Annotated in this window: 39 protein-coding genes and 1 pseudogene; 14 read left to right on the forward strand and 26 right to left on the reverse strand. The window is 72.1% G+C overall.

The window, feature by feature from the left end; genetic code table 11:
• Positions 1-477, reverse strand: a 477-nt coding sequence (locus CW362_RS28090; protein WP_103552398.1) for a hypothetical protein, incomplete at its 3' end; no start/stop codon positions are given.
• Between the two features lie 75 nt (positions 478-552).
• Positions 553-873: a peptidase gene (locus CW362_RS28095; protein WP_103552399.1), complete on the reverse strand. Its 321-nt coding sequence runs from the start codon at positions 871-873 to the stop codon at positions 553-555.
• A gap of 135 nt (positions 874-1,008) precedes the next feature.
• Here CW362_RS28095 and CW362_RS28100 point away from each other — a divergent pair, with 135 nt between their 5' ends.
• Positions 1,009-3,171 carry a protein kinase domain-containing protein gene (locus tag CW362_RS28100; protein ID WP_103552400.1) on the forward strand — a complete coding sequence of 721 codons (2,163 nt, stop codon included), beginning with the start codon at positions 1,009-1,011 and terminating at the stop codon, positions 3,169-3,171.
• Between the two features lie 72 nt (positions 3,172-3,243).
• Here the strand turns inward: CW362_RS28100 and ilvD are convergent, their stop codons facing one another.
• The 4 genes from ilvD to CW362_RS28120 form a co-directional block, all read right to left on the reverse strand.
• Positions 3,244-5,097 carry a dihydroxy-acid dehydratase gene (gene ilvD / locus CW362_RS28105; protein ID WP_103552401.1) on the reverse strand — a complete coding sequence of 618 codons (1,854 nt, stop codon included), beginning with the start codon at positions 5,095-5,097 and terminating at the stop codon, positions 3,244-3,246.
• A 180-nt stretch (positions 5,098-5,277) separates the two neighbouring features.
• On the reverse strand, positions 5,278-5,895 hold the full coding sequence (locus tag CW362_RS28110) for a TetR/AcrR family transcriptional regulator (RefSeq protein ID WP_103552402.1): 618 nt from the start codon (positions 5,893-5,895) through the stop codon (positions 5,278-5,280).
• Positions 5,892-6,716: a sugar phosphate isomerase/epimerase family protein gene (locus CW362_RS28115; protein ID WP_192582803.1), complete on the reverse strand. Its 825-nt coding sequence runs from the start codon at positions 6,714-6,716 to the stop codon at positions 5,892-5,894. The genes CW362_RS28110 and CW362_RS28115 overlap by 4 nt, the downstream gene beginning before the upstream one ends.
• Before the next feature lie 349 nt (positions 6,717-7,065).
• A complete protein-coding gene (locus tag CW362_RS28120; protein ID WP_103552404.1) occupies positions 7,066-7,998 on the reverse strand; it encodes a Ppx/GppA family phosphatase in 933 nt (310 codons plus the stop codon).
• A 125-nt stretch (positions 7,999-8,123) separates the two neighbouring features.
• Between CW362_RS28120 and CW362_RS28125 the strand changes: the two genes are divergently transcribed.
• Positions 8,124-8,963, forward strand: coding sequence for a DUF3109 family protein (locus CW362_RS28125; protein WP_103552405.1), 840 nt, complete (start codon positions 8,124-8,126; stop codon positions 8,961-8,963).
• Between the two features lie 36 nt (positions 8,964-8,999).
• Here CW362_RS28125 and CW362_RS28130 read toward each other — a convergent pair whose 3' ends face one another.
• A complete protein-coding gene (locus tag CW362_RS28130; protein ID WP_420856882.1) occupies positions 9,000-10,796 on the reverse strand; it encodes a BACON domain-containing protein in 1,797 nt (598 codons plus the stop codon).
• Positions 10,797-11,094: 298 nt separating this feature from the next.
• Here CW362_RS28130 and radA point away from each other — a divergent pair, with 298 nt between their 5' ends.
• Together radA and disA are read left to right on the forward strand one after the other, a co-directional pair.
• Entirely contained in the window at positions 11,095-12,504 is a 1,410-nt protein-coding gene (gene radA, locus CW362_RS28135; protein WP_103552407.1) for a DNA repair protein RadA, read from the forward strand.
• Positions 12,505-12,572: 68 nt separating this feature from the next.
• Positions 12,573-13,697: a DNA integrity scanning diadenylate cyclase DisA gene (gene disA, locus CW362_RS28140; protein ID WP_103552408.1), complete on the forward strand. Its 1,125-nt coding sequence runs from the start codon at positions 12,573-12,575 to the stop codon at positions 13,695-13,697.
• Between the two features lie 279 nt (positions 13,698-13,976).
• Here disA and CW362_RS28145 read toward each other — a convergent pair whose 3' ends face one another.
• On the reverse strand, positions 13,977-14,828 hold the full coding sequence (locus CW362_RS28145; protein ID WP_103552409.1) for a hypothetical protein: 852 nt from the start codon (positions 14,826-14,828) through the stop codon (positions 13,977-13,979).
• A gap of 190 nt (positions 14,829-15,018) precedes the next feature.
• On the opposite strand from CW362_RS28145, the gene CW362_RS28150 reads away from it, so the two are divergent.
• From CW362_RS28150 to cseC, 5 genes are all read left to right on the forward strand, one after another.
• Positions 15,019-15,936, forward strand: coding sequence for an HhH-GPD family protein (locus tag CW362_RS28150; protein WP_103552410.1), 918 nt, complete (start codon positions 15,019-15,021; stop codon positions 15,934-15,936).
• A gap of 253 nt (positions 15,937-16,189) precedes the next feature.
• Entirely contained in the window at positions 16,190-16,729 is a 540-nt protein-coding gene (locus CW362_RS28155) for a SigE family RNA polymerase sigma factor (RefSeq protein ID WP_103552411.1), read from the forward strand.
• Complete coding sequence (locus CW362_RS28160; protein WP_103552412.1) at positions 16,717-17,367, forward strand: hypothetical protein; 651 nt, start codon at positions 16,717-16,719, stop codon at positions 17,365-17,367. Before CW362_RS28155 ends, CW362_RS28160 begins: the two co-directional genes overlap by 13 nt.
• A 17-nt stretch (positions 17,368-17,384) precedes the next feature.
• The gene (gene cseB, locus CW362_RS28165; RefSeq protein ID WP_103552413.1) at positions 17,385-18,086 is read left to right on the forward strand and encodes a two-component system response regulator CseB; all 702 of its coding nucleotides are present in this window, start codon (positions 17,385-17,387) and stop codon (positions 18,084-18,086) included.
• A gap of 7 nt (positions 18,087-18,093) precedes the next feature.
• Positions 18,094-19,626 carry a two-component system sensor histidine kinase CseC gene (gene cseC / locus CW362_RS28170; protein WP_240658073.1) on the forward strand — a complete coding sequence of 511 codons (1,533 nt, stop codon included), beginning with the start codon at positions 18,094-18,096 and terminating at the stop codon, positions 19,624-19,626.
• A 124-nt stretch (positions 19,627-19,750) separates the two neighbouring features.
• Here the strand turns inward: cseC and CW362_RS28175 are convergent, their stop codons facing one another.
• Positions 19,751-21,364 carry an MDR family MFS transporter gene (locus CW362_RS28175; RefSeq protein WP_103552415.1) on the reverse strand — a complete coding sequence of 538 codons (1,614 nt, stop codon included), beginning with the start codon at positions 21,362-21,364 and terminating at the stop codon, positions 19,751-19,753.
• Between the two features lie 169 nt (positions 21,365-21,533).
• On the opposite strand from CW362_RS28175, the gene CW362_RS28180 reads away from it, so the two are divergent.
• Positions 21,534-22,145 (forward strand): TetR/AcrR family transcriptional regulator, encoded by a 612-nt coding sequence (locus CW362_RS28180; RefSeq protein WP_103552416.1) that lies wholly within the window; start codon positions 21,534-21,536, stop codon positions 22,143-22,145.
• Between the two features lie 322 nt (positions 22,146-22,467).
• Here the strand turns inward: CW362_RS28180 and CW362_RS28185 are convergent, their stop codons facing one another.
• On the reverse strand, positions 22,468-23,130 hold the full coding sequence (locus tag CW362_RS28185; RefSeq protein WP_103552417.1) for a M23 family metallopeptidase: 663 nt from the start codon (positions 23,128-23,130) through the stop codon (positions 22,468-22,470).
• Between the two features lie 501 nt (positions 23,131-23,631).
• On the opposite strand from CW362_RS28185, the pseudogene CW362_RS28190 reads away from it, so the two are divergent.
• A pseudogene (locus tag CW362_RS28190) lies at positions 23,632-25,389 on the forward strand (NACHT domain-containing protein); the annotation flags it as partial.
• 260 nt (positions 25,390-25,649) lie between these two features.
• Here CW362_RS28190 and CW362_RS28195 read toward each other — a convergent pair.
• Entirely contained in the window at positions 25,650-28,175 is a 2,526-nt protein-coding gene (locus CW362_RS28195; protein ID WP_103552418.1) for an ATP-dependent Clp protease ATP-binding subunit, read from the reverse strand.
• A gap of 430 nt (positions 28,176-28,605) precedes the next feature.
• Between CW362_RS28195 and CW362_RS28205 the strand changes: the two genes are divergently transcribed.
• Positions 28,606-29,328 carry an SCO3374 family protein gene (locus CW362_RS28205; RefSeq protein ID WP_103552420.1) on the forward strand — a complete coding sequence of 241 codons (723 nt, stop codon included), beginning with the start codon at positions 28,606-28,608 and terminating at the stop codon, positions 29,326-29,328.
• Here the strand turns inward: CW362_RS28205 and CW362_RS28210 are convergent.
• The 11 genes from CW362_RS28210 to CW362_RS28260 all read right to left on the reverse strand — a co-directional run bounded on the left by CW362_RS28210 (position 29,307) and on the right by CW362_RS28260 (position 39,284).
• The gene (locus CW362_RS28210; protein ID WP_103552421.1) at positions 29,307-29,642 is read right to left on the reverse strand and encodes a histone-like nucleoid-structuring protein Lsr2; all 336 of its coding nucleotides are present in this window, start codon (positions 29,640-29,642) and stop codon (positions 29,307-29,309) included. The two genes, CW362_RS28205 and CW362_RS28210, sit on opposite strands and share 22 nt — an antisense overlap.
• A 228-nt stretch (positions 29,643-29,870) precedes the next feature.
• Positions 29,871-30,440 carry an amino-acid N-acetyltransferase gene (locus CW362_RS28215; RefSeq protein WP_103552422.1) on the reverse strand — a complete coding sequence of 190 codons (570 nt, stop codon included), beginning with the start codon at positions 30,438-30,440 and terminating at the stop codon, positions 29,871-29,873.
• A gap of 9 nt (positions 30,441-30,449) precedes the next feature.
• Positions 30,450-30,902, reverse strand: coding sequence for a BlaI/MecI/CopY family transcriptional regulator (locus CW362_RS28220; protein WP_103552423.1), 453 nt, complete (start codon positions 30,900-30,902; stop codon positions 30,450-30,452).
• Positions 30,903-31,075: 173 nt separating this feature from the next.
• Positions 31,076-31,261: a hypothetical protein gene (locus tag CW362_RS28225; RefSeq protein ID WP_103552424.1), complete on the reverse strand. Its 186-nt coding sequence runs from the start codon at positions 31,259-31,261 to the stop codon at positions 31,076-31,078.
• A gap of 13 nt (positions 31,262-31,274) precedes the next feature.
• Entirely contained in the window at positions 31,275-31,871 is a 597-nt protein-coding gene (locus CW362_RS28230) for a hypothetical protein (RefSeq protein WP_103552425.1), read from the reverse strand.
• A gap of 162 nt (positions 31,872-32,033) precedes the next feature.
• Positions 32,034-33,686: a hypothetical protein gene (locus CW362_RS28235; protein WP_162684250.1), complete on the reverse strand. Its 1,653-nt coding sequence runs from the start codon at positions 33,684-33,686 to the stop codon at positions 32,034-32,036.
• A 115-nt stretch (positions 33,687-33,801) separates the two neighbouring features.
• The gene (locus CW362_RS28240) at positions 33,802-34,599 is read right to left on the reverse strand and encodes a type III pantothenate kinase (RefSeq protein WP_103552427.1); all 798 of its coding nucleotides are present in this window, start codon (positions 34,597-34,599) and stop codon (positions 33,802-33,804) included.
• A gap of 8 nt (positions 34,600-34,607) precedes the next feature.
• Positions 34,608-35,585, reverse strand: a complete 978-nt coding sequence (nadC, locus tag CW362_RS28245; protein WP_103552437.1) for a carboxylating nicotinate-nucleotide diphosphorylase — start codon at positions 35,583-35,585, stop codon at positions 34,608-34,610.
• A gap of 5 nt (positions 35,586-35,590) precedes the next feature.
• Positions 35,591-37,360, reverse strand: coding sequence for an L-aspartate oxidase (locus tag CW362_RS28250; protein WP_103552428.1), 1,770 nt, complete (start codon positions 37,358-37,360; stop codon positions 35,591-35,593).
• Complete coding sequence (panC, locus tag CW362_RS28255) at positions 37,357-38,349, reverse strand: pantoate--beta-alanine ligase (RefSeq protein WP_103552429.1); 993 nt, start codon at positions 38,347-38,349, stop codon at positions 37,357-37,359. The genes CW362_RS28250 and panC overlap by 4 nt, the downstream gene beginning before the upstream one ends.
• On the reverse strand, positions 38,346-39,284 hold the full coding sequence (locus CW362_RS28260) for a Rossmann-like and DUF2520 domain-containing protein (protein ID WP_103552430.1): 939 nt from the start codon (positions 39,282-39,284) through the stop codon (positions 38,346-38,348). The genes panC and CW362_RS28260 overlap by 4 nt, the downstream gene beginning before the upstream one ends.
• Before the next feature lie 220 nt (positions 39,285-39,504).
• Here CW362_RS28260 and CW362_RS28265 point away from each other — a divergent pair, with 220 nt between their 5' ends.
• Positions 39,505-40,716 carry a threonine aldolase family protein gene (locus tag CW362_RS28265; protein ID WP_103552431.1) on the forward strand — a complete coding sequence of 404 codons (1,212 nt, stop codon included), beginning with the start codon at positions 39,505-39,507 and terminating at the stop codon, positions 40,714-40,716.
• A gap of 106 nt (positions 40,717-40,822) precedes the next feature.
• Here the strand turns inward: CW362_RS28265 and CW362_RS28270 are convergent, their stop codons facing one another.
• Complete coding sequence (locus CW362_RS28270) at positions 40,823-41,023, reverse strand: hypothetical protein (RefSeq protein ID WP_103552432.1); 201 nt, start codon at positions 41,021-41,023, stop codon at positions 40,823-40,825.
• Between the two features lie 159 nt (positions 41,024-41,182).
• Here CW362_RS28270 and CW362_RS28275 point away from each other — a divergent pair, with 159 nt between their 5' ends.
• The gene (locus CW362_RS28275) at positions 41,183-42,292 is read left to right on the forward strand and encodes a DUF5937 family protein (RefSeq protein ID WP_103552433.1); all 1,110 of its coding nucleotides are present in this window, start codon (positions 41,183-41,185) and stop codon (positions 42,290-42,292) included.
• Positions 42,293-42,479: 187 nt separating this feature from the next.
• Here CW362_RS28275 and CW362_RS28280 read toward each other — a convergent pair whose 3' ends face one another.
• The 3 genes from CW362_RS28280 to CW362_RS28290 all read right to left on the reverse strand — a co-directional run bounded on the left by CW362_RS28280 (position 42,480) and on the right by CW362_RS28290 (position 45,137).
• Positions 42,480-43,112: an AAA family ATPase gene (locus CW362_RS28280; protein WP_103552434.1), complete on the reverse strand. Its 633-nt coding sequence runs from the start codon at positions 43,110-43,112 to the stop codon at positions 42,480-42,482.
• A gap of 94 nt (positions 43,113-43,206) precedes the next feature.
• Complete coding sequence (locus CW362_RS28285) at positions 43,207-43,878, reverse strand: response regulator (protein WP_103552435.1); 672 nt, start codon at positions 43,876-43,878, stop codon at positions 43,207-43,209.
• A gap of 53 nt (positions 43,879-43,931) precedes the next feature.
• Positions 43,932-45,137, reverse strand: a complete 1,206-nt coding sequence (locus tag CW362_RS28290) for a sensor histidine kinase (protein ID WP_103552436.1) — start codon at positions 45,135-45,137, stop codon at positions 43,932-43,934.
• Between the last annotated feature and the right edge of the window lie 123 nt (positions 45,138-45,260).

Raw genomic sequence — 45,260 nt, forward strand, 5'->3', positions numbered from 1 at the left:
GCGGGGCTTCTTGGCCGGGTTGCCGGTGCGGCGGGTGGTGCGGCGGGTGTACCGGGCCCTCGCCGCCTCGTACTCCTCGCGGTGGAGCTTCTCGCCCGGGGCCTCGCTGAGGGAGCGGACGAAGTAGGCGAGGAGGGAGCCGACGAAACCGATGGTCAGCAGGCCGCGCAGGGATGCCTGGCGGTCGGGGTCGGGGCGCTTGGAGAAGGCGCCCGAGGTGTGGCCGAACGCCAGCGCGCTGCACACCGCGAACATCACCACGACCATCACGGTCACGGGTGTCCCCACGTCCGCGATGGCCAGGCCCTGGTAGGCGAAACGGAGCACGAAGCAGGAGGCCACCGCGGCGGCCAGCGAGCCGACGGCCACGCCGATCCGGCGGCCGGTGTAGCCGCCGTCGTGCTCCACCCAGGTCGTCCCGAAGAAACGCAGGGGCTCGGGCTGGGGCCCCGCGGGGGTGCTGGTCTCGTCGCTCACCCGATGATTATCGCCCCGGTTGCCCCGGTGACGGCTGCGGCGGCCGTCACAGATGCCGTTCGGCGGGAGCGTCGGTCAGGAGCACTTCACGGCGACGTAGCCGTCGCTGCCGGTGCGTACGTAGGCGTCCGACACGAACTGGCCGTTGGCGATGTTGTCCCAGATCGTCGAGGACCCGTACGGGCCGGTGACGGACTCTCCCTGGCACTGGCAGCGGATCGGGACGCTCGATCCGGCCGACAGCGTGCGGACGATCGGGTAGTGGGTGCCGGGTCCGCTGCGGACGTTGACGGTGTGTCCCGGGGCGAGCGGGTAGGTGCGGATCGTCGCGGCGGCCAGCGGCTCCGTCTCCGCTGCCTCCGTCGCGTCCGTGATCACGATGTCTTCCGTGGCCATGTCGAATTCCCCCGTTGAATTGGTTCACGCCAAATTCGGACTGCGCGAGGAGGCTAGCAAGCCGTCGAGGTTTCGCACGAAGGATCGACTAGGCTCTGCGCGTCGCGCATGCGGGCGATCCCACGGGGGTGAGTGATGCCGCCACAGCGCAGCACCGACACAGAAGCGGAACATCCGCTTCATGTCGGGCAGTACCTGCTGGAGACGAGGCTGGGCTCCGGTGGCATGGGGATCGTGCATCTGGCGCGGTCCGCCTCCGGGTTGCGGCTGGCCGTCAAGGTCGTGCACGCCGAGTTCTCCCAGGACCCCGAGTTCCGGGGGCGGTTCCGTCAGGAGGTCGCGGCCGCGCGCCGGGTCAGCGGTGCCTTCACCGCGCCCGTCGTGGACGCCGATCCGGAGGCCGAACGCCCTTGGATGGCAACCCTGTTCATTCCGGGGCCGACGCTCGCCGAGCACGTGAAACGGAACGGCGCGCTGTCCACGGACCGGCTGCGTCATCTGATGGCCGGGCTCGCGGAGGCGCTGCGGGACATCCACCGGGCCGGTGTCGTCCACCGCGACCTCAAGCCCAGCAACGTCCTGCTGGCGGAGGACGGGCCGAAGGTCATCGACTTCGGCATCTCGCGCCCCGCCGACAGTGAACTCCGGACCGAGACGGGCAAGTTGATCGGCACGCCGCCGTTCATGGCGCCGGAGCAGTTCAGCAGGCCACGGCATGTCGGTCCGGCCGCGGACGTGTTCGCACTCGGTTCGGTGATCGTGCACGCGGCCACCGGGAGCGGGCCCTTCGACTCGGACAGCCCCTATCTGGTCGCTTATCAAGTCGTGCACGAAGAGCCGGACTTGACGGGAGTGCCGGAGGAACTGCTCGACCTGGTCGCGCGCTGCCTCGCGAAGGAGCCCGAGGACCGGCCGACCCCGGACGAGCTGATGACCGCGCTGCGCTCGGTCTCGGCCTCGTACGACACCCGGGCCTTCATTCCCGAGCAGCGGACCGGGGCGAGGGAGCCGGCGCCTCCGGCGCGGGACGTGGCAGCGCGACCACGGCACGAACGCCCGGAGGGTTCCGAGGACCTGACTCATGTGGCCGCCGGGAAGAAGGGCGGACGGCGGTGGCGGCTGCCGGCCGCCGTCGCCCTGGCCGGACTCGCCGCGGGCGCCGTCGCCCTCGGCGTTCTCGCGCGGCCGGACGGGACACAGACCCCGGCGTCGGCGCAGAAACACGTGGCGCGTCCGTCGCAGAGCGACGGTTTCGGGCCGTGGGACGTGAAGGTGACGGCCGCGGGGGCCAAGGCCGGCGGACAGCCGCAATGCGTCTACGGCGCACACCGGTTGTACTGCGTCCGGCCCGGCGCGCTGGCCGTCGCCGTCGATCCCTCGAACGGCAAGGTGCTGTGGTCCCGTCCGGACCCGAAGGGGCGGAGCGGCGACGTGCCGAGCGCGCCGGTCCTGTCGGGCGGGCTGCTCCAGGTCCTCAGCCGGGGTGGACACCGGCTGACGGCACTGGATCCGTCCACGGGGAGGACCCGCTGGGACCGGGACACGACACGCTACTCGGGTGGCGTCGCCCACGCCGGTGGCGTCACCCTGCTCACCGGCCCCGGCTCCGAGGTCACCGCCCTCGACGCGGCGACCGGCAAGCGGTTGTGGCAGCACGCGCTCCCGGGGCTGTCGGCACCGAGATTCTCGTCGTACGAAGACGGCATCGCGTACGCCGTCTCACCGGACGGAAGCCGGATCCGGGTGGCGGCGGTGGACCCCGAGACCGGCACCGTGAGCTGGCAGCGACGTCTGGATCAGGGCCTGAACCTCGTGCACGCCGAGTCCGGCGTGCTCTGGTTCACGTCCACGAGCAGTGACCAGTACACCGACGCCGTCGTGCGTTACGACGTCACCGACAGGACCGCCAGACGCGTCAAGCTGCCCGTGCCGCTCCCCGGAGCACAGGCCGTCGTCCACAAGGACACGGTGTACCTGCTCGCCGACGGCGGCTCGCTGGTGGCCGTGAGCACCCGGACCTCGGCGCAGTTGTGGCGGGTGGAGACGTCCGTCAGCTGGTCGTCGGCCCCCGTCGTGGACGGGGACCACCTGTACCTGAGTGCCGTGGACGGGCGCCTCGTCGCCGTCGACACCGTCCGGGGCGCACTGCTCGGTCAGACGAAGGCGCGGCCGGGCAGCGCCCGGGGTTCACTCGTCAGCGCGCTCCCGTCCCCCCTCACCACCGGCACCCACGTCTACGCCACCGCCCCCGACGGCTCCCTCTTCGCGGTCGACGGGCGGGATCCCTCGGGCTGGTGAGCCGTTGGAGGGGCCGCCCCGGCCGGGGCGGCCCCTCCTCACGGTTTCGGCGGTCCTGGGGCCGGACGAGGGCTAGCCCAGCTTCGACACGTCCCGGACCGCGCCCTTGTCCGCGCTCGTCGCCATCGCAGCGTAGGCGCGCAGGGCGGCCGAGACCTTGCGGTCGCGGTTCGCGGGGGCGTAGACGCCGTTCAGGGCCTCGCGGCGGGTGGCGAGTTCCTCGTCGGACACGAGCAGTTCGATCGAGCGGTTCGGGATGTCGATGCGGATGCGGTCGCCGTCCCGGACGAGGGCGATGGTGCCGCCGGACGCGGCCTCCGGGGAGGCGTGGCCGATCGACAGGCCCGACGTGCCGCCGGAGAAGCGGCCGTCGGTGATCAGGGCGCAGGTCTTGCCGAGGCCGCGGCCCTTGAGGAACGAGGTCGGGTAGAGCATCTCCTGCATGCCGGGGCCGCCCTTGGGGCCCTCGTAGCGGATGACCACGACGTCGCCGTGGGTGATCTGCTTCTTGAGGATCTTGTCGACGGCCTCGTCCTGGGACTCGCAGACGACCGCGGGGCCCTCGAAGGTCCAGATGGATTCGTCGACGCCGGCCGTCTTCACGACGCAGCCGTCGACGGCCAGGTTGCCCTTGAGGACCGCGAGGCCGCCGTCCTTGGAGTAGGCGTGCTCGGCGGAGCGGATGCAGCCGCCCTCGGCGTCCTCGTCCAGTGCCAGCCAGCGCTCGGACTGGGAGAAGGCCTCGGAGGAGCGGACGCCGCCGGGGGCCGCGTGCCACAGTTCGACCGCCTCGGGGGACGGGGAGCCGGCGCGCACGTCCCAGGTCTTCAGCCAGTCGGAGAGGGACGGGCTGTGGACCGAGTGGACGTCCTCGTTCAGGAGGCCCGCGCGGTGCAGTTCGCCCAGCAGGGCGGGGATGCCGCCGGCGCGGTGCACGTCCTCCATGTAGTACGTGCGGTCCTTGGCGACGTTCGGGGCGACCTTGGCGAGGCACGGCACCCGGCGCGAGACCTCGTTGATCTCGTCCAGGCCGAAGGGCACGCCGGCCTCCTGGGCGGCGGCCAGCAGGTGCAGGATCGTGTTGGTGGAGCCGCCCATGGCGATGTCGAGGGCCATGGCGTTCTCGAAGGCCGCGTGGGTGGCGATGTTGCGCGGCAGGACCGACTCGTCGTCCTGGTCGTAGTAGCGGCGCGTGATGTCGACGACCGTGCGGGCCGCGTCCTCGTACAGGCCCTTGCGGGCGGTGTGGGTGGCGAGGACCGAGCCGTTGCCGGGCAGGCTCAGGCCGATGGCCTCGGTCAGGCAGTTCATCGAGTTGGCGGTGAACATGCCGGAACAGGAGCCGCAGGTCGGACAGGCGTTCTCCTCGATGCGGAGGATGTCCTCGTCCGAGATCTTGTCGTTCACGGCGTCGGAGATCGCGTCGACCAGGTCGAGCGTGCGGACCGTGCCGTCCACCAGGGTGGCGCGGCCGGACTCCATCGGGCCGCCGGAGACGAAGACCGCCGGGATGTTCAGGCGCAGCGCGGCCATGAGCATGCCGGGCGTGATCTTGTCGCAGTTCGAGATGCAGATCAGGGCGTCGGCGCAGTGCGCCTCGACCATGTACTCCACCGAGTCCGCGATCAGGTCGCGGGAGGGCAGGGAGTACAGCATGCCGCCGTGGCCCATCGCGATGCCGTCGTCGACGGCGATCGTGTTGAACTCGCGGGCGATGCCGCCGGCGGCCGTGATGGCCTCGCTGACGATCCGGCCGACGGGCTGGAGGTGGGTGTGACCCGGCACGAACTCCGTGAAGGAGTTGGCGACCGCGATGATCGGCTTCCGTCCGATGTCCGCGCCCGGTACACCGGAGGCACGCATAAGGGCGCGTGCGCCCGCCATGTTGCGGCCGTGGGTGACTGTGCGGGACCTCAGCTCGGGCATCGTCGCTCGCTCCTTCGGAGAGTTAAGACTGGAGTCGAGCGTACGCCGGTGCTCCAGGATCCGGACAGGCTGTCCGCATCCCGGGACATATGTCTCGCCCAGCGGTTGTCCCGGTGCCGCGTCCGCGCATGTCGGCCGCGTTCACCGGGGTGGGACCGCCCCGGTGGCGGCCCCGCTCGCTCATGGGTTCGTCAGGTGGCCCTGCACCACGGGCGCGACCCGGGCCACGATGCGCTCCAGGTCCGCCGAGGCCAGCGGCTCGACCTTGATGACGTGGCGCAGCATCGCGACCCCGACGAGCTGGGCCGCCGCGAGCTCCGCGCGCAGTTCCGGGTCCGGGAGGTCGATCCTGCCCGCGATGCGGCGCAGCAGCTGGGCGGCGACGAGACGGCGGAAGACGGCGGCCGCGGTGTCGTTGTTCACCGCGGAGCGGACGATCGCGAGCAGCGGGGTACGGCTCGTGGGGTTCTCCCAGATGCCGAGGACGAAGCGGGTCAGGCGCTCGCCGACACCGTCCAGGGGGCCCTCGACGATCTTCTCGGGCGCGCCGAGCGCGGGGGCGAAGGCGACCTCGATGGCCGCCTCGAAGACCTGTTCCTTGGTGCCGAAGTAGTGGTGCACGAGGGCCGAGTCCACTCCGGCGGACTTGGCGATGCCGCGGACCGACGTCTTCTCGTAGCCGCGCTCGGAGAACTCCTCGCGGGCCGCCTCCAGGATGCGGTCGCGGGTGGCGGGGGCCGCCTGCGTCTGCGTGCGGGTGGGGCGTCCCCGGCCGCGGCGGGGGGCGGCGTCCGTCATCCGCGGGGCACCTTCACCGCGGAGGCGAGGTGGAGCCGGGTGAAGGCGAGGGCCTCGGCGAGGTCGGCCTCGCGCTCCGCGCTGGACATCGCGCGGCGGGTGTTGACCTCGATGACGACGTGGCCGTCGAAACCGGACAGCGCGAGGCGGTCCAGGAGTTCGGCGCAGGGCTGGACGCCGCGGCCCGGGACCAGGTGCTCGTCCTTGTTGGAACCGTTGCCGTCGGCGAGGTGGACGTGTCCGAGGCGGTCGCCCATGCGGTCGATCATCTGCAGGGCGTCGGTGCGGGCGGTCGCGGTGTGGCTGAGGTCGATCGTGAAGTGCCGGTAGTCGTCCTTCGTCACGTCCCAGTCGGGGGCGTACGCGAGCATCTCGCGGTCGCGGTAACGCCACGGGTACATGTTCTCGACGGCGAACCGCACGTCCGTCTCGTCGGCCATGCGCCAGATCCCGGAGACGAAGTCACGGGCGTACTGGCGCTGCCAGCGGAACGGGGGGTGGACCACGACGGTGCTCGCGCCGAGCTTCTCGGCGGCGGCCTTCGCGCGCTGGAGCTTGGTCCACGGGTCGGTGGACCAGACCCTCTGGGTGATCAGCAGACAGGGCGCGTGAACGGCGAGGATCGGCATCCGGTGGTAGTCGCTGAGGCGGCGCAGTGCGTCGATGTCCTGGCTTACGGGGTCGGTCCACACCATGACCTCGACGCCGTCGTATCCGAGGCGCGCGGCGATCTCGAAGGCCGTCGCGGTCGACTCCGGGTACACGGAGGCCGTGGACAGCGCGACCTTCGCATCCGGGATGCGCACCACTGGTTCTGCCACGAGGGACAGCGTACGGGGTGCCTCCGGCGGTTGGGCTGGGGTGGCGGACCCGGCCGGGAGGCTCCCGTCCGCCCCTGCCGGGGGTCGACCGGCCTCCGGCCCGGGGGGCGGGTGGGGCTCCGGCCTGGGACGCTCGGGCCTGCGGCCGGGGGTGGGGGCCGGCTCCCGGTCGCGGGGGCCGGGTCCCGGGGCCGGGGTGCGCTTGTGATCGATGCCACGCCCTGCCGGGTGGACCGGGGGCGCCCACTCGCCGTGGGGGGCTTGTTCCGGTGGGCGGCTTCCCCTCGCAGGGGGCTGGGCGCGCCGTTTCCCGCGCCCCGGGGCCTTGGGGGGGGGCTCGTTCCCTCTCCTACTCCGATGCCATGTGGTCCAGGCGGCGCAGGATGACGCCCTCGCGCAGGGCCCAGGGGCAGATCTCCAGGGTCTCGACGCCGAACAGGTCCATGGCGGCCTCGGCGACCAGGGCGCCCGCGAGGAGCTGGCCGGAGCGGCCCGGGGAGACGCCCGGCAGCTCGGCCCGTTCGTCCGCCGTCATGGACGCGAGGCGGGGGACCCAGTCCTCCAGGGAGCGGCGCTTGAGCTCGCGCTGGACGTACGGGCCGTCGGCGGAGCGGGCGGCACCGGCCAGCCGGGCGAGCTGCTTGAACGTCTTGGAGGTGGCGACCACGTGGTCCGGGGTGCCGAGGCGGCTGAACTCCCCGACCGTCCGGGCTATCTCGGCCCGCACGTGCCGGCGCAGCGCCCGTACGTCCGCCGGGTCCGCCGGGTCGGCGGGCAGCCAGCCCGCGGTCAGCCGGCCGGCACCGAGCGGCAGCGACACCGCGGCGTCCGGCTCCTCGTCCATCCCGTACGCGATCTCCAGGGAGCCGCCGCCGATGTCGAGGACGAGGAGCTTGCCCGCCGACCAGCCGAACCAGCGGCGGGCCGCCAGGAAGGTGAGCCGCGCCTCCTCGGCGCCGGTGAGGACCTGCAGCTCGACGCCGGTCTCGGCCTTCACCCGGGCGAGGACCTCGTCGGCGTTGCCGGCCTCGCGCACGGCCGACGTCGCGAACGGCAGCAGTGCCTCGACGCCCTTGTCCTCGGCGGCCTCCAGGGCGTCCTGGACCGTTTCGATCAGCTTGTCGACGCCTTCGGGGCCGATCGCCCCGCTCGCGTCGAGCAATTGGGCGAGCCGCAGTTCGGCCTTGTGCGAGTGCGCGGGCAGCGGGCAGGCGCCGGGGTGGGCGTCCACCACCAGCAGATGCACCGTGTTCGAACCCACGTCGAGGACACCGAGTCTCATGTACGGAACGCTACTGCCCGCACGCCGGTTCCCGTGGGGCGGGGCGAAAGCCCACGTCGAACGGTGACCTCCGTGGTACTGCGGGAGCGTCCCCGGAGCGGCCCGAAGCGACTTACCCTGGACGCGTGCCAAAGACGAAAAAGGCGAAGTCCGACAAATCGGCCACGGGTTCCGTGCGGGCGCAGGCCGCCAAGTCCGGGAAGCCCGCGAAGAAGAGCGACGAGAAGGGCCTCGACTTCGCTCGCGCGTGGGTGGAGTTCCCCGATCCTGCCGATGACGAGCAGGTGTTCCGGTGCGATCTGACCTGGCTGACCTCCCGGTGGAACTGCATCTTCGGGAGCGGCTGCCAGGGCATCCAGGCGGGCCGCGCCGACGACGGCTGCTGCACGCTGGGGGCGCACTTCTCCGACGAGGACGACGAGAAGCGGGTCGCGGGGCACGTGGCCCGGCTCACGCCGGAGATCTGGCAGCACCACGACGTGGGCGTGGAGACGGGCTGGGTGTCCGAGGACGAGGACGGCGACCGCCAGACCCGCCCGTACGAGGGTTCCTGCATCTTCCAGAACCGTCCCGGCTTCGCCGGCGGCGCGGGCTGCTCGCTGCACATCCTGGCCGTCAAGGAGGGACGCGAGCCGCTGGAGACCAAGCCGGACGTCTGCTGGCAGCTGCCCGTGCGCCGTACGTACGAATGGATCGACCGGCCCGACGACACCCGGGTGCTCCAGGTCTCCATCGGCGAGTACGACCGCCGCGGCTGGGGACCGGGCGGCCACGACCTGCACTGGTGGTGCACGTCGGCGACCTCGGCACACGGCGCCGGCGACCCGGTGTACGTCTCCTACCGTCCGGAGCTGATCGAGCTGATGGGCAAGGCGGGGTACGACCGCCTGGCCCAGCTGTGCGAGGAGCGGCTGGCCTCGCGGCTGCCGCTGGTGGCGCCGCATCCCGCGGATCCGGTGGGCTGAGCCCCGGTCCGGGTCCTACGGGCGGCGGCCCGGGCCCTACGGCGTGCCCGGGTCGCCGCTGTCGCCCGGTGGCGGTGACGAGGTGCCCGGGTCCGGGGAGGGCGGGTCGGTGACGGTGGCCGTCGGCGTCGGGTCGGGCGGGGTCGGGGACGGGGCCTGGTCGCTGGGGGTCGCGGCCGGGGTGGAGCCCGGCCCCGAGGGGGTCGGGACGCTCGCGGTGGGGACCGGCTTCCCGCTGGGGCGGGACGGGCCCGCCTTCCCGTACCCGGTGATCGTGACCACCGCGCCCGCCGGGGCGATCGCCACCCGCGCGGCCCAGCGGCCCGTCGGCTCGCGAAGGTGGTCGACGTGCACCCTGATCGTCAGTGACTCGCCCGGATCGAGCGTTCCCGAGGACCGGCTGAGGTAGAGCCAGGACGCGCCGGTGCGCGCGGACCAGCGGACCGGGGCGCTGCCGGACGCGGTCAGCGTGACCAGGGTGGTGTCCCCGCTGGTTCCGGCCGTCACCGACAGGTGCCCCGGGGTCGTCCCGCGGGCGCTGACGACCTCGACGGACACGTCCGACGAGCCGCCGCCCCCGGTGAAGCCGGAGCCGGGGCCCGCGCTGGCGTTCCCGGCGTTCTCGTAGCCCGCCCTCCCGCCGTCCGGGCCCCCGGGGTCCTGGGCCTCGCTCGTACTGGCCGGACGGCCGTCCACGCCCTCCCCGGCCAGGGGCGCGCCCCGGTACGCGGCCCACAGGGCGAGAACGGGGGCGGCGACGACGGTGGCGACGATGGTCGTCGTGACGGCACGCGCGCGCAGGCGGTCCCTCCGGGCGGCATGGTCCTTGGGGTCCATCGGGAAGCCGCGCCGGTCGAAGCGCGGAGCGCTGCCCCGCGCGCGGGGGGCGTGGGCCATCGCGGAGCACAGGGCCGCGTGCGGGGCCCGGAGCACGGGGAGCGCCGCGGGCGTGACGCTGGTGCCGGGCCAGGCGCCGGGGACCGCGCGCTCGGCGGCACGGCGGCAGCGCGGGCAGTCGTCGACGTGCCGGACCAGTTCGTCGCGCAGGGTGGTGCTCAGCACGAGCCTGCTGTCGCCGGTGAGCCGGGCGACGCTGGGACAGGCGCCGGTCTCCACGACGGCGAGGGCCGCGCGGGTGCGTTCGACCTCGCAGGCGGCGGAGGCGAGCAGCTCGCGCGCGACGGCGAGCTCGATGCCGAGGACGGCGGCGACCTCGTGGGCGGCGAGCTGGTGGCGCACCGCGAGTTCGAGCGCCTCGCGCTGTTCGGGGGTGGTCCCGGCGGCCTCCGGCCAGGCCAGCAGGGAGAGTTCGCGGCGGCGGTGGTCCTGGACCTCCTCGGGCACGGGGACGGCGCTCAGCGCCTCGGCCGCGCGCCGGTCGGCGGCGGCCTTGTGCGCCGCGTCCGGGGCGGCCCCTTCCCGGGGTCCGCCCGCGGCCTTCTGGGGTCCGCTCCGGTGCGGCGCGCGCCGTCCGGAGGCGTGCGCCGCCTGCCGCCTGCGCCGGGCTTCCGTGAGCTTGCGCAGACAGGCCCAGCGCGCGAGCGCGTAGAGCCAGGCCCTGCGGTCGTCGGCGGCCTCCGGGCCGCGCGGGCCGCGCCGCTCGGCGAGCGCGAGGGCGTCCCCCAGGGCGGCGGTGGCCGCGTCGTGGTCGCACAGCACGGACAGGCAATAGGTGAACAGGCCGTCCAGGTAGGGCTCGTACCGCGCGGGGGGACGCCGGACCAGGGTGCGGGGGGTCGCGCCACGGGGCGCGGCCGCCCGTTTGCGCGCGGCTCCGTGCGCCCGGCGTGCGCCAGTGGTGTGCGTGGAGGTCTCCGGACTGCGGCTCATCACCCGTGCGACCGTAGGTGCCCGGGGCCAGCACCTCCCTGCACCTTGAGCACATTTAATCCGTACGGGTGAAACGATCCCTCATAAGGGGACAGGAGCCCCCGACCCCTGGCCCGGGCCGTCACGGGCGGCGATGGCGGTCCATGGCAGATGGCGGCGGCGACGGCTCCGCGCGGGACCCGGTCTCGCGGGGGTGCGGGAACGGGACGCGGGGGCCCGCGTCACGTCACGGGTTCCACGGAGCGGGCGGGGTCGTACCGCCGCGTGCCGGGTTGTCAGTGGCTCCGGTTACGGTTCGGTCATGGCTGCCCGTACGAAATCCGCGAAGGACCGGCCGTCCTACCGCTGCACCGAGTGCGGCTGGCAGACGGCCAAATGGCTCGGCCGCTGCGCCGAGTGCCAGGCATGGGGGACGGTCGAGGAGTACGGCGCGCCCGCCGTCCGTACGACGGCCCCGGGGCGGGTCACCACGTCCGCGCTGCCCATCGGACAGGTCGACGGCCGCCAGGCCGCCGCCCGCAGCACCGGCGTGCCCGAGCTGGACCGCGTCCTCGGCGGCGGTCTCGTGCCCGGAGCCGTCGTCCTCCTCGCGGGCGAACCCGGCGTCGGCAAGTCCACCCTCCTGCTGGACGTGGCGGCCAAGTCGGCGAGTGACGAACACCGCACCCTGTACGTGACGGGCGAGGAGTCGGCCAGCCAGGTGCGGCTGCGCGCGGACCGCATCAAGGCGATCGACGACCACCTCTACCTCGCCGCGGAGACCGACCTCGCGGCCGTCCTCGGCCACTTGGACGCGGTGAAGCCGTCCCTGCTCATCCTGGACTCCGTCCAGACCGTCGCCTCCCCGGAGATCGACGGCGCGCCCGGCGGCATGGCCCAGGTCCGGGAGGTGGCGGGCGCGCTCATCCGCGCCTCCAAGGAGCGCGGCATGTCCACCCTGCTCGTGGGCCACGTCACCAAGGACGGCGCGATCGCCGGCCCCCGGCTGCTCGAACACCTCGTGGACGTCGTCCTGTCCTTCGAGGGCGACCGGCACGCGCGCCTGCGGCTCGTGCGAGGGGTCAAGAACCGCTACGGGACGACGGACGAGGTCGGCTGCTTCGAGCTGCACGACGAGGGCATCACCGGGCTCGCCGACCCGTCGGGGCTCTTCCTGACGCGCCGCGCCGAGCCCGTCCCCGGCACCTGCCTGACCGTCACGCTCGAGGGCCGCCGTCCCCTGGTCGCCGAGGTCCAGGCACTCACCGTCGACTCCCAGATCCCCTCCCCGCGCCGTACGACATCCGGTCTGGAGACCTCCCGCGTCTCGATGATGCTCGCCGTCCTGGAGCAGCGCGGCCGGATCAGCGCTCTCGGGAAGCGGGACATCTACTCGGCGACCGTCGGCGGGGTGAAGCTCTCCGAGCCCGCCGCGGACCTCGCCGTCGCGCTCGCGCTGGCGTCCGCCGCCAGTGACGTCCCGCTGCCCAAGAACCTCGTGGCGATCGGCGAGGTGGGGCTCGCGGGCGAGGTCAGACGGGTCACGGGGGTCCAGCGGCGGCTGGCCGAGGCCCACCGCCTGGGCTTCACCCACGCCCTCGTACCGACCGATCCGGGCAAGGTTCCCGCCGGTATGAAGGTCCTGGAAGTGGCCGACATCGGCGCGGCCCTGAGTGTCCTTCCGCGCTCGCGTCGCAGAGAGGCCCCACGGGACGAGGAGCCGCGCCGGTAGACTTTGCCCTGGTCTCGCCCGTCCGTACGAAACGAGGGCGACCGAAAACCTGCGACCGGAGGAGTGCAGTGGCAGCCAACGACCGGGCAGCAGCTCCCGGAAAGTCCGGCGGGAGCTCCGGTGCCGATGGCCTGATGCGCGCCTCGCTGAGCGCCGTGGCACCCGGCACGGCACTGCGCGACGGGCTGGAACGGATCCTCCGCGGCAACACCGGCGGACTCATCGTGCTCGGCTCCGACAAGACCGTCGAAGCGATGTGCACGGGTGGATTCGTCCTGGATGTCGAGTTCACCGCGACCCGTCTGCGCGAGCTGTGCAAGCTCGACGGCGGCATCGTGCTCGACAAGGACATCACCAAGATCCTGCGGGCGGGTGTGCAGCTCGTGCCCGACCCGACGATCCCGACGGAGGAGACGGGCACCCGGCACCGCACCGCGGACCGGGTGAGCAAGCAGGTCGGCTTCCCCGTCGTCTCGGTCTCCCAGTCGATGCGTCTGATCGCCCTGTACGTGGACGGTCACCGCCGCGTCCTGGAGGACTCCGCCGCGATCCTCTCCCGCGCCAACCAGGCCCTCGCGACCCTGGAGCGCTACAAGCTCCGGCTGGACGAGGTCGCGGGAACGCTGTCGGCGCTGGAGATCGAGGACCTCGTCACCGTCCGGGACGTCTCCGCGGTCGCCCAGCGCCTGGAGATGGTGCGCCGCATCGCCACCGAGATCGCCGAGTACGTCGTGGAACTGGGTACGGACGGGCGGCTGCTGACCCTCCAGCTCGACGAGCTGATCGCCGGTGTCGAGCCCGACCGCGAGCTGGTCGTCCGGGACTACGTGCCCGAGCCCACCGCCAAGCGCTCCCGCACGGTCGACGAGGCGCTGTCCGAGCTGGACGCGCTCTCCCACGCCGAGCTCCTCGAACTGTCCACGGTGGCCAAGGCGTTGGGCTACACCGGCTCCCCCGAGGCGCTCGACTCCGCGGTCTCCCCGCGCGGCTTCCGGCTCCTCGCCAAGGTGCCGCGGCTGCCCGGCGCGATCATCGACCGGCTCGTGGAACACTTCGGCGGGCTCCAGAAGCTGCTCGCCGCGAGCGTGGACGATCTCCAGACGGTCGACGGCGTGGGCGAGGCGCGGGCGCGCAGCGTCCGTGAGGGCCTGTCCCGTCTCGCGGAGTCGTCGATCCTGGAGCGGTACGTCTAGGAGCCCTCGCCGCCGGGTCCCGGCTTTCCGGGTCCTGGTCCTCGGGCTCCGGCTTTCCGGGCCCTGGTCCTCAGGCTCCGGCTTTCCGGGCCCTGGCTTTCCTGGCCCTGTTCTTCGGGCCCCGGCTTTCCGGGCGCTGGTCCGCCGGGGCCGGGCTCACCGGGCTTCGGCGTCACCTGTCTTCGGCTTCGCGCCCCGGCGGCCGGGCTCCGGGTCCCGGCCCGGGTCCGCGCCCTGCGGCCGGGGCGCCCGGTCCTCGGACAGGACGGCCGGGGGCGCTCAGTCCTTGGACAGGACGAACGACGTCTGCGCCTTCGCCAGACCCGGCGCCTTCGCCTCGACCAGATAGGTGCCCGCGGGGGCCGAACCCGAAGGGGGCGTGGCGCACGCGGGGGCACCGGGCTTGCGGTCCCACTTCACCGTGTGCACGGCCTGACCGCCGGCCGGTACGCGGAAGAGGACCCCCGCCGCGTCCTTCGGGCAGTCGTCCGAAGCCCAGATGTCCTCGTCGTTCCCGGCCCGAGTGATCGTCAAGACCGTGTTCTTCGGGCCGAGATCGACCTTGCAGTCGCTGCCCGAGCCGTTCTTGGCGACGATCTCGATCTCGGGCTGCTCTCCGGGCGCGTAACTGTTGTGCACGCTCTTGAGCGTCAACTTCACGTCGCCCGGGGTGCAGTTGGGGACCGTGGAGCCGGCCGGGAGCCGGTCGGCCGCCCCGCCGCCGTTCTTGGCCCCGTCGTCGGAGCCGCCACCGGCGCTCGCGCCGGAACCCGTGGAGCCGTCGCCCGAACCACCGCCCGAACCGTCACCGGAACCGCCGCCCGTGCCGCCGCCGCTGTCGTCGCCGCTCCCGCCCGTGCCGCCGCCGCTGTCGGTGTCGCCGCTCGACTCGTCGCGCCCGCCCGGGTGTTGGCTGATCGCGGGGCCCGAACCGGACGGCCCCGGCGTGATCGAGGAGGCCGGGTTCTTGCCGTTCGACCCGCCGGCGCTGTTGCCGCCACCGCCTCCGCCGGTGCCGACCACCCAGACGGTGAGGAGCGCCAACAGCCCTAGTACGGACAGCAGAACGGCCCTCCGACGCCAGTAGATGGTGGAGGGTAGCGGCCCGACCGGATTGCGCAGAGATCCCACGGCGCAAACTGTACGAGAGATCGGTCGCGCCACAGGCCCTACCCGCCGCCCCGGCACCAACTTTTCCGGATCATCATCCTGCCGGACATCCATTCCGGCGCCGTGACGACGCCGGGTGCGGTCTTTCACCACCGCCCGCCCCGGCGTCGTCCCCGCATCCTCACCGTCGCATGGCAGGATCGATATCGCCATGACTGCACCCACCAAGCCCACCGGGCCCACCCGGAACACCTCCGGCGAGGACCTCCACACCCCCGTCATCGCCTGGTTCGACGAGCACGCCCGCGATCTGCCCTGGCGGCATCCCGATGCCGGCGCCTGGGCGGTGATGGTCAGCGAGTTCATGCTCCAGCAGACCCCGGTCAACCGCGTCCTGCCCGTGTACGAGCAGTGGCTGGCCCGCTGGCCGCGCCCCGCCGATCTGGCGAAGGACGCGCCCGGCGAGGCCGTCCGGGCCTGGGGACGGCTCGGCTACCCGCGCCGCGCCCTGCGTCTGCACGGCGCCGCGGTGGCCATAACGGAACGGCACGGCGGCGACGTACCGACCGATCACGCGCAGTTGCTGGCGCTGCCCGGCATCGGGGAGTACACGGCGGCCGCGGTCGCGTCGTTCGCGTACGGCCAGCGCCATCCCGTACTGGACACGAACGTCCGCAGGGTCTTCGCCCGCGCCGTCAGCGGCGTGCAGTACCCGCCGAACGCCACCACCGCCGCCGAGCGCAGGCTCGCCCGCGCCCTGCTGCCCGAGGGCGAGAGCACGGCCGCGCGCTGGGCCGCCGCGTCCATGGAGCTCGGCGCGCTGGTCTGCACGGCGAAGAACGAGTCGTGCCACCGCTGCCCGATCGCCGCACAGTGCGCGTGGCGGCTGGCCGGCAAGCCGGAGCACGACGGGCCGCCGCGCAAGGGACAGACGTACGCGGGCACGGACCGCCAGGTGCGCGGCAAGCTGCTGGCCGTCCTGCGGGAGGCCCATGTGCCGGTTCCGCAGAGCGCGCTGGACCGGGTGTGGGAGGAGCCGGTCCAGCGGGGCCGCGCGCTCGACGGGCTCGTCGCCGACGGTCTGGTGGAGCCGCTTCCCGGCGGTCTGTACCGGCTCCCTCTGACCTGACGCGGAGGACATGACCGGATGAACCGCCGCACAAGGGCCATTCTCCTTACCCCGTATCCATAGCCGTTACACAACCGACGGACAGCCGAGTGCTGGCCGCAGGCTGTCTCGGACAACCCCGTGACAACCCCTCCGTAGCTTCAGTGCCGTACCGCAGGAAGCGCCGCTCGACCGGCGGCGGACAGGCAGCGGTTCGCAGGCGACGGACAACCGGCAGCAAGCGGGTCGGAAACGGGGACGGAGGCGGTTGATCATGGTGCACGGCGAGGTGCTCGAATTCGAGGAGTACGTCCGCACTCGGCAGGACGCGCTGCTGCGCAGCGCCCGTCGCCTGGTGCCCGACCCGGTCGACGCCCAGGACCTGCTCCAGACCGCGCTCGTGCGGACGTACGGCCGCTGGGAGGGCATCGCGGACAAGCGCCTCGCCGACGCCTACCTGCGCCGCGTGATGATCAACACGCGGACCGAGTGGTGGCGGGCCCGCAAGCTCGAAGAGGTGCCCACCGAGCAGTTGCCGGACGCGTGCGTGGAGGACGCCACCGAGCAGCACGCGGACCGCGCGCTGCTGATGGACATCATGAAGGTGCTGGCACCCAAGCAGCGCAGTGTCGTGGTGCTGCGACACTGGGAGCAGATGTCCACGGAGGAGACGGCCGCCGCGCTCGGCATGTCGGCCGGAACGGTCAAGAGCACGCTGCACCGGGCGCTGGCCCGGCTCCGCGAGGAGCTGGAGAGCCGCGACCTGGACGCCCGCGCGCTCGAACGTGAGGAGCGGGAGCGTTGCGCGGCCTAGGAGTCCGGGGCAGAGCGGCCCTGAAGGCGGGGAGTTCGGCACTGGCCGGGCTCGCCGCCCTCGGCCTTTTCGTGACCGCGTGCGCCACCGGCGGCACCGGTGCCCGCGACGAGGGTCCGGCGGGCAGCGACGCGGTCGCCAAGGGCAGCATCAAGCCCGTCGTCTCCGGCTCGCCGTCCAGGACGCCCGAGCGCGTGGACGCGGTCGGGATCGTCAAGGGTGACCCGTCGGTCAGCGCCGCGGTCAAGCGCGATCTGAAGCCGTGCGTCGCCGACGAGTACCCGGTCGACGTGTCGTACGGGAACCTGACCGGCGGACCCGCGAACGACATCGTGATCAACGTGATGACCTGTGCCGACGCCGTGGGTGTCGGCAGCTACGTCTATCGCGAGGAGAACGGCCGGTACCAGAATGTCTTCAAGGCCGAGGAGCCCCCGGTCTACGCCGAGATCGACCGGGGCGACCTGGTGATCACCCAGCAGCTGTACGCGAAGGGCGACCCCGTGTCGTACCCCTCCAGCGAGGAAGTGATCACCTACGGCTGGTCCGTGACGCGCTTCGTCGAGCGGTCCCGGATCCACAACGACTACAGCAACGCGGTGGGCGGCTCCAACTCGCCCGCCCCGGACGCGAACTGAACGGGCGGAGCAGCTGGATGGCAGAGCAGACCCATGTCCTGTTCGTCGAGGACGACGACGTCATCCGCGAGGCCACGCAACTCGCCCTGGAGCGCGACGGCTTCGCGGTCACGGCCATGCCCGACGGGCTCTCCGGCCTGGAGGCGTTCCGCGCCGACCGCCCCGACATCGCCCTGCTGGACGTGATGGTCCCCGGGCTCGACGGTGTCTCGCTGTGCCGTCGTATCCGCGACGAGTCGACCGTGCCGGTCATCATGGTGTCCGCGCGCGCCGACTCGATCGACGTCGTGCTCGGTCTGGAGGCCGGGGCCGACGACTACGTGACCAAGCCCTTCGACGGTGCCGTGCTGGTCGCCCGTATCCGCGCGGTGCTGCGCCGCTTCGGGCACGCGAGCGGGGGCGCGACGGGCGAGGACGCCGCCCCGGGGGTGGGCGGGGTGCTCGTCTTCGGTGACCTGGAGGTCGACACCGAGGGCATGGAGGTGACCCGGAGCGGTACGCCGGTGGCGCTGACGCCCACCGAGATGCGGCTGCTCCTGGAGTTCTCGTCCGCGCCGGGGACGGTGCTGAGCCGCGACAAGCTGCTGGAGCGGGTGTGGGACTACGGCTGGGGCGGGGACACCCGGGTGGTCGACGTCCATGTGCAGCGGCTGCGTACGAAGATCGGCCAGGACCGTATCGAGACGGTCCGCGGTTTCGGCTACAAGTTGAAGGCCTGAGCACGCCATGCGGGGAATGTTTCGGCGCTCCGCCCCGGGGAGATCCCCGGTCGCGGGGCGGGCACGGGTTCCGGGCGCACGCGCGGAGGCGGGGGGCGATGTGGGCGACGGTTCGCGCGCGGGCGTCGGTTCCGGCGGGAGCGAGATCCTCGGCGGGGGCAGGCGCCCCGGCGCGGTCAGGGTCAGGGGCCGGAGGATCGGCATCGGCATCGACCGGGGCACTGATTCGGGGACGAGCATCCGCACGGGCATCCGCTGGAAGCTCAGCACGGCGATCGCCCTGGTCGGCGCGCTGGTCGCCGTCGCGCTGAGCCTGGTCGTGCACAACGCCGCCCGCGTCTCGATGCTGGACAACTCGCGCGACCTGGCCGACGAGCGCATCCAGCTCGCCCAGCGCATGTACGGGCCGGGCCGGCCGCCGCCGTTCGGGGCGAAGATAGACGATCCCTCCATTCCGTCGGACCTGATGGCGAAGGTCTCCGAGGGACGGCGGGCGACCTACGTCTCCGACAGCCCGAACGGCGTGCCGGACATCTGGGCCGCCGTACCGCTCAGGAACGGCCAGGTGCTGTCCTGGCACGAGCGCTTCACGGACCGCAACGCGGACGTGATGAAGGACCTCGACCAGGCGCTGATCATCGGCTCCATCGCGGTCGTCTTCGGCGGCAGCGCGCTCGGGGTGCTCATAGGCGGCCAGTTGTCGCGCAGGCTGCGCAAGGCGGCGGCCGCGGCGAACCGGGTCGCCAAGGGCGAGCCGGACGTCCGGGTGCGGGACGCGATCGGCGGTGTCGTGCTCGACGAGACCGACGACCTCGCGCGGGCCGTGGACGCCATGGCCGACGCGCTCCAGCAGCGCCTGGAGGCCGAGCGCCGGGTGACCGCCGACATCGCCCATGAACTGCGCACCCCGGTGACCGGACTGCTCACGGCGGCCGAACTCCTGCCGCCCGGCCGCCCCACCGAACTCGTGCGGGACCGCGCGCAGGCCATGCGCACGCTCGTCGAGGACGTCCTGGAGGTCGCCCGGCTCGACGGGGCCTCCGAGCGGGCCGAGTTGCAGGACATCATGCTGGGCGAGTTCGTGTCCCGGCGGATCGCCGCCAAGGGGGCGGACGTCGAGGTGCGCGTGGTGCACGAGTCGGAGGTCACGACGGACCCGCGCCGGCTGGAGCGCGTCCTGCTCAACCTCCTCGCGAACGCGGCCCGGCACGGCAGGCCGCCCATCCAGGTCACCGTCGAGGGCCGTGTCATCCGCGTCCGCGACCACGGCCCGGGTTTCCCCGAGAAGCTCCTCGCCGAGGGGCCGAGCCGCTTCCGCACCGGCAGCACCGACCGTGCGGGCGACGGCCACGGCCTCGGCCTCACCATCGCCGCGGGCCAGGCCCGGGTGCTCGGCGCCCGGCTGACCTTCCGCAACGTACGGCCCATCGGGGCCCCCCACGACATACCCGCCGAGGGCGCGGTCGCGGTGCTGTGGCTGCCGGAGCACGCGCCGACCAACACCGGGAGCTATCCGATGCTTCAGACGCCCGGGAAGTAGCCGGGGCCTCGCCGCCGTGGCGGCGGCCGTCACCGCGCACAGGAGAAGGCCCCCGGGGCGGACAACGCCGGGGGCCTTCGTCGTGAGGGGTCGAGGGGCCGGGAGGACCGGCCCCGCGATCAGGTCAGACCGGCTCGGCGAGCGCGACCTGGGGCGTCTCGTCCGCCGCCTCGCCCTCGCCGGGCTTGGGGGCTCCCGCCCCCTTCAGCGGGACCTCCTTCACGAACACCGCCGCCACCAGCGCGAGCACGGCGATCGCGGAGCCGAGCAGGAACGCGGAGTGCGTACCGGAGGACACCGCGTGCTGGTAGGCGTCCCGGGCCGCGGCGGGCAGCTTCGCCAGGCTGGCCGCGTCGAGCTGCGCCGACTGCTCGGTCAGCTTGGAGCCCAGCGCCCCGGCCCGCTCGGCCATGACGTCCTGCACCCGGTGGTTGAACAGCGCGCCCATGATGGCGACGCCGAACGACGAGCCGAGGGTGCGGAAGAGGGTCGTGGACGAGGAGGCGACGCCCATGTCCTTCATCTCGACGCTGTTCTGCGCGACGAGCATCGTGATCTGCATCAGGCAGCCCATGCCCGCGCCGAGCACCGCCATGTAGAGACCGGAGGTGAACCTGGTGGTCTCGGTGTCCATCCGCGAGAGCAGGAACAGGCCGATGATCATCAGCACGCTGCCGACGAGGGGGAAGACCTTGTAGCGGCCGCTGTTGGTGGTGACGCGTCCGGCGACCATCGACACGACGAGCATGGCGCCGAGCATGGGCAGGAGCAGCAGACCGGAGTTGGTGGCGGAGGCGCCCTGGACGGCCTGCTGGTACAGCGGGAGGAAGAGGACCGCGCCGAACATCACGAAGCCGGTGATGAAGCCGATCGTGGACATCAGGGTGAAGTTGCGGCTGCGGAAGATGTGCAGCGGAATGACCGGCGCGGCGGCCTTGGTCTGCCAGTAGACGAAGCCGACGAGGGCGGCGACGCCGATCCCGATCAGCTCCATGATCCGCGCGGAGCCCCAGGCGTACTCGGTGCCGCCCCAGGTGGTGACGAGCACGATGGAGGAGATGCCGAGGGCCAGGAGGCCGGCACCCAGGTAGTCGATCTTCGCCTGGACGCGCTTCTTCGGCAGGTGCAGCACGGCGCTGACCGCGAGGAGGGCGACGACGCCGAGCGGCAGGTTGATGTAGAAGGACCAGCGCCAGCCCCAGTGGTCGGTGATGCTGCCGCCGACCAGCGGGCCGAGGATCATGGCGAAGGCCATCACGCCGGCCATCATGCCCTGGTACTTGCCGCGCTCGCGGGGCGGAATGAGGTCACCGATGATCGCCATGACGCCGACCATCAGACCGCCGGCGCCCAGGCCCTGGATGGCGCGGAAGCCGATGAGCTGGCCCATGTCCTGGGCCATGCCGCTGAGCGCGGAGCCGATCAGGAAGATCACGATCGAGGTCATGAAGGCGCCCTTGCGCCCGTACATGTCGCCGACCTTGCCCCAGATCGGGGTGGAGGCCGCGGTGGCGAGGGTGTAGGCGGTGACCACCCAGGACAGGTGCTCCAGGCCGCCCAGCTCGCCGACGATCGTGGGCATCGCGGTGCCCACGATCATGTTGTCCAGCATCGCGAGCATCATGGTGATCATGAGCGCCATCAGGACGACGCGTACGCTCCGCTGCTGCTTCTCGCCCTCGGCCGGTTTCCCGGCCTGCTCCACGGCCGGCTCGGCCGCTTTCGTCTCGTCCGCCATCGTTTCCACTCCCCTGGAATTCCCTGCCGCCGTCCGGTACTTACTTGTCGACCGGCAAGCTGGCTACACTCAGGAAAATAGCCCTCAACTAGCCGGGCGTCAAGTAAGTAGGACTAGCTTCACCTGCCTGTCGACAGGTAAGTTTCAAGGGAGCGCGAGGCATACGAAGATGGGCGGCACCATGGACGGCACCAAGCGGCAGCGCCGGGGCGACACCCGGCAGCGCATCCAGGACGTAGCCCTCGAACTCTTCTCCGAGCAGGGCTACGAGAAGACCTCGCTGCGTGAGATCGCCGAACACCTCGACGTGACCAAAGCGGCGCTCTACTACCACTTCAAGACCAAGGAAGAGATCCTCATCAGCATCTTCGAGGATCTGACCCGGCCGCTCGACGAGCTGATCGAGTGGGGCAGGCAGCAGCCGCACAACCTGGAGACCAAGCAGGAGGTCCTGCGCCGCTACAGCAACGCCCTCGGCGGCGCGTCGCCGCTCTTCCGCTTCATGCAGGAGAACCAGGCGACGGTGCGCGAGCTGAGCGTCGGCGAGACCTTCAAGGACCGCATGATCAGCATGCTGGAGATCATCAAGGAGCCCGAGGCGGCGCTGACCGACCAGGTCCGCTGCATCAGCGCGCTCTTCACGATGCACGCCGGCATGTTCGTCCTCAAGGACGTGGAAGGCGACCCCGAGGACAAGCGCAAGGCCGTCCTGGAGGTCGCCATCGATCTGGTGACACAGGCTCACGGAGGCGCGGCGGGCCACGGGGGCGGAGCCTCCTAGCCGCCGGATCCCGAAGCCTCAGGGCCGGACCGGTCGACACCAGCCCGGTCGGGGCCGAACCGCCGGCGCCGGACCGGTCGACACCGGCTCCGGTCCCCGCAGGCTCCGGTCCGCGGAAGGGGAGTCGGCCGACGCCGGTCGCGGGCCGCCCGGCCGCAGCCGCCCGGCCTCCGCACCGGCTCGCGAAGGCGGTGCCGCCGACGTCCGCTCCGCGCACAGGCGTCGAGCTCCGGCGCCTCTTCCGGCGCCGGGGCTCGATCGCCCGTTCCGCTCCGGCACTTCACGCCGGGGCCGCACACCGGATCACCGGTGCGGGGGTGGGTCAGACGGTGACACCCATGCTGTGCAGGAACGCCACCGGGTTGACGGCCGAGCCGTAGTTCGGGGTCGTACGGATCTCGAAGTGCAGGTGCGGGCCACTGGAGTTGCCGGTGTTGCCGGACAGGGCTATGTGCTGACCGGTGGCGACGACCTGACCGACGTGCACGTCGATGCGCGACAGGTGGGCGTACTGCGAGTACGTGCCGTTGGCGTGCTTGATGACGACGGCGTTGCCGTACGCCGGACCGTCACCGGCGCCGTTGGGGCCCGCCTTGACGACGGTGCCGCCGTGGGCGGCCATGACGTTGGTGCCCTGCGGGACGGCGAAGTCCTGGCCGGAGTGCTTGTGGGCCCACATGCCGCCGGCCTGGTTGAAGCTGGCGGACAGGGAGTACTTCGCGACCGGGTCGACCCAGGAGGCGGCCTTCTTCTTCGCGGCGGCCTTCTTGGCGACGGTGGCCTTGGTGGCGGCGGCCTTGGCCTGAGCGGCCGCCTGGGTCTGCACCGCGTTGGCCACGGTGGCGCTGCTGCTGACGCCCGTTTCGGCGGCGGTCGCGACCCCTGCGCCCAGTACGACCGAGGCGCCCAGGCCGACGGTCAGAACGGCCGCCCGAGTGCGGACCAGGGACGTGAGGGACTTGCGGGACGTGACGCGCTTCGACATGAATACCTCGTGAGAACGGGGACGGGGGCTTGGAACAACCACTCCGGTGCGGTGCTGGCCACCGAGCGGGCCATTCATTGGTAACCCGGCCCCCCAGCCACACTCAAACCCCCTATCTACGGTGCTAAGTAGTACTTCACCGCAAAGCTTCCCGAACCTTGACACCTCGGACATCCGGCAGGGGATCTTGTCCGTTTGGCCCGGAAAACAGGGTTTAACCCCACTTCAAACCCGTACACCCCTTGCCAAACATCCCCCGGCCCATCGATCCGGCCGACCCGCCACCACCCCTCCCCACCCTGGAGCGAGGGTCCTTTTTGTCCGTTTTCGCATGTCCACTATCCGCCCTAGTACCGTCCGGGAGGCCTGTGCGTCATGTCACCGGGGCGCCGGATCCGAGACCCCCGGAATGTGACGCGGGCTACGCTCCGGCCCCTGTTTTCAAGGGCCTTGGGGAACCGGCCGGCCCTTCACGGACGTCCCACGGCGCGACTGTGCCGACCGGCTGTCAGACACGCCCTCGGTACGACGCTGCACGCCCTGGGCGACCTCACCATGACGGACGTCCAAGCGGTGGAGCTCGGCCACCGGGCGCTCGCCCGGCGGCTGCGCGCCGCCGCCGGGAACCCCGACCGGGACCTGTCCCTCGACGCGACCGTGTTCCACTAGGGGCTGCTCGACACCGCCTGCCTCCACATCCTGCACTTCTTCACCCAGCGCTCGACGTCTGTCCCCCGCACCCTCGTGGAGCAGAGCCGCAGACAGCGCGAGCCGATCGCCAAGGTGGACGAACTGATCGCGCGCACCCCCATGGCGGGCGGCACCGACCAGGCCTTCGAGCAGCGCCACCTCGCCCACGCGGCCACCCGGCACGGTCACCTCACCATCTACGGCATCGACCTCGTCAACTCACCGGAGCGCCGGCCCCTCGACGCCGCCTACCTCAGCCTCCGGGCCCTGCGCCCCGGGGACGACGAACAGACCGCCGTGCCCGGAGGGGTGCCCGCCGCCGCGGCCGGCACCCCGCTTCCCGCCGAACAGGCCCTGTCGGAACAGGACCTCGTCCTCCTGCGCGGTGTGGCCGGCTCCGGCAAGACCGTGCTCGTGCAGTGGCTGGCGGTGACCGCGGCCCGCGGAGAGCGGGGGGACCGCATCCCCTTCGTCCTCCCGCTGCGCGCCCTCGTCCGCCGTCCCGACGGCCTCCCGGCCCCCGACGCGTTCCTGTCCGCCGTCCGCGTCCCCTTCCACTCCACCCAGCCGGACGGCTGGGCCGACAGGGTGCTGCGCCACGGCCGCGGCCTGCTGCTGATCGACGGACTCGACGAGATCCCCGAACGTGACCGCGAACACACCCGCCGCCGGCTGCGCGAGCTCCTCGACGCCCACCCCGGCAACCAGTGGCTGGTCACGTCCCGTCCCTCGGCCGTACGGGAGGACTGGCTCGCGCCCGACGGCTTCACCGAGATCGTGCTCTCGCCGATGACCGGCGACGACGTGGCCGCGTTCATCCGCCGCCGGCACGCCGCGGCACGCCCGGACGCCTCCGACACGGACCTCCTCGACGGCTACGAGCGTTCCCTCCTCGACGCCGTCCGCACCAAGCCGGACCTCGGCCGCCTCGCCACCAACCCCCTGATGTGCGGCCTGATCTGCGCGCTGCACCGCGACCGGCGGGGCTATCTGCCGCACGGCGGACAGGAGTTGTACGACGCCGCGCTCTCCATGCTGCTCTCGCGCCGCGACGAGGAGCGCGACATGTTCACCGGCGCGAGCGGTCACGACGGCGTCCGGCTCACCGAACTCCCGCAGATCCAGCTGCTACAGCGGCTCGCCTACTGGCTCGTCCGCAACAACCGGGTCGAGGTGGACCGGGAGCGCGCCGAACGCATCGTCGCCGACGTCCTGCCCTCCCTCCCGGCCGCCGCCCGGCAGGGCGACGCCTCACAGATCCTGCGCCACCTCGTCGTCCGCAGCGGCCTCCTGCGTGAACCCACCCCGGGCACGGTGGAGTTCGTCCACCGCACCTTCCAGGACTACCTGGGCGCCAAGGCGGCCGTGGAGGACGGGGACTTCGGGCTGCTGGTGCGCAACGCCGGGGAGTCCCAGTGGGCGGACGTGATCCGGATGGCCGCCGCCCACGCCCGGCCGCGCGAACGGGCCGAACTGCTGGGCTCCATGACCGACGCGGCACCACGGCTCGACGGGGCGGCCGCGACCCGGGTACGGCTCCTCGCCCTCGCCTCGCTGGAGCACGCCACACTGAGGAAACTGGCGGGGGACGAGGACCTTTCCCGGCTGAGGGCCCTGCTGCCGAATCTGCGGACGGTCGATTTCGTCCTCGATTTCGACACCGGAGGCGTGCCGGAACATCTCTCGGGTCAATTGCCGGGTGAACACACCGCGACCACGACGCAGAGCGTTCTATGACTCCCGCGCGGACAGTCCCGCGCGCGGACGGGAAAAGGGGCTGCCCCGGGACCGGAGTCCCGGGGCAGCCCCTTTTCAGGCGGACCCGGAGGTCACGCCTCCTTGCTCAGGTTGGGACCGGCACCGCCGGCGGCCTGCTCGATCGGCGGGACGTCGGGGAGCGCCGACTTCTCCTCACCCCGGAAGGTGAAGGTCTTGGCCTCGCCCTCGCCCTCCGTGTCGACGACCACGATGTGGCCCGGACGGAGCTCGCCGAAGAGGATCTTCTCCGAGAGGACGTCCTCGATCTCGCGCTGGATGGTCCGGCGCAGCGGCCGGGCGCCCAGGACGGGGTCGTAGCCCTTCTTCGCGAGGAGCGACTTGGCGGTCGGGCTGAGCTCGATGCCCATGTCCCGGTCCTTCAGCCGCTCGTCGACCTTGGCGATCATGAGGTCGACGATCTGGATGATGTCTTCCTCGGTGAGCTGGTGGAAGACCACCGTGTCGTCGACACGGTTCAGGAACTCGGGGCGGAAGTGCTGCTTCAGCTCCTCGTTGACCTTGGCCTTCATCCGGTCGTAGTTCGTCTTGACGTCGCCCACGGCCGCGAAGCCGAGGTTGAAGCCCTTGGAGATGTCCCGGGTGCCGAGGTTGGTCGTCATGATGATGACCGTGTTCTTGAAGTCCACGACCCGGCCCTGGGAGTCGGTCAGACGACCGTCCTCCAGGATCTGCAGCAGCGAGTTGAAGATGTCCGGGTGCGCCTTCTCGACCTCGTCGAAGAGGACGACGGAGAACGGCTTGCGGCGGACCTTCTCGGTCAGCTGGCCGCCCTCTTCGTAGCCCACGTAGCCGGGGGGCGAACCGAAGAGACGCGAGACCGTGTGCTTCTCGCTGAACTCCGACATGTCGAGGGAGATCAGCGCGTCCTCGTCACCGAAGAGGAACTCCGCGAGGGTCTTCGACAGCTCCGTCTTACCGACACCCGAAGGGCCGGCGAAGATGAAGGAACCACCGGGACGCTTCGGGTCCTTCAGACCCGCTCGCGTACGGCGGATCGCCTGCGAGAGCGCCTTGATGGCGTCCTTCTGGCCGATGACCCGCTTGTGGAGCTCGTCCTCCATGCGCAGCAGACGCGAGGACTCCTCCTCCGTCAGCTTGAAGACCGGGATGCCGGTGGCGGTGGCCAGGACCTCGGCGATCAGCTCGCCGTCGACCTCGGCCACGACGTCCATGTCGCCGGCCTTCCACTCCTTCTCGCGCTTGGCCTTCGCCGCCAGCAGCTGCTTCTCCTTGTCGCGGAGAGAGGCCGCCTTCTCGAAGTCCTGGGAGTCGATGGCCGACTCCTTGTCGCGGCGCACGCCCGCGATCTTCTCGTCGAACTCGCGGAGGTCCGGCGGCGCGGTCATCCGGCGGATGCGCATCCGGGAGCCCGCCTCGTCGATCAGGTCGATCGCCTTGTCGGGGAGGAAGCGGTCCGAGATGTACCGGTCGGCGAGCGTCGCCGCCTGCACCAGGGCCTCGTCCGTGATGGACACACGGTGGTGGGCCTCGTACCGGTCGCGCAGACCCTTGAGGATCTCGATCGTGTGGGGGAGGGAAGGCTCCGCCACCTGGATCGGCTGGAAGCGGCGCTCGAGGGCCGCGTCCTTCTCGAGGTGCTTGCGGTACTCGTCCAGGGTGGTCGCGCCGATGGTCTGGAGCTCACCGCGGGCCAGCATCGGCTTCAGGATCGAAGCGGCGTCGATGGCGCCCTCGGCGGCACCCGCACCGACCAGCGTGTGCAGCTCGTCGATGAACAGGATGATGTCGCCGCGGGTGCGGATCTCCTTGAGGACCTTCTTCAGGCGCTCCTCGAAGTCACCGCGGTAGCGGGAGCCGGCGACCAGCGCGCCGAGGTCGAGGGTGTAGAGGTGCTTGTCCTTGAGGGTCTCGGGCACCTCGCCCTTGACGATGGCCTGGGCGAGTCCCTCGACGACGGCGGTCTTGCCGACGCCGGGCTCACCGATGAGCACCGGGTTGTTCTTCGTACGGCGGGACAGCACCTGCATGACCCGCTCGATCTCCTTCTCGCGCCCGATGACCGGGTCGAGCTTGGACTCACGAGCGGCCTGGGTGAGGTTCCGGCCGAACTGGTCGAGGACCAGGGACGTGGAGGGGGTGCCCTCGGCAGGACCGCCGGCGGTGGCGGTCTCCTTGCCCTGGTAGCCGGAGAGCAGCTGGATCACCTGCTGCCGCACCCGGTTGAGGTCTGCGCCCAGCTTGACCAGGACCTGGGCGGCGACGCCCTCGCCCTCACGGATCAGGCCGAGCAGGATGTGCTCCGTGCCGATGTAGTTGTGGCCCAGCTGAAGGGCCTCGCGGAGCGACAGCTCCAGGACCTTCTTGGCACGGGGGGTGAAGGGGATGTGGCCGGAGGGGGCCTGCTGGCCCTGGCCGATGATCTCCTCCACCTGCTGGCGGACCGCCTCGAGCGAAATCCCGAGGCTCTCCAGGGCCTTAGCGGCGACACCCTCACCCTCGTGGATCAGGCCCAGGAGGATGTGCTCGGTGCCGATGTAGTTGTGGTTGAGCATCCGGGCTTCTTCCTGAGCCAGGACGACAACCCGCCGCGCGCGGTCGGTGAACCTCTCGAACATCGTTAATCGCTCCTCAGAGCGGTCAGGCAGTAAGGGGACGCTCCCCTCCCTGTCCTTCCGCAGCTTAGTCCCGCAAGCGGGGACCGCTCATTCCAACTGCCGACACCGTCCTTGGCCTCCTGACCCCGAACGCCGACATCTGCTCCAACCTGATGGTGCGAGACGATGTTCCCGCAGGCCAGGCAGATACCCTCTCCCGCTGTACGCCGATGGCGAACGTGAGATGCCCGAGTCCTGCGTGTCGCCTCTCCCACTAGGCATGTCTTACCCGCACGCACCGACAGTCCATGCCGCGCGCACCGGTTCCCTCAGCTACGGGCGAACACCGATGCCCGGCCGAACGCTTCCTCGCGCCCCTTTTTCCGGAACTCTTCGCGTTCACGGAAACGCCCAGCGTAACTCCGGGGGTCTTCCCGCTGTTGCTCCTTGCATGGTTCCCGCCGTCCCTGTCCCTCGTCGGCCTTTCGATCCGGGTGATCCGGCCGATCCGGTGTGCCGGTGGTACGAGAACGAACTGGGCTGGACGGCAGTGCCCGGATCGCCGGTGCGGCTGGTCACGGGGCTGCGCTTCGACGTCCTGGAGGTGCCGGCGGAGGCGGGGTTCCCGGCGCTGCGGCATCTGGGGCCGGCGTCCCCGGTGGCTCTGCACGGGGAGCGGATGCGGCTGCTGGTGGCCGCGGGGAGCGCGGAGGAGCTGCCGGGGCTGCTCGACTGGCTGGAGTGGGGCGCTCTCGCGCTGGATCTCACGGCGATCGGCGCGGGCGGGAGCGTCGAGGCTCCCCCGCCGCCGGACACCGGCGTCCCGGTGGTGCCGGATCCCGGGGCCCCGGCGTCGCCGGGCCCCTTCGCCCCGCCGTCGGGCGGGTGCGGGACCCGGCCCGGGGACCGGCCCGAAGGCCGTCCGGGGCCCCGCTCCGGGGAGCGGCCGCCCGCCGGTCCGCGAACACGGCGGGACCCACGAGGGGCCGCCCGCTGGCTGCGGCCCCCTGAGCCCGGCCGCGAGGTGGAACCGGCGCTGCCGACGCTGTCGGCGCTGGGCGGCGGGGGCGTCGGGAACGCCCCCGATCTCGTACGGCTGGTGCAGACGATGGCGACGCAGTGCCACCGCGTGCGGCTGCGGCGGGCGTGCGCTCAGCCGTTGGCCTTCTCGTAGGCCTCGCGGATGGACGCGGGAACGCGGCCGCGGTCGTTGACCTCCAGGTTGTTCTCCTTCGCCCAGGCGCGGATCTGAGCGGTGTCCTGGCTGCCGCCGGAAGCGACGCGGGCCTTTCCGCGTCCGCCCGAAGCACGGCCTCCGGTACGACGGCCGCCCTTGACGTAGGGGTCGAGAAGACCACGGAGCTTGTCCGCATTGGCGGTCGTGAGATCGATTTCGTACGTCTTGCCGTCCAGCGCGAACGTCACGGTCTCGTCCGCCTCGCCACCGTCGAGGTCGTCGACAAGAAGGACCTGAACCTTCTGTGCCACCGGATTTCCTTTCATCGATAACTTCAGGGCAAGGAGGGCCCCGCGGCGTCCGCCGTTTCGCCGTCCCTTGTTATATGCAGTACTGCAGTACGTCGGAAAGCAAACCGCTTTTGCCGGAAAAACACAAACCCCTGGCGGAGACTCACGGGACTCCGCCCGCCCGGAAACGTGCGCGTTTCGGACATAGGGAACGCGGGCATCGCACTCCGCCGGAATAGCTGGCCGCGATCACAGATGCAGAAGCATCCGGCTGTTGCCCAAGGTGTTCGGTTTCACTCGTTCGAGACCGAGGAACTCCGCGACGCCCTCGTCATAGGAACGCAGGAGCTCGGCGTACACATCGGTGTCGACGGGTGTCTCGCCGATCTCCACGAAGCCGTGCTTCGCGAAGAAGCCGACTTCGAAGGTCAGACAGAAAACCCGTCGAACACCGAGCCAGCGGGCGGTCTGGAGCAACTTCTCCAGCAACTGGTGACCGACGCCCATGCCCTTGACCGTGGGGTTCACCGCGAGAGTGCGGACTTCGGCGAGGTCTTCCCACATCACGTGCAGCGCGCCGCAGCCGACCACCTCGGCGTTGTCGTCGCGTTCCGCGACCCAGAACTCCTGGATGTCCTCGTAAAGGGTGACGGTGGCTTTGTCGAGCAGGATACGGCGGCGCACGTTCGCGTCGAGGAGTCGGCGCACGGCCGCGACATCGCTGGTCCTGGCCCGCCGGACGGTGACGGCTTTTGCGGTGACTTCGGGATGCTCCGCCGGAAGCTCTGCCGGAACCTCCGCGGGATGCTCTGCTGACATGAGCGGACGCTATCGCCCGGAGGCGTCCCCGTCGGCGGCGGGGTTCTCCTCGGAGGGCCCGGGCGCCGACGGTCTTTCGACAGGTTCGGAGACTTGCGGTTCCGGCCCTTGCACGATGCGTACGGCATCCCTGAGCGCCACCCGCTGTTCCTCGCTCATCATCCCGAAGAAGGCGACGAGAGCGGCCGCGGGGTTGTCGCTCTGCGACCAGGCGTCGTTCATCAGCGCCGCCGAGTAGGCGGCCCGTGTGGAGACCGCCTCATATCGATAGGCCCGGCCTTCCGCTTCGCGGCGCACCCAGCCCTTCTGATGGAGATTGTCCAAAACGGTCATCACGGTGGTGTAGGCGATGGACCGTTCCCGTTGAAGGTCTTCCAGGACTTCCCGAACGGTCACCGGGCGGTTCCACTTCCACACCCGCGTCATGACCGCGTCTTCGAGTTCTCCCAATGGGCGAGGCACAGTTCAGAACAATAGTGGGAGATGGCCAACAAAAAGGGCGTACGACTCGAAGGACGTGGGAAACGTCCGAGTCGTACGCCGGTGGCGGCGCGGTCCGGGCCGGGACGGCCGCACGCGGGAGGCGGCGGCCGTACGCGGGAGGGGGCCGGCGCGGGCGCGGGGCCGACCGGGGCTCAGGCCCCGGCGTCCTTGGGGGACGAGGCCTGCTGGGCGGCCTCCACGCGCGCGAGGGCGGCGTCGACGACCCCGTCCTCCTTGGCCTTGTTGGCCCCGCCCTGACTCCTCACGATCGTCACGATGAGCCCGATGAAGAACACGGCCATCACTACCGGGGGCACGAGCGCGGAGACGTAGTCCATGCCCCCAGAGTAGCTAGCCCGCCGCGAGCCGCTGCGCCGGGTCGGCCGGAGGCGGTCCCGGTTTGCGCCTCGGCGGGAAGACCTCGCCCGGAGTGGGGACGGGCCGGTCCGGGCGGGGCGTCCTGGCCGGCGGCTGGGGCCGCGGGGTCGGCTCGGTCTTCCGGTCGGGCTCCTCGGCGGCACGGCCCCCGGGCAGGGCCAGCAGCCGGGTGCGGGACGGGGGCACCGAGGCGACCGCGCGGCCCGCGAGCCGGGCGCGCACGTCCTGCTCGGCGAGGACCCGGCAGCGGTCCAGGAGGGCCGCCGCGACGGGGTTGCCGCGCAGTGCGCGGAGCGCGGCGAGGTCGTCGGGATCCGGCCGGTAGCCGGAGGCGAGGACCTCCTCCAGGAGGGCGAAGTAGCCGGCCGCGGTGCCCGGCAGCGCGGCCCGGTAGCGGACGAGGTCGGCCAGCAGGAAGGCCCGGAGTCTGGCCCCCTCGCGGGCCGCCTCGTCGACGGACTCGGCGAGGCGGAGGCAGTCCTGGACGTCCTCGGCGGAGACCGGGCTGGGGTGCAGGGCGAGGGCGAGGGCACGGCGGAGCACGCGCAGCTCCTCCGCGCCGAACGCCATACCGCCGTGGGATCCGTAGGGCGTGGGCATGAAAGTGACGATACGCACCAAATGCGAAGAATCAGCAGAATGTAATTCTTGTGGCGCGGCTCGGGCCCTTCCTCCGGACCGGGGAGGTCCGGAGGAAGGGCCCGAGGGAGTCAGATCACGACAGCCCGGTGCTCAGCGCGTCGCCCGACGACGCAGACCGAGGAACAGGCCGCCGCCCAGGAGCAGGGCCAGCACCGACGCCCCGGCCGCGAACGTCACCGGCACGCCCGCGCCCGTCGCGGCCATGCTGCCGCTCCCGGTACCGCCCGTCGTCGTGGTGGTGGTGCTGCCGCCGCCACCGCCGTTTGTGCCGCCGTTTGTGCCGCCGTTTCCGCTGCCGCTGCCTCCGGATGTGCTGCCGGAGCCCGCCGAACCGCCGCTCGTACCGCCCGTGCCCGAGTCGTGGCCCGGGGTGCGGACGACGATCGCCGCGGTGTTGTTGGTCTTGTCGGGATCGACCGGCAGCCGGTCCACCGTGATCCGGCCCGGCTTCAGCTCGGCGGGGTCGACGACGCGCAGGTCGAAGTCCCACTTCGTGTACTGGCCCGGGTCGATCCAGTAGTCGTCGACGTCCCCGTGGCACTCGTAGTAGTCGAGGACGCCGTGCTTCGTGAACTCGTGGCAGGCCTTGGGAGTGGTGACCGCCTCCGTCCCGGCCGGGATGTAGACGCGGGTCTCGTAGGGCGGGTCCTCGCCCGGTTCGCTGCCGGTCCAGGCGAGCATCCCGGCGGGACCGTTGTTGCGCACCCCCACCGTGAACCTCACCGGATCCCCGGCCTTCTCCTGCCGCACGGTGGCCCCCACGGCCTGGAGGTCCGCGGTGTTGTCGATCCGGAAGCTCGTGACCCCTCGCTCCTGCGGCTCCCCCGGGGGCGCGGAGGCGGGCCGGGGCGTCGGCCTCAACTCACGGCCGGTGCCGCGGTGGTGGGCCTCGCCGTCCCAGTCGTACTCCGCCTTCCCGTACGAGACCGCGAGGGATCCCTCCAGCTCCGCGGTGTCGGCGGTCACCGAGCCCAGGTCCAGGTCGTACGATCCGCCGACGGCGAACGACCCCTCGAAGACGCAGGAGACCGTGCCGCCGCCGGACGCGGTGCCGTAGGAGGTCGAGTACTCGCAGTTGCTGAACTCCTCGTCGGGTGTCACGCCGCTGTAGCGCAGGCGGAGACCGACGGAGTCCTTCGCGGTGGCACCGTAGTTCGTGAACCCGCTCGTCACCTTCATGGAGGTTTTCGGCTTCACCTTCCCGCCGCCGGGCGTGCGCTCCAGCCGGTCGAGGACCACGCCCGGGTCGGGAACCGTCACCTTGATCGTCCGCGTCGCGAGCTGTACCCCGTGCGACTCGACGGTCATGCGGATCTCGCCCGAGGCACCGACCGCCGCGTTCTTCGCGCGCCGCAGATCGATCTTGTGGACGCGGCCCCAGTCGGACGGGACGGTCCCCTCGGAGTCGCAGACCCGGACGGGGTCCGCCGGCTTCCAGCACGCCGTCACATCGGCGATGCCCTTGAGCGAGGTGGCATCGACGGTGAGCTTGTACGAGTCGAGCGTCGCCGTCCCCATGTTGCGCACCCACACGTCCATCGGAAGTCCGTAGGACTCGTACGGGAGGGCCTCCGCGGTCGCCGGACTCTCCAGCACCACACGGATGCCGGCCGGCGGCGTGGGCGCTCCCGCCGCCGGTCCGGTGGACAGGCCCGTCAGGGCCGTCGCCGCGGCGAGGGCGCACACGGCGGACCGGGCCCACCTCCTGCCGACGGTTCTGGTCGCGGCCGGAACTAATCTCATCCGAACTCCCTCTGGTGGTCCAGGGCCCCGGGGCGCCCCGAGGCACCCGCAATGACCCTGAACCCCACCAGAAGGTTGTATGAATTCCACGCAAATCAGAGGCGGCCGTGCCGCCCTAGCTGCGGGAGACGTTCCGCTCGTAGACCAGGCGCAGCCCGATCAGCGTCAGCCACGGCTCGTGCTCGTCGATCACCGAGGACTCGCCGAGGACCATCGGGGCCAGTCCGCCGGTGGCGATGACGGTGACGTCCTCGGGGTCGTCGGCGAGCTCGCGCGCCATCCGGTTCACGACGCCGTCGACCTGGCCGGCGAAGCCGTAGATGATGCCGGACTGCATCGCCTCGACGGTGTTCTTGCCGATCACCGCGCGCGGCCGGGCCACCTCGATCTTCCGCAGCTGCGCGCCCTTGACGCCGAGCGCGTCGACGGAGATCTCGATGCCGGGGGCGATGACGCCGCCGACGTACTCGCCCCGCGCGCTGACCGCGTCGAAGGTGGTCGCGGTACCGAAGTCGACGACGATCGCCGGTCCCCCGTACAGCTCGACGGCCGCCACGGCGTTGATGATCCGGTCGGCGCCGACCTCCTTGGGGTTGTCCGTGAGGATCGGCACGCCCGTCTTGACGCCGGGTTCGACGAGGACGGCGGGGACGTCTCCGTAGTAGCGCCGCGTCACCTCGCGCAGCTCGTGCAGCACGGACGGCACGGTGGCGCAGATCGCGATGCCGTCGATGCCGTCGCCGAGTTCCTCGCCGAGCAGCGGGTGCATGCCCATGAGGCCCTGCAACAGCACGGCGAGTTCGTCGGCGGTGCGGCGCGAGTCGGTGGAGATGCGCCAGTGCTCGACGATCTCCTCGCCGTCGAAGAGACCGAGGACCGTGTGGGTGTTGCCCACGTCGATGGTCAGCAGCATGGCCGGGGTTACTCCGCCGCTCGCAGGTCGAGGCCGATGTCGAGGATCGGGGAGGAGTGCGTGAGCGCGCCCACCGCCAGGAAGTCGACGCCCGTCTTCGCGTAGGCCTCGGCGTTTTCGAGGGTGAGGCGGCCGGACGCCTCGAGCAGGGCGCGGCCGGCGACGAGGGCGACCGCCTCCTCGCACTCCACGGGCGTGAAGTTGTCCAGCAGGATCAGGTCGGCGCCCGCGTCCACGACGTCGCGCAGCTGGTGCAGGGTGTCGACCTCGACCTCGACCGGGACCTCCGGGAACATCTCCCGTACGGCCTTGAACGCCTCGGCCACGCCGCCGGCGGCGACCACGTGGTTGTCCTTGACCAGCGCCGCGTCGGACAGCGACATGCGGTGGTTGACGCCGCCGCCGCAGCGCACCGCGAACTTCTCCAGGGAGCGCAGGCCCGGCGTGGTCTTGCGGGTGTCCCGCACCCGCGCCTCGGTGCCCTCCAGGGCGTCCGCCCACGCGCGCGTGGCGGTCGCGATGCCGGACAGCCGGCACAGGAGGTTGAGGGCGCTGCGTTCGGCCGTCAGCAGGTCGCGGGTGCGCGTGGTGACGCTCAGCAGCTTCTGGCCGGCCTCGACCACGTCGCCGTCCTCGACGTGCCGCTCGACCTCGAACTCGTCGGTGCAGACCACGGACAGGACGGCCTCGGCGACCCGGAGGCCCGCGACGACGCCCGCGTCCCGGGCGGTGAAGTCGCCGGTGGAGACGGCGTCCTCGGGGATGGTCGCGACCGTCGTCACGTCCACGCCGTGGTCGAGGTCCTCCTGGATCGCCACGTTCGCGATGTCCTCGACCTCCATGGGGTCGAGACCGGCGTCGACGAGGAGCTGGGCGAGAGCGGGATCGAGGCCGCACTCCATGTACGCCTCGTCCATGTCTGCGCCGCAGCCGCAGCCGTCGCCGCAGCCGCCGCTCTCGGCGAGGGGAAGGTCGTGGGTGCTCACTTCGGTCACTGCTCCTGGGGACGGGACGGGGGCGCCGGGTGGGGCTGCCGGGATGTCGGGGGGAAGTCTGCGGTATCGGTGGTGCCGACGGCGAGCGTCCGGTCGGGATTCAGCCGTACGACGATGTGGCGGCGCCACTGTTCGTCGTCCCGGTCGGCGTGGTCCTCGCGCCAGTGGCAGCCTCGCGTCTCCTCGCGCAGGAGGGCGGCGGCGACCAGGACGCGGGCCACGCACAGCAGGTTCGTGGCCTCCCAGGTGTCGACGCCGGGCTCGGAGGTCTTGCCGTTCTCGTCGAGGGCGTCCCGCGCCTCGGCGTGCAGCCGCTGGAGCTGCTCGGCCGCGGCCGTGAGGGACTCGGCGGAGCGCAGCACACCGGCGCCGCTCGTCATGATCCGCTGGACCGCGAAGCGGGTCTCGGGGGCGAGCAGCGGGTGCGCGGGCGTCTCGGGGTGCGGGACGGGTTCGGGCACGCGCGCGTGCAGGCCGTCCTCGGCGTGGCACGCCGCGATGTCGGCGGCGATGCGCTCGGCGTAGACGAGGCCTTCGAGCAGCGAGTTGGACGCGAGCCGGTTGGCGCCGTGGACGCCCGTGCAGGCGACCTCGCCGCACGCGTACAGGCCGGGGACCGTGGTGCGGCCCCGGGCGTCGGTGCGGACGCCGCCGGAGGCGTAGTGGGCGGCCGGGGCGACCGGGACGGGCTCGGTCACCGGGTCGATGCCGTGGGCGCGGCAGGCGGCGAGGATCGTGGGGAAGCGGTGCTCCCACATGGCGGCGCCGAAGTGCCGGGCGTCGAGGAACATGTGCTCGGCGTCCTGCTCCAGCATGCGGCGCGTGATGGCCTTGGCGACGATGTCCCGGGGCGCCAGTTCGGCCAGCTCGTGCTGTCCCAGCATGAAGCGCACGCCGTCCGCGTCGACCAGGTGGGCGCCCTCGCCGCGTACCGCCTCGGAGACCAGCGGCTGCTGTCCCTCCGCGTCGGCGCCGAGGAAGAGCACGGTCGGGTGGAACTGGACGAACTCGAGGTCGGAGACCTCGGCGCCCGCGCGCAGGGCGAGGGCCACGCCGTCGCCGGTGGACACGGACGGGTTGGTGGTCGCGGAGAAGACCTGGCCCATGCCGCCGGTCGCGAGGACCACGGCGGGGGCGTGGACGGCGCCCACTCCGTCGTGCTGGCCCTCCCCCATGACGTGCAGGGTCACGCCCGCGGTGCGGCCCTCGGCGTCCGTGAGGAGGTCCAGGACGAGCGCGTTCTCGACCGTGCGCAGGCCGCGCGCGCGGACCGCCTCGACGAGGGCCCGGGAGATCTCGGCGCCGGTCGCGTCGCCGCCCGCGTGCGCGATGCGGCGGCGGTGGTGGCCGCCCTCACGGGTGAGTTCGAGGTCGCCCTCGGAGGACTCGTCGAAGTGGGCGCCGGTCGCGATGAGCCGGCGCACCGCGTCGGGGCCCTCGGTGACGAGGGTGCGCACGGCCTCCTCGTCGCACAGGCCCACGCCCGCGACGAGGGTGTCGTCGAGGTGCTGCTCGGGGGTGTCGCCCTCGCCGAGGGCCGCGGCGATGCCGCCCTGGGCCCAGCGGGTGGAGCCGTCGTCCAGGCGGGCCTTGGTGACGACGACGGTCCGCAGTCCCGCGGCCTCGCAGCGCAGGGCGGCGGTGAGCCCGGCGACGCCGGAGCCGACGACCACGACGTCCGCGGTCAGGGCCCAGCCGGGGGCTGGGGCGTGCAGGCGTATGCCGGTGCCAGTGGCGGTGTCTGAACCTGTGCCTTTGCCGGTCACGAGGCGGCTCCGAAGGTGAGGGGAATGTTGTCGATCAGCCGGGTCGTCCCGACCCGGGCGGCGACGGCGAGGACCGCCTCGCCGGTGAAGTCGTCCGGGATCTCCGTGAAGTCGGAGGGGTCGACGAGAGCGAGGTAGTCGAGGACGAGCGGCGGCCGCAGGCGGGCCGCCTCGTCGAGGACCAGCCGGGCCGCCGAGCGGACCCCGCCGGGCCAGCCGGGGACGGCCTTGGCGACGGCGTGCGCGTCGGCCGCGGCCCGCGACTCGCCTATGGCGCTGAGGGCCTCGGCGCGCTCGCGCGTGGCGGGCACCTCCAGGGCCCTCGCGCGCAGCGCCTCCTGGGCGGCGTGCCGGTCGCGGCCGGCGAACAGGGCCTGGGAGAGGGCGAGCGCGGTGCGCCGCTCCTCGGCCGAGAGGTAGCGGTTGCGGCTGGAGAGGGCGAGCCCGTCCTCCTCGCGCACGGTGGGGACGCCGAGGATCTCCATGCCGAAGTTCAGGTCGCGCGCCATGCGCTTGATCAGGGCGAGCTGCTGGGCGTCCTTCTGGCCGAACAGGGCCACGTCGGGCCGGGTCAGGTGCAGCAGCTTGGCGACGACGGTGAGCATGCCGTCGAAGTGGCCGGGCCGCACGGAGCCTTCCAGGCGCTCGCCCATCGGCCCCGCCGAGATCCGGACCTGGGGCTCGCCGCCGGGGTAGACCTCGTCGACGGACGGTGCGAACACGACGTCGGCGCCCGACTGTTCGGCGATCTTCAGGTCGGCGTCGAGGGTGCGCGGGTAGCGGTCGAGGTCCTCGCCCTGCCCGAACTGGAGGGGGTTCACGAAGACGGTGACGACCACCTCGCCCTCCTCTCCCGCGATCTCGCGGGCGGTGCGGATCAAGGTGGCGTGGCCCTCGTGGAGGGCGCCCATGGTCATCACGACGGCTCTGCGGCCGGTCCGGGCGCGCGCGGACAGTTCGTCGGCGGTGCGCAGCAGGGTGGTGGTCATCGGGTGTCTCCCTCGGTCCCCTGGGTCGCGTCCGTCCCGGCGGCGAGTACTCCCAGGAGGTCCTCGGCGAGTTCCGGCTTGAGCAGTCCGTGGGCGAGCGCGCGGTCGGCGGTCGCGCGGGCCATCGCCAGATAGCCGGCGACGGTCTCCGGGGCGTGCTCGCGCAGTTCGGCGACGTGCGCGGCGACCGTGCCCGCGTCCCCGCGCGCGACGGGTCCGGTCAGGGCCGCGTCGCCCGACCTGAGCGCGTTGTCCAGGGCGGCGCCGAGGAGCGGGCCGAGCATCCGGTCGGGGGCCTCGACACCGGCGGTGCGCAGCAGGTCCATCGACTCGGCGACCAGGGTCACCAGGTGGTTGGCGCCGAGCGCGAGGGCCGCGTGGTAGAGCGGCCGGGACTCCTCGGCGATCCACTCGGGCTCGCCGCCCATCTCGATCACGAGGGCCTCGGCGGCCAGCCGCAGCTGTTCGGGGGCGGTGACCCCGAAGGAGCATCCGGCGAGCCGCTGGACGTCCACGGCGGTGCCGGTGAACGTCATCGCGGGGTGCAGGGCCAGCGGCAGCGCGCCCGCCCTGAGGGCCGGGTCGAGCACGCGCGCGCCGTACCGTCCGGAGGTGTGCACCAGGAGCTGTCCCGGGCGGACGGCGCCCGTCTCGGCGAGTCCCTCGACGAGCCCGGGGAGCGCGTCGTCCGGGACGGTCAGCAGCACGAGGTCGGCGCGCTCCAGGACCTCCGCCGGGGACACCAGCGGTACGTCGGGCAGGAGCTGCGCGGCACGCCGCCGGGAGGCGTCGGAGACGCCGGAGACGGCCACCGGGCGGTGTCCGGCGAGCTGGAGCGCGGCGGCGAGCGCGGGTCCGACACGGCCGGCGCCGACGACGCCGACGGTCAGCCGCGCGGGGCGGTCCTTGGGCTCTGGCTGGGGATGTGTACTCACTCGACGGCGGCCTTCCGTTCCAGTCCGCTCGGGGTACCGGACGATTTCTCGTCATGTTAACGCGATCGGCTGGAGGGCCGTTCGTCCATCCACAGGCTGTGGGTTTCCCCGGGCCGCCCGGCCGGCCCGCGCACCGGCCGCGCGAGCGGGATCCGCGCAGGTCACGGCGGACGCGGATTTCGGGGTGACCGGGAGGGGCGGCTCGGGCCATGATCCTGGGATGAGCGATACGGCGGCACGGAGCGGGACGGAACCCGCGGAGCGGGACGAACGGGAGACGGCGGAGCTGTCCCCCAAGGAGCGGTTCGAGCGGCGGGCGGCGGCCTGGAAGGCGGCCGGACGGGTCCTGTGGCGGCCCGGCTACCAGTTGACGCTCCGCGAACGGCTGGACTGGCTGAGCGAGGGCGCCGGTGCGGTGGCCGACCTCGACGAACGGGTCGACATGTACGGCGACGGCCTCGTCGAGAGGCTGGAGGAGCGGGTCGCCGAGCTGCTGGGCGCGGAGGCGGCGGTCTTCTTCCCGACCGGGACCATGGCCCAGCAGGTCGCGCTGCGCTGCTGGGCGGGCCGAACCGGCGACCCGACCGTGGCCCTGCACGCCCTCAGCCATCCCGAGGTCCATGAACGGCAGGCGTTCAGCCAGGTCAGCGGTCTGCGTCCGGTCCGTCTGACCGACGAGCCCCGGATGCCGACCGCCGAGGAGGTACGGGACTTCCCCGAGCCGTTCGGCGCGCTGCTGCTGGAACTGCCCCTCAGGGACGCCGGTTTCGTCCTGCCCACCTGGGAGGAGCTCACCGAGGTCGTGGAGGCGGCCCGGGAGCGCGACGCGGTGGTCCACGTCGACGGGGCCCGGCTGTGGGAGTGCGTCCCGCACTTCGGCCGTCCCCTGGCGGAGATCGCCGGCCTCGCGGACAGCGTGTACGTCTCGTTCTACAAGTCGCTCGGCGGTTTCGGCGGTGCCGCCGTCGCGGGACCGAGGACGCTCGTGGACGAGGCGAAGACCTGGCGGCACCGGTACGGCGGCATGATCATCCAGCAGTTCCCGACCGTCCTGTCGGCGCTGATCGGCCTGGAGCGCGAGCTGCCCCGGCTGCCGGAGTACGTCGCCCACGCGCGCGTGGTGGCCGGCGCCCTGCGCGAGGGCTTCGCCGAGGCCGGCGTCCCCTGGGCCCGGGTGTTCCCGGAGGAACCGCACACCCACCAGTTCCAGGTCTGGCTGCCGTACGAGCCGGACGTCCTCGGCGACGCGGCGCTGCGGCACGTGGAGGAGACGAAGACGGGGCTGTTCGCCCAGGGCTGGAACCGGGGCGGCCCGGGACTGGCGTACACCGAGGTCACGGTGGCCGAACCGGGTCTGGAGTGGACGGCGGACGACGTGAAGGCGGCGGTCCGCACGTTCGTGGAACTGCTGCCGGACCGGGTCACCACGTAGTACGGGGGCGCCGTGCAGTCCCGGGGCGCCGCGTAGGCCAGAGGCACCGCGCAGTCCCGGGGCACCACAGCGGCATGAGGAGCGGGACAAATCGGCAGCGCGGGTCTCAGCCGCCGCGCAGCCACCGGCCCAGGGCTCCGCGCAGGCGGCCGGTGGCCGGACGCCCGGCCATCACCGCCCGGAACCGGCGGTAGTCGCGCAGCTCCCGCGCGGTCTCCAGGTCGTGGCTGCCGGGCGCCGGAGGCGCGGCCTCCCCGTGCTGCGCGGCCCGGTAGCCGTCCAGGAGGTACTGCTGGGTGATGCTCATGACCGATCCCCTCTCGGCACGGGGGCCGGGATCCGCGAGTGCCGCGCGAACCGCCCCGGTCGTCCCAGGCTGCGCCTGATCACGGCGGCTGTCGCTCCGATTGACGGCCGCCGTCAATCGACGGCGGCCGCTGTCGGCGGCGGGGTGCACCATGGGGGCATGAGCGTGCGCATCGACATCGGCGGGCTGCGGCCGGAGCGCGTCTTCGTCGTGCCGTCGCCGCTGGCCGAGCTGGGGATGGCGCTGCACACGCTGGCGGAACCGGGACACCACCCGGGGTTGCAGGGCTGGGCGACGGGGGTGACCGCCGGGCTCGATCCCCATCTCGCGGACCGGATGTGCGAGGCCGACTTCCTGTGGCGTACGACGTTCTCGGACCTGTTCCTGCCCTGCGCCGGCGTCCCGGGCGGGGCCTCGCTGCCGGGCACGACGCTCGCCGAGGACCTGGACCTGCTGGACAAGCTCACGGACGAGCAGTTCGTGGACGCGGCCCTGGAGTTCACCTGCGCGCCTGCCTACGGCTCCGAGGGGCCGCACGCCCTCTCCGACCCCGAGGTGCGGCGGCGCGCCGTGGATCTGGCCGCCTCGCGGGGGCCGCAGCAGACGCGGTTCACCGAGCGGCTGCTGGTGGACCCGCCGGGCGTGCGGGCCTGGCTGCGGCAGTTCCTGGAGGACTGTGACGAGGCCTTCTTCGCCGAGACCTGGTCCCGGCTGCGCCACCCGCTCGCCGCGGAGGCCCGTCACAAGACGGATCTGCTCCGGCACAAGGGCCTGTCCGAGGCACTGGCCTCCGTCTCCTCCGCCCTGTCCCTGGACGAGACGGCGCGGGTCGTCACCGTCGACAAGCTGACCGAGGGAAGCACGACGGTCACGGCGGACGGCGGTCTGCTGCTGGTCCCCACCAGCCTCGGCCGTCCGCACCTGCTGGTGCTGCACCGGTACCGGTGGCAGCCGGTGCTTCAGTACCCCGTCAGTTCCACCGAGCTCACCGCCCCGCTCTCCGTGGAGCAGCTCACCCTGCGGATGGCCGCCCTGTCCCACCCGGTCCGGATGCGCATCTGCCGCCACCTGGCCCGCAGCGCGTACACCACCGGCGAGCTGGCGCAGGCGCACGGCATGACCGCGCCGGAGATATCCCGGCACCTGGGCGTGCTCAAGAAGGCGGGCCTGATCACCACGCGGCGCCGCGGCCGGTACGTGCTGCACCAGCTCGACGTCGGCGTGGTGGCCCGCCTGGGCAGCGACTTCCTGGAGGGGATCCTGCGCTGAGGGCCCGTGGCCGGGCGAGCGCCCGTGAGCGGCTCGGTCGGTTCGGTCCGGTGGGTGGGGCGGGGCCGTGCCGGTGCATCAGCCCGTCGCCGTCGGATGAGGTGTGACCGTCGGTGGCGACGGGCGTCGATGTGCCGGCACGGCCCCTCGCGCCGGATCCCGGCCGCGGGTGCGTCGTGGTGGCGGGTCAGTCCAGGCGGATGTGGCGCACGCTCGTCCGTGCCCGGCGCAGGCGTCCGCGCAGGGCACCGTCGCGGTTCGGCGTGAGTGTCAGCCCCGCGAGGACCGCTATGCGGTCGGCGGTCCTGGCGACCGTGGTCTCGTCGGTCCACAGGTGCTCGGCGAACTCCGGCTCGCGCAGTCGCTCCAGACAGTGGTCGAGCCGCCCCACCGCCCAGCTCTCGCGCCTCAGCGGGGTGTCCTTCCCCGCGACATGGCCGACGAGGTGCCCGAAGCCCCGTTCCCGCAGCCGCCGAAGGACGGTCTCCCGCTCGGCCAGCAGCGTGAAGTGCCGTACGTCGTGGCCCAGTTCACGCAGCCGCCCGACCGTCTCCCCGAAGTACCCGGGGTCCGTGACCGTCATGGGGGCGATGACCACGCCGTCCCGCTCGCCGAGCGCGAGGTCGAGCACCTCGACCACGCCCTGCCGCCAGGACACCAAGTCCTGGAAGTCTCCGCGGAGTTCGGGCGGGAGCATGCGGTGGAGGCCGAACCCGGCGTGTTCCGGATCGCAGATGACGCTGCCGGGCAGGCGGCGCCGGATCTCGTGTGCGGTCTGTGTCTTGCCGCCCCCGAAGGGCCCGTTGATCCACAGGAGCATGCGCAGACCCTAGTGCGCGCCGGTCACGTCCCGGTCACGCCCCGCACCCGGCCGCCGGCCGTACGGCGCGGGCCGGGGGAAGCGGCTGCGCGCGTCAGCCGAGACCGCCCGCCCGGACGAGTCCCGTCTCGTAGGCGAGGACGACCACCTGGACCCGGTCACGCAGTCCCAGCTTGGTGAGGATGCGCCCGACGTGCGTCTTCACGGTGGCCTCCGAGAGGACGAGACGGGCCGCGATCTCCCCGTTGGACAACCCCTGCGCGACGAGGATCATGACCTCGCGCTCACGGTCGGTGAGGCGCTCGAGCCCCTTGTGCTGGGGCTCCTTGCCGGCGTTGGGCAGCAGCGGCGCGAACCGGTCGAGCAGGCGCCGGGTGGTGGACGGCGCGACCACGGCGTCGCCGCTGTGCACGGAGCGGATGGCGGCGAGCAGCTCGCCCGGGGGAACGTCCTTGAGCATGAACCCGGAGGCGCCCGCCTTCAGCCCGGAGAACGCGTACTCGTCGAGGTCGAAGGTGGTGAGGATCAGCACCTTCGGCGGGTTCGGGTCCGAGCAGATGCGGCGGGTGGTCTCCACGCCGTCGAGCTTCGGCATGCGTACGTCCATCAGGACCACGTCGACCTCGGTGGCGCCCAGCACCTGCAGGGCCTCGACGCCGTCGCCCGCCTCGGCCACGACCTCCATGTCCGGCTGGGCGGCGAGCACCATCCGGAAGCCGGTGCGCAGCAGCACCTGGTCGTCGACGAGCATCACGCGGATCGCCATCGGGGGCCTTTCACTTCGTCAGGGTCGTTCGGAGGGTCGGGTGTGTACAGGTGTCAATGGGCCGCTTTGAGCGGCAGCAGGGCGCTGATGCGGAACCCCCCGCCGGGCCGCGGCCCGGCGTCCAGGGTGCCGCCGACCATGCCGACGCGCTCCCGCATGCCGATCAGGCCGTGCCCCTGCCCGTCGGCGCCGCCCTCCTCGTACAGCTCGTGCGGCGCGCCCTTGCCGTCGTCCTCGACCAGCAGACCGAGGCCGTCGTCGAAGTAGACCAGACGGACACTGGCGCCCGCGTTCGGGCCTCCGTGCTTGCGGGTGTTGGTGAGCGCCTCCTGGACGATGCGGTACGCCGTGAGCTCGACGCCGCTGGGCAGGGGGCGCGGGGTTCCCTCCACCTTGAAGTCGACGGGCAGGCCCGAGGTGCGGCACTGCTCGATGAGCTCGTCGAGCTGCTCCACGTCGGGCTGCGGCACGTACTCGCCGACCTCCTGGTGCTCGCCGGTGCGCAGGACGCCGAGGAGCCGGCGCATCTCGGCGAGGGCCTGCCTGCCGGTCCCGGAGATGGTCTCCAGCGCCTTCTTGGCCTGGTCCGGGGCGGTGTCCATGACGTACGCGGCGCCGTCGGCCTGAACCACCATCACCGAGACGTTGTGCGCGACGACGTCGTGCAGCTCGCGCGCGATCCGGGCGCGCTCGGCGGCGACCGCGACCTTGGCCTGCGCCTCGCGCTCCTTCTCCAGGCGTGCGGCGCGCTCCTCCAGCTGCGCGAGGTAGGCGCGGCGGGTGCGGATCGAGTCGCCGAGCACCCAGGCGAGCGCGAACGGGACGGTCTGGAAGATCGCTATGAAGACGCCGCCGGGCCCGCTGGCCTCGGTGGCGGGCCAGCGGAGCTGGGAGAGGGTGCCCGCGCACAGGCCGCCGATCAGGGCGAGCCGGGAGGCCCAGCGGGCTCCGTTCGCGGCGACCGTGTAGATGATCACCAGCATGGCGAAGTCCTCGGGCGCCGACGGGACGTCCAGGACCAGCTGCGCGAGACCGGCCGCCACGGCCAGGAGCAGCATCTTCTCGGGCATGCGGCGGCGCAGCGCGACGACCGCGCTCAGCACGACGGCGATCGGGAGCGCCGGGAAGATCGACGACGACCCCTTCGCGGCGCCGTTGAGGTTGCTGATGCTCACCCAGGAGATCCCGAGCAGGGCGACGGCCCAGAAGCTGTCGACCCATGTCGGGTACCTGCGGAGAAAGTCGTAGAGGCGCTGCACGTAACCCAGAGTATGGAGGCGCGCGGTGTGCCCGGGTCAACCGGAGGACCGATCCGGCGCCACCCGTCGTACTCCCCAAGGTGGAGGCTCCCCGCTCCGGGACGCTTAGCCTGGCCCCGTGGA

The organism is Streptomyces populi (assembly GCF_002911015.1).
Classification (GTDB): Bacteria; Actinomycetota; Actinomycetes; order Streptomycetales; family Streptomycetaceae; genus Streptomyces; species Streptomyces populi.

What these genes read in the sequence shown, in the direction of transcription:
- CW362_RS28285 (WP_103552435.1), bottom strand. Translation starts at nt 43,878, where the DNA reads ATGGCGATCCGCGTGATGCTCGTCGACGACCAGGTGCTGCTGCGCACC.
- CW362_RS28270 (WP_103552432.1), bottom strand. Translation starts at nt 41,023, where the DNA reads ATGAGCATCACCCAGCAGTACCTCCTGGACGGCTACCGGGCCGCGCAG.
- radA (WP_103552407.1), top strand. Translation starts at nt 11,095, where the DNA reads ATGGCTGCCCGTACGAAATCCGCGAAGGACCGGCCGTCCTACCGCTGC.
- CW362_RS28110 (WP_103552402.1), bottom strand. Translation starts at nt 5,895, where the DNA reads ATGACGGACGCCGCCCCCCGCCGCGGCCGGGGACGCCCCACCCGCACG.
- CW362_RS28230 (WP_103552425.1), bottom strand. Translation starts at nt 31,871, where the DNA reads ATGGCGTTCGGCGCGGAGGAGCTGCGCGTGCTCCGCCGTGCCCTCGCC.
- CW362_RS28265 (WP_103552431.1), top strand. Translation starts at nt 39,505, where the DNA reads ATGAGCGATACGGCGGCACGGAGCGGGACGGAACCCGCGGAGCGGGAC.
- CW362_RS28280 (WP_103552434.1), bottom strand. Translation starts at nt 43,112, where the DNA reads ATGCTCCTGTGGATCAACGGGCCCTTCGGGGGCGGCAAGACACAGACC.
- CW362_RS28225 (WP_103552424.1), bottom strand. Translation starts at nt 31,261, where the DNA reads ATGGACTACGTCTCCGCGCTCGTGCCCCCGGTAGTGATGGCCGTGTTC.
- CW362_RS28215 (WP_103552422.1), bottom strand. Translation starts at nt 30,440, where the DNA reads ATGTCAGCAGAGCATCCCGCGGAGGTTCCGGCAGAGCTTCCGGCGGAG.
- cseC (WP_240658073.1), top strand. Translation starts at nt 18,094, where the DNA reads ATGCGGGGAATGTTTCGGCGCTCCGCCCCGGGGAGATCCCCGGTCGCG.
- CW362_RS28240 (WP_103552427.1), bottom strand. Translation starts at nt 34,599, where the DNA reads ATGCTGCTGACCATCGACGTGGGCAACACCCACACGGTCCTCGGTCTC.
- CW362_RS28235 (WP_162684250.1), bottom strand. Translation starts at nt 33,686, where the DNA reads ATGAGATTAGTTCCGGCCGCGACCAGAACCGTCGGCAGGAGGTGGGCC.
- cseB (WP_103552413.1), top strand. Translation starts at nt 17,385, where the DNA reads ATGGCAGAGCAGACCCATGTCCTGTTCGTCGAGGACGACGACGTCATC.
- CW362_RS28175 (WP_103552415.1), bottom strand. Translation starts at nt 21,364, where the DNA reads ATGGCGGACGAGACGAAAGCGGCCGAGCCGGCCGTGGAGCAGGCCGGG.
- CW362_RS28185 (WP_103552417.1), bottom strand. Translation starts at nt 23,130, where the DNA reads ATGTCGAAGCGCGTCACGTCCCGCAAGTCCCTCACGTCCCTGGTCCGC.
- CW362_RS28155 (WP_103552411.1), top strand. Translation starts at nt 16,190, where the DNA reads ATGGTGCACGGCGAGGTGCTCGAATTCGAGGAGTACGTCCGCACTCGG.
- panC (WP_103552429.1), bottom strand. Translation starts at nt 38,349, where the DNA reads ATGACCACCACCCTGCTGCGCACCGCCGACGAACTGTCCGCGCGCGCC.
- CW362_RS28095 (WP_103552399.1), bottom strand. Translation starts at nt 873, where the DNA reads ATGGCCACGGAAGACATCGTGATCACGGACGCGACGGAGGCAGCGGAG.
- CW362_RS28120 (WP_103552404.1), bottom strand. Translation starts at nt 7,998, where the DNA reads ATGAGACTCGGTGTCCTCGACGTGGGTTCGAACACGGTGCATCTGCTG.
- CW362_RS28180 (WP_103552416.1), top strand. Translation starts at nt 21,534, where the DNA reads ATGGGCGGCACCATGGACGGCACCAAGCGGCAGCGCCGGGGCGACACC.
- CW362_RS28275 (WP_103552433.1), top strand. Translation starts at nt 41,183, where the DNA reads ATGAGCGTGCGCATCGACATCGGCGGGCTGCGGCCGGAGCGCGTCTTC.
- CW362_RS28100 (WP_103552400.1), top strand. Translation starts at nt 1,009, where the DNA reads ATGCCGCCACAGCGCAGCACCGACACAGAAGCGGAACATCCGCTTCAT.
- CW362_RS28195 (WP_103552418.1), bottom strand. Translation starts at nt 28,175, where the DNA reads ATGTTCGAGAGGTTCACCGACCGCGCGCGGCGGGTTGTCGTCCTGGCT.
- ilvD (WP_103552401.1), bottom strand. Translation starts at nt 5,097, where the DNA reads ATGCCCGAGCTGAGGTCCCGCACAGTCACCCACGGCCGCAACATGGCG.
- CW362_RS28150 (WP_103552410.1), top strand. Translation starts at nt 15,019, where the DNA reads ATGACTGCACCCACCAAGCCCACCGGGCCCACCCGGAACACCTCCGGC.
- CW362_RS28205 (WP_103552420.1), top strand. Translation starts at nt 28,606, where the DNA reads ATGGTTCCCGCCGTCCCTGTCCCTCGTCGGCCTTTCGATCCGGGTGAT.